We start from the raw sequence: 56,320 nt of genomic DNA on the forward strand, positions 1-56,320 counted from the left end.
GACGATTCCCGCCCGCCGGCTCGGCACGGCCGACGACGTCGCGGCGGCGGTCGCATTCTTCCTGTCCGACGAAGCCGGCTTCGTCACGGGGCAGGTGCTGTCGGTGGACGGCGGCGGCAGCCTCGGCGGGCGCAGCTGAAGCAGGGCGGCGCGATACGTGCCGGGCGGCGCGCGTCGCATATTCCTGCATCCCGTTAGCATGTGACGAATCCGACTTTGGCCGCCGCGCGCGCGCGGCTAAGATCGCCGATCCCGTAGATCGAGCGTCAACAATAATGAAAAAGTCCGCGTCGCCGTTGCATGCTTTCCGTTTCCGTGTCGTCTGTGCCGCGATTGCCGGCGCGGTGTCGCTCGCCTCGTGCGGCGGCGTCGACAGCAATTCGCCGCCGCCGCAGGCCAACACGACGCCGCCGCAGGCCGCGAAACGCCCGAACATCCTGTACATCATGGCCGACGACCTCGGCTATTCCGACATCCATGCATTCGGCGGCGAGATCAACACGCCGAACCTCGACGCGCTCGTCGCATCGGGCCGCATCCTGTCGAATCACCACACGGGCACCGTCTGCGCAATCACGCGCGCGATGCTGGTGTCCGGCACCGATCACCATCTCGTCGGCGAAGGCACGATGGGTGTGCCGACCGACGAGCGGCGCGGCTTGCCCGGCTACGAGGGCTACCTGAACGACCGCGCGCTGTCGTTCGCGCAACTGCTGAAGGACGCCGGCTATCACACGTATATCGCGGGCAAGTGGCACATCGGCTCGGGGATCGTCGGCAGCGCGACGGGCAGCGGGCAGACGCCCGACCAGTGGGGCTTCGAGCGCAGCTATGTGCTGCTCGGCGGCGCGGCGACGAACCACTTCGCGCACGAGCCGGCCGGCTCGTCGAACTACACGGAAGACGGCCGCTACGTGCAGCCGGGCCAGCCCGGGCAGCCGGGCGGTACGGGCGGCAGCCCGGCCGTGTTCTATTCGACCGACTTCTATACGCAGAAGCTGATCTCGTACATCGATTCGAACCAGCGCGACGGCAAGCCGTTCTTCGCGTATGCGGCCTACACCTCGCCGCACTGGCCGCTGCAGGTGCCCGAACCCTGGCTGCACAAGTATGCGGGCGTGTACGACGCCGGCTACGACGCGATCCGCAACGCGCGGATCGCGCGGCAGAAGGCGCTCGGCCTGATTCCCGCCGACTTCAAGCCGTTCGACGGCCTGCCCGAAACGACGGCCGCGTCGCCCGCGACCGCGAACAACGGCACCGCGAACGCGAAGTACATCAGTGCCGTGCATTCCGCCGCGGACGGCTACAGCGATTACGGCCCCGGCAAGGTCGACAAGCTGTGGTCGAGCCTGTCGCCGGCCGAGCGCAAGGCGCAGGCGCGCTACATGGAGATCTACGCGGGGATGGTCGAGAACCTCGACTACAACATCGGGCTGCTGATCCAGCACCTGAAGGACATCGGCGAATACGACAACACGTTCATCATGTTCCAGTCGGACAACGGCGCGGAAGGCTGGCCGATCGACAGCGGCGCGGACCCGACGGCGACCGACACCGCGAACGCGCAGGAACCGGTCTATTCGGCGCTCGGCACCGACAACGGCAAGCAGAACGCGCAGCGCCTGCAGTACGGGCTGCGCTGGGCCGAAGTGAGCGCGGCGCCGTACCGGCTCACGAAGGGCTATTCGGCCGAAGGCGGCGTGTCGACGCCGACGATCGTGCGCCTGCCGGGCCAGTCGCAGCAACTGCCGACGCTGCGCGCGTTCACGCACGTGACCGACAACACGGCGACGTTCCTCGCGATCGCGGGCGTCACGCCGCCGTCGCAGCCGGCGCCGCCGCTCGTCAACACGCTGACGGGCGTCGACCAGAACAAGGGCAAGGTGATCTACAACAACCGCTACGTGTACCCGGTCACGGGCCAGTCGCTGCTGCCGGTGCTCACGGGCTCGGCGACGGGCGAGGTGCACACCGCGCCGTTCGGCGACGAAGCATACGGCCGCGCGTACCTGCGCAGCGCCGACGGCCGCTGGAAGGCGCTGTGGACCGAGCCGCCGCTCGGGCCGCTCGACGGTCACTGGCAGCTGTACGACCTCGCGTCGGATCGCGGCGAGACGACCGACGTGTCCGCGCAGAACCCGTCGGTGATCAGCACGCTCGTCGACCAGTGGAAGACCTACATGAGCAACGTCGGCGGCGTCGAGCCGCTGCGTCCGCGCGGCTACTACTGATCGCGGGGACGACACGATGCGGTTCCGCTTCTGGACGACCGGCGCGGCGCTTGCCGCCACGTTGTTCGCCGCCGCGTTCGCGGTGGGCTATGCGAATTCGGCGGCGCCGGCAGGCGGCGCGTTCGACGACCTGAATCGCGGCCGCGCGCTTGCGCCGCTCGGTTCGGAACACCAATGCGAACGCTATTCGGGGCTGCCGGCGAAGTGGCGCGACGATCCGCAGGCCGGGATGGTGCACCTGCGCGGCGGCGCGTTCGTGTTCGGCAGCACGCGCGGCTATGCGGACGAGCGTCCGGTCGGCGACGGCCGCACGCGCGTCGGCGGCTTCTGGATCGACCAGACCGACGTGACGATCGCGCAGTTCGCCGCGTTCGTGCAGGCGACCGGTTACGTGACCGAAGCCGAGCAGCAGGGCGGCGCGGCGGTGTTTCATGTGCCGACGCGCGACGAGATGAATGCGCGCGACCTCGCGTGGTGGTCGTGGGTGAAGGGCGCGTCGTGGCGCCATCCACGCGGGCCCGGCAGCGACGTGGACGGGCGCGGCAACCTGCCCGTCACGCTCGTCACGCAGCGCGACGCGCTCGCGTATGCGCGCTGGCTCGGCCGCGACCTGCCGACCGAAGCGGAATGGGAATACGCGGGCAAGGCCGGCCGCGACGACGCATCGCTCGATGCGGCGCCGCGCGACGCGCGGGGCAAGCCGGCCGCGAATTACTGGCAGGGCGCGTTTCCGGTGCTCGACACGGCCGAGGACGGGCATGCGGGGCTCGCGCCCGTCGGCTGCTACGCGGCGAACGGGTTCCGGCTCTACGACATGATCGGCAACGCATGGGAATGGACGAAGGACGCGTACACGGGCCCGCACCAGTCGCATACGAACGGCGACACGGCGGCCGTCGCCCCGCCGACGCGCCGGCACGATACGCCGATGGTCATCAAGGGCGGCTCGTTCCTGTGCTCGCGCGATTACTGCGTGCGTTATCGCGCGTCGTCGCGCGAACAGCAGGAAGCCGATCTCGGGGCGTCGCATATCGGCTTTCGCACGATCCTGAGGGACGCGTCATGACGAAGGGTTTCGTGCGCTGCGTGGCCGTATGGCTGCTGGCCGCGTGTGGCGTCGCGCATCAGGGTTTGGCGGCGGCAGCCGACACCGTTGCGCCGGCGGTGCGCGTCGGCGTCACGCGCGGCGTGCATGCGCAGATCCTGGACGAAGTGAAGCGGGTTGCCGCCGCGCGCGGGCTGGGTGTCGACGTCGTCGAATTCGACGATGCGTCGCGCATCGACGCGGCGCTTGCCGACGGCCGGATCGATGCGGCCAGCTTCGAGGATGCGCAGCAGCTCGCGGCGACGCGCGCGCGCAAGCGCTACGCGCTGACCGAAGTCGCGCCGACCGTCACGCTGCCGATGGCGTTCTATTCGCGCAAGCTGAAAAGCCTGAACGAACTGCGACCGGGTGCGACGGTCGCGCTGCCCGCCGATCCGCGCGGGATGGCACGCGCGCTCGTGCTGCTGCAGAACGACACGCTGGTGACGTTGCGCGAACAGGCCGGCCTGCACGCGACGCTGCGCGACGTGACCGGCAACCGGCTCGGGCTGAAACTCGTCGCGCTGCGCCGCGACCGTCTGTATGCGGCGCTCGATACGGCCGCGTTCGTCGCGATCGACAGCGAGGACGCCGCCCGCGCCGGGCTGCAACCCGCGCGCGACAGCATCAGCCTCGAGGACGCCCGCTCGCCGTATGCGAACGTGCTGACGGTGCGCGACGCCGATCGCGCGAAACCGTGGGTCGCGCAGCTCGTCGCCGTGTATCACTCGGACGACGTCGCGCGCTTCATCCTCACGCGCTACCAGGATTCGGTGCGGCGGCCGTGGTAGAGACCTATTCGCTTGCCTGCCACGCATGCGGACGCTGCTGCAACAGCGCGCCGGCGCTGTCGTTGCGCGAACTGCTCCGGCATCGTCATCGCTTCGTCGGCGCGCTGACGATCCGTCGCGTGCCGAAGCGGCGGATCGGCGAGCGCTGGCGTGCGGGCGGGCGCGAGCACGTGCTCGATGCGGATGATGTCGCGGCGTCCGATGCGCTGGCCGACCGGCTGTTCCATCGTATCGGCGGCGTGAACGGCGAATGGATCGCGGTCACGCTGCAGGGCTACGACTATCCGTCGCTCGGCCGTTGCGCGGCGCTGGCCGACGACGGTCGTTGCAGCGTGCAGGCGAGCAAGCCGTCGATCTGCAGCGCGGTGCCGCTCGATCCGATGCTGCCGGACCGGTTGCAGTCGCGCGTGCTCGCCGCGCGGCGGGACGACGCGGCATGGCTGGGCGCGAACTGCATCGTCGAGGCGGGCGCCGCGCAGGCATCCGTCGACGCTGCATTCCCGATTCCGCTGGTGATGGCCGGGCAGGTCGCGGATCGCGCGGCGCTCGACGCACATCGCGATGCGCTCGCGTTCGAGCGCGCGGTATGGCGCGATGCCGTGTTCGCCGCGTTGAGCGATGGCGGGCAGGACGTGCGTCATGCGCTGTCGCGGCTCGCGCCGGGCGGCTACCTGACCGTGTCGATCGTGCCCGTGCTGCTGGCCGTCGCAGCGGTTTCCGCGCATTGCCGCGCGCTGTGCACCGACTTCATCGACGCGCAGCTTGCATTGATCGGTGCCAACATCGAAGCGGCGCTCGTCCGCCGGCGTGCCGACGACCGGCCCGCGACGCAGGAGTTGCGCGGTTTCGCGCAGGCGCTTGAACGCGCACGACACGCGCTGGCCGCGATGCCTTCGCCTGCTGTCGGAACGCGTGACGACGCGCCGCGCATCGATGCATGGCTCGACGACCGGCTCACCGCCGGCCCGCTCGCCGCGTAAGCGCCGCATGACGATCGCGGCACGCCGTGCGTGCCGTACACTTGGCGCTCTTTCAACCGTTCTCGATGGAGCGTGCATGTACGCGTCGACCTTCATTTTCCGTGCCGGGCGATACGACGACGAATTCCACCGGCTCGACCGGCAGATCGCCGACATGGCACGCGCGACGCCCGGCTATGTCGGCGAGGAAACGTGGGAGAACGCCGAAGCGGGGTTGATCCAGAACGTCTACTACTGGGAATCGGAGGCGGCGCTGCAGCAGTTGATGCAGCATCCCGCGCACCTCGAAGCCAAAGCGAAGCAGGCTCGCTGGCTCGACGGCTATCGCGTCGTGATTTCGAAGGTGCTCCGCGAGTACGGTGACGGCAAGCTGACGCAGCCGCACGCGGGGCAACCGGCGTAAGCGTCGCCGCTCAGGCGGTCGCTCCGGTTTCACCCGGCGTGGCCGGGTCGCCCGCCGTGCGTTCCCAGATCGGGAACGTCGCGTTCTGGATCGACGTCTGCGCGTCGACGACCTTGCGGTGATCGATGCCGGGCAGGTCGAGCAGCCGGTCGACCGCCGCCTTCGCGCCTTCGGCATCCTGCGGAAATCCGCACGCGAACTGCTTGCGCGTATCGAACAGGAGCCACCAGACGTCCGACACGAACGGGCCCTGGTCGTTGGTTTCGATCACGACCGCACCGAGGTCGGACAGCGCGATCCCGCGCGTTGCACCGGTCTGGTCGGTCGCTTCGATGCGCGTGCCGGCCGCCGTGACGGTCCAGCCCGTTTTCCGGCCGGGCGGGCGGGCCGGTGACGGCGCGGCGGCGACGGCCGCCACGGCCGCCGCACCGTCCTTCCGCTGGCGCCCGTCGATCCACGGCAACGCGGCGCCGCCCGCCATCGCCACGATCCACAGGTAGTATCCGGCGCCGAACGTGGTGATCTTTTCGTAGTTCGCGTCGGTCGGGATCGTGTGCCACCCGATCGCAAATACCACGACCACGGCGAGCAGCGCGGACACGGTGCGGTTCGGCCTGATCAGCGCGGCGATCAGCAGCGGATTGCCGAGCCACGCGAACTGCAGGTCGAGGATCGCGAGCCCGCCGAGCGCGAGCACCGTGTACCCGTGCCACCAGCTCACCGCGCCCGCGGCATTCGGCGGTTCGGCCGCGACGGGCAGCAGCAGCGACGCGACGTACAGCGCGACGATCACGGCGCGCGCGAGATTCAGGCGGGTGGAGGCGGAGCTGATCGGCATGTTGCCCTCTGGTCGTGCAGGAGCATGCGAAGCGATGAATGCCGGCCGGCCGTGCCGTCATTCTCGATGGAGGGCGCGATGGTGCGGACGCGCCGAAGGCGATTGTGGGCGATTCCCGCGGCGATGTCGAACGCGCGTCATCGGCCGCTGCAACGTCACAGCGCTTCGACCAGCAACCGCTTGCTCTTCTCGCAGTACTCGTGACACGCGGCCCGCGCGGCGATCGACGCGCCGTGCACGAATCGCGGTGCGTCCGCGCGCCGCGACATCGACACGACGATCGACGGCGGCGACGGCTGCAGCGGCAGCTCGACCACTTCGCCGCTCTCGATCAGCGCGTCGACGAACAGCACCGGAATCGCGGCAACGCCGAAACCGTCGCGCACCAGCTGCACGATCACCGAGATCGACGGCGAGCCGGTGATGCGCGTGTCCGACAGCGGCACGCCGTGCGCATGCGCGAGCGTGCGCACGATGTCCTCCAGCGCGCGATGGGGCGCGGTGCCGCGCCCGTACGTGAGGATCGGCTGGCGCAGCACCTGCCGCGCGAGGCCCGTGCGCGTGTTCGGCAGCAGCCCCGCGCGGGCGATCCAGCGCACCGGGTAGTTCGCGAGCGCGTCGCACACGACCGACGCCTCGTCGCTGCCCTCCACACGGATGATCAGGTCGAGCTCGCCGGCCATCAGCCGGCGCTGCAGCACGACGCTCACGTCGACGGTCAGGTCGATCTCCAGCTGCGGGTAGTCGGCCGCGAGCCGCCGCATGTAGTGCGGCAGCCAGCTGTGCACGACGGTCTCGATCACGCCGAGCCGCAGCTTGCCGCGCAGCGCGCTCTCGCCCGCAGCGGCCGCCTGCAGTTCCTGCGTGGCCTCGACCACGGCCTTCGCATAGCCGAGCAGGTACTCGCCGTTCGGCGTGAGCCGGAATTCGCGACTGTCGCGATCGACGAGTACCGTCTGCAGTTCGTCCTCGAGCGCCTTCAGGCGCTGCGAGATCGCGGCCGGCGTCGCATGCAGCGCGGCCGCCGTCGTGCGGAAGTTGCGCAGCTTCGCGAGCGTGACGAAGGTTTCGAGAAAACGCGTGTTCATGGCGGATCGGGCGAAGGGGCGATGCGCAGCTTGCCGCTGAGGAAAAGTGAACGGGACCGGGGGAAACCCGAGGGGGCGTTAAGAAATTCTATACAAGAAGTGCAAAAAAACTCGTTGGCGGTCAATTTTTTTCCTTTCTATTCTTCGCCGTAACCGATGACACATCACCGTCATCCCGACGACAACCCGATCCGCGACAGAACCTCATGACGCCTTCCGAATTCCGCCAGTCCGTGCGCAGCGGCGCATTCCGCGGCCCGACCGCCGGCCATTGCGGCCCGTTCGCGCAAGCGAACCTCGCGATCCTGCCCGACGCGTACGCGCACGATTTCCTGCGCTTTTGTCAGGCGAATCCGAAAGCCTGCCCGCTGCTCGGCGTCGGCGAACCGGGCGCGTTCCGGATCGACGCGCTCGGCGAGGATCTCGACATCCGCACCGACGTGCCGAGCTACAACGTCTACCGCGACGGCCGCCTGACCGAGCGCGTCGAGTCGCTGGAAGCGCTGTGGCGCGACGATTTCGTCGTGTTCGCGATCGGCTGCTCGTTCTCGTTCGAGGACATGCTCGCCCGCGAGGGCATCGGCCTGCGCCACGTCGAGGAGGGGCGCAACGTGCCGATGTACCGCACGTCGATCGCGAACCGCCGCGCGGGCATCTTCGGCGGCCAGCTGGTCGTGTCGATGCGGCCGATGCGCGGCGCCGACGCGATCCGCGCGGTGCAGATCACGAGCCGGTTCCCGGGCGTGCACGGCGCGCCGATCCATATCGGCCACCCGCGTGCGCTCGGCATCGCCGATCTGGACGCCCCCGAATTCGGCGACGCGGTGACGATCCGCGACGACGAACTGCCGGTGTTCTGGGCATGCGGCGTGACGCCGCAAACCGCGCTGATGGACGCGAAGCTGCCGATCGCGATCGCGCATACGCCCGGCCACATGTTGATGACCGACATCACGAACGCATCGCTGGCCGTTTTCTGAATTCAGGGGCCGATGGACGGCCCAAGCCCGATACCCCGCACGCCCGATCGCCATTCGAACGCGCATAACGACAGGAGCACCACCATGGAAAGCAAGACCCTCGCGGCACCCGCCGCGGAGCCCGCGAGCCGAGCGCGCAGCGGCCTGTTCTCGTGGTACGCGGACGCACAGTCGCGCGAGCGCCGCGCATTCTGGAGCTGCAAGGTCGGCTACATGCTCGACGGGATGGATACGCAGATGCTGTCGTTCGTGATTCCGACGCTCGTCGCGACGTGGGGCATCTCGCTCGCGGACGCCGGCTTCATCGGCACGGTCACGCTGCTCGCGTCGGCGGCGGGCGGCTGGATCGCCGGCATCCTGTCCGACCGGATCGGACGCGTGCGCACGCTGCAGCTCACGGTGCTGTGGTTCGCGGTGTTCACCGCGCTGTGCGGGCTCGCGCAGAACTACCACCAGCTGCTCGCGGCGCGTGCGCTGATGGGCTTCGGCTTCGGCGGTGAATGGACGGCCGGCGCGGTGCTGATCGGCGAAGTGATCCGCGCGCGCGACCGCGGCAAGGCCGTCGGGCTCGTGCAGTCGGGCTGGGCGATCGGCTGGGGGCTGTGCGCGCTGCTGTATGCGCTGCTGTTCTCGGTGCTGCCGGCCGAGCAGGCGTGGCGCGCGCTGTTCCTCGTCGGGCTCGCGCCCGCGCTGCTGGTCGTCGCGATCCGCCGCTACGTGAAGGAGCCGGACGTCTACGAGAAGGAGAAGGCCGCGCAGGCACAGGTGGCCGACGCGCCGCGCCTGACCGAGATCTTCGCGCCGAAGCTGATCACGACGACGCTGCGCGCGGCGCTGCTGACGACCGGCGCGCAGGGCGGCTACTACGCGATCACGACGTGGCTGCCGACCTTCCTGAAGACCGAGCGTCACCTCACGGTGATGGGCACCGGCGGCTATCTCGCGATGATCATCTTCGGTTCGTGGGTCGGCTACCTGACGAGCGCGTACCTGACCGACCGCCTCGGCCGCAAGCCGAACTTCATCCTGTTCGCGGTCGGCTCGATGGTGATCGCATTCGCGTACACGTCGCTGAACCTGACCAACGCGTCGATGCTGTGGCTCGGCTTCCCGCTCGGCTTCTTCGCATCGGGCATCTTCTCGGGGATGGGCGCGTTCCTCACCGAACTGTTCCCGACCCGCGTGCGCGGTTCCGGCCAGGGCTTCTGCTACAACGTGGGCCGCGCGATCGGTGCGCTGTTCCCGTTCCTGATCGGTGCGCTGTCGAAGCAGTACGGGCTCGGCACGAGCATCGGCATCTTCGCGGTCGCCGCGTACGGCGTGGTGATCGTCGCCGCGCTGACGCTGCCCGAGACCCGCGGCCGCGAACTCGACGCCGCGTAAGCGGCCGGGCGGCCCGCCCTTCGTCCTGCTTCCCCTTTCATCGAGACCGTGACACGGCGTGCGACGCGCGCCGTGCGGCGGCGCTCGTCCCTCGATTCAACGACGCCTCGACCCGACATCATGACTGACCGACACCTTTCCTCCGTTCCCTCCGACGCCGCGCGCTGGCAATTCTGGATCGACCGCGGCGGCACCTTCACCGACATCGTCGCGCGCCGGCCCGACGGCACGCTCGTCACGCACAAGCTGCTGTCGGAGAACCCCGAGCAGTACCGCGACGCGGCCGTGGCCGGCATCCGCCACCTGCTCGGCCTCGCGGCCGGCGAGCCGATCACGCCCGCGCGCGTCGACATGGTGAAGATGGGCACGACGGTCGCGACCAACGCGCTGCTCGAACGCAAGGGCGAACGCACCGCGCTCGCGACGACGCAGGGCTTTCGCGACGTGCTGCGCATCGCGTACCAGAACCGGCCGCGCCTGTTCGATCTCGACATCGTGCTGCCGGACGCGCTGTACGAGACCGTCGTCGAGATCGACGAGCGCGTCGGCGCGCGTGGCGACGTCGTCGTGCCGCTCGACGTTCAGGGTGCCGAAGCGTCGCTGCGCCGCGTGTTCGACAGCGGCGTGCGGGCGCTCGCGATCGTGCTGATCCACGGCTACCGCTACACCGCGCACGAGCGCGCGCTGGCCGAGCTGGCGCGCCGCATCGGCTTCACGCAGGTGTCGGTGTCGCACGAGGTGTCGCCGCTGATGAAGATGGTGTCGCGCGGCGACACGACCGTCGTCGACGCGTACCTGTCGCCGATCCTGCGCCGCTACGTCGAGCAGGTCGCGCACGAGATGCCGGGCGTGAACCTGCAGTTCATGCAGAGCAGCGGCGGCCTGACGCGCGCCGACGCGTTCCAGGGCAAGGACGCGATCCTGTCGGGGCCGGCCGGCGGCATCGTCGGGATGGTGCGCGCGGCGCGCGCGGCCGGCTTCGGCCAGGTGATCGGCTTCGACATGGGCGGCACGTCGACCGACGTGTCGCACTACAACGGCGAGTTCGAGCGCGAGTTCGAGACGCAGGTGGCCGGCGTGCGGATGCGCGCGCCGATGATGAGCATCCATACGGTCGCGGCCGGCGGCGGGTCGGTGCTCGGCTTCGACGGCGCACGGCTGCGCGTCGGGCCCGAATCGGCAGGCGCGAACCCGGGGCCGGCCGCGTACCGGCGCGGCGGCCCGCTGACGGTCACCGACTGCAACGTGATGCTCGGCAAGATCCAGCCCGATTACTTCCCGCGCGTGTTCGGCCCGCACGCGGACGAACCGCTCGACCGCGACGGCGTGGTCGCGAAATTCGCGGCGCTTGCCGACGAGATCCATGCGGCGACGGGGCGGCGCGAGACGCCCGAGGCGCTGGCCGAAGGCTTCCTGGAGATCGCGATCGGCAGCATGGCGAACGCGATCAAGAAGATCTCGGTGCAGCGCGGCCACGACGTGTCGCGCTACGTGCTGACGACGTTCGGCGGCGCGGGCGGCCAGCACGCGTGCGGCGTGGCCGACGCGCTCGGGATGACGCAGGTGTTCGCGCATCCGCTCGCGGGCGTGCTGTCCGCGTACGGGATGGGCCTGGCCGACCAGACCGCGATGCGCGAGCGCGCGGTCGAGGCCGTGCTGTCCGACGCATCGCTGCCCGCGTTGAACGCGGCGCTCGACCGGCTGGCCGACGAGGCCGTCGGCGCGCTGCTCGAACAGGGCGTCGCGCCGGAGCGGATCGCGACCGAGCGGCGCGTGCACCTGCGCTACCAGGGCACCGATTCGGCGCTCGACGTGCCGGCCGGCAGCGTCGACGCGATGCAGCAGGCGTTCGAGGCCGCGTACCGGCAGCGCTACGCGTTCCTGATGCCCGGCACGCCGCTCGTCGCCGAACTGGCGTCGGTCGAGGCGATCGGCCGCTCGGACGCGCCGGTCGACATCGCGCCGCTCGCGCCGCGCGGGGCGGGCGACGGCACCGCGCCGCGCGCCGATTCCGCGGTGCGCTTCCATTCCGGTGGCCAGTGGCACGACGCGGCGCTCTACGTGCGCGACACGCTGCTGGCCGGCGACGCGATCGACGGCCCGGCGATCGTCGCGGAGCAGAACGGCACGACCGTCGTCGAACCCGGCTGGCGCGCCGAGATGACCACGCAGGGCAACCTCGTGCTGACGCGCACGACGCCGCTGCCGACGCGCCGCTCGCTCGGCACCGACGCCGATCCGGTGCGGCTCGAGATCTTCAACAACCTGTTCATGTCGATCGCCGAGCAGATGGGGCTGCGGCTGCAGAACACCGCGTACTCGGTCAACATCAAGGAGCGGCTCGACTTCTCGTGCGCGATCTTCGACGGCGACGGCAACCTGATCGCGAACGCGCCGCACATGCCCGTGCACCTCGGCTCGATGGGCGAGAGCATCCGCACGGTGATCGAGCGCAACCGCGGCCGGATGCGCGACGGCGACGTCTACATGCTGAACGACCCGTATCACGGCGGCACGCACCTGCCGGACGTGACGGTCATCACGCCGGTATTCGCCGACGGCTCGGACGCGCCGCTGTTCTACGTCGGCTCGCGCGGCCACCACGCGGACATCGGCGGCACGACGCCCGGCTCGATGCCGCCCGATTCGACGCACATCGACGAGGAGGGCGTGCTGATCGACAACTGGCAGCTCGTGTCGGCCGGCGTGCTGCGCGATGCGGACACGCGCGCGCTGCTCGCATCGGGTCGTTACCCGGCGCGCAACGTCGAGCAGAACATGGCCGACCTGCGTGCGCAGATCGCCGCGAACCAGAAGGGCGTCGACGAATTGCGCCGGATGGTCGCGCAGTTCGGCCGCGACGTCGTGCTCGCGTTCATGGGGCACGTGCAGGACAACGCGGAAGAAGCGGTGCGGCGCGTGATCGGCGCGTTGCAGGACGGCGCGTACCGCTATCCGCTCGACAACGGCGCGGAGATTCGCGTCGCGATCCGCGTCGACCGCGCGGCGCGGCGCGCCGAGATCGATTTCACCGGCACGTCCGCGCAGCTCGACAACAACTTCAACGCGCCGAAGGCCGTCTGCATGGCCGCCGTGCTGTACGTGTTCCGCACGTTGGTCGGCGACGACATCCCGTTGAACGCCGGCTGCCTGAAGCCGCTGACGGTGATCGTGCCGGCCCGCTCGATGCTGAACCCCGAGTATCCGGCGGCCGTCGTGTCGGGTAACGTCGAGACGTCGTCGGCGATCACCAACGCGCTGTACGGCGCACTCGGCTGCGTCGCGTCGAGCCAGGGAACGATGAATAACTTCACATTCGGCAACGATCGCTACCAGTACTACGAGACGATCGCGGGCGGCAGCGGCGCAGGCAACGGTTTCGCGGGCGTCGGCGCGGTGCAGACGCACATGACGAACTCGCGGCTGACCGATCCGGAGGTGCTCGAATGGCGCTACCCGGTGCGGCTCGACTCGCACCGGATCCGCGCCGGGTCGGGCGGCGGCGGCCGCTGGCGCGGCGGCGACGGCGCGGTGCGGCGGATCCGCTTCCTCGAGCCGATGACCGCGTCGATCCTGTCGAACAACCGGATCCACGCGCCGTTCGGTGCGGCGGGCGGCGAAGCCGGCGCGCTCGGCCGCAACACGATCGAGCGGGCGGACGGCACGGTCGAGGCGCTCGACCATATCGGCCGCGCGCAGATGGCGCCGGGCGACGTATTCGTGGTCGAAACGCCGGGCGGCGGCGGGTACGGCGCGGCGGGCTGATTCGTGCGACCCGGCGCGGGCGGCCGCGCCGGGCTGAAATCATTGCAACGGACTGTGGAATAAAACAACGAATTCACGCACAAACGGAATCAAAAATGGCCGAAATCCGGTGCGCCGGCATGCGATCCGACCCTGTCTGAGCGGTGCCGCCAGTGCCATGCCGCGATCGCTCCGCGTCGACCGCAAACCCATGACCAGCAAGGCATTCAGCCGATTCCGCCACGCCGTTTCGCCGTGCCGCACCGGGTCTTTCGCCGGCCGCAAATCATGAAAAATCCGGCTTGCCAATCGAGTCCCGATTCCTTGACACTCTGCTCTAAATGTGAGTGCCAATCCTCATCGTCATTTGATAAGATGGCTCTCATCATTCGTTTGGCAAAACCTGCGCGCGTCACGCGCGAACGCCGGTCGCAGTAGCTGGAAACAAGTACGGGACGAGGCCCGCTGTCACGGCAATCACGGCTGACCTGCCGGAACGCGCTCGGCGCGGCCCGGGCAGGGCGGTCGGCCCGCTCGCCTCCGTCTACACTGTGCGTTTTTTTCTGGATCGGGGCGTGTCCATGGATGACGAAAACGATAGCGCGGTGCTCGAGGCGCATGTCGGTACGCGCAGCCCCTGCTGGCGTCTCGGCAGCGACAGCAACGCGCTCGAGCTGGCCGCCGTGCGCGGCCTGACCAACGTGGCGGTTGCGCTGACGGTCGAGCAGGCCGCGCGCGTGCGTGCGCTGACCGGCGTCACGTCGCATCTCGTGCTCGACATCGCGCTGTTCGGCAATCCGGTCAGCCTCCATCTGGTCGGCAGGAAGGTCAACACGACCGACTGGGCCGGCACGGCGTCCGCCTATTCCGATACCGCATCCGTCGCCGACGATCTGTCGCACGGGCTCGCCTTCGCCGAGCAGGTCGTGTCCGAAGTCAATTCGCTCGTCGTGATCCTCGATCGCAACGGGATGGTGCAGCGCTTCAACCGGCTGTGCGAGGAAGTGACGGGCAAGCGCGAGGTCGACGTGATCGGCCGCAGCGCGTTCGAGCTGTTCATGAGCCCCGAGCAGGGCGCGCAGTCGCGCACCAACATCACCGGCTTTTTCGCGAGCAACCAGTCGTACGCGGTCGAGCGCTACATCAACACGGTCAACGGGCCGCGCCTGTTCCAGTTCCGCAACAAGTTCGTGCAGAGCGGCAGCGGCATCGACGAGCAGTTCCTGATCTGCTCGGGCATCGACATCACCGAGGAGCGCAACGCGCAGCAGCGGCTCACCGAGCTGGCGAACACCGACGTGCTCACCGGGCTGCCGAACCGCCATGCGATCAGCGAGCGGATCCGTGCGGCGATCGACGCGGAGAGCCCCGACACGCGCGGCCAGGTCGGGATCCTGTTCCTTGACCTCGACAACTTCAAGCGCGTCAACGATCACTACGGTCACATCACCGGCGACCGCCTGCTGCAGGACGTGTCGTCGATCATCAGCGGCTGCCTGCCGTCCGGCGCGACGCTCGCCCGGCTCGGCGGCGACGAGTTCCTCGTGCTGTTCGAGCACGGCACGCGGCCGCTGCTCGAGGCGACCGCGCAGATCATCCTCGAACGGCTGCGCACGCCGATCCACCTCGGGCTGATGGAGGTCTACACGAGCTGCTCGATCGGCATCGCGATGCATCCGCAGCATGGCGATTCGCTCGAGACGCTGATCCGCAGCGCCGACACCGCGATGTACGTCGCGAAGGAGGAAGGCAAGCACACGTACCGCGTGTTCTCGCTGGAGATGAACCAGAAGGTCGCGAAGTACATGTGGCTCGACACGAACCTGCGCAAGGCGCTCGAGGAAGAGCAGTTCGTGCTGCATTACCAGCCGGTCGTCGATATCGCGACGGGCGACGTGCACGGCGTCGAGGCGCTGATCCGCTGGCAGTCGCCCGATCGCGGGCTCGTCGCGCCGATCGAGTTCATTCGTTTCGCGGAGGAGTCGGGGCTGATCGCGCCGCTCGGGCGCTGGGTGATGCGCACCGCGGCCGCACAGGCCGCCGCATGGAAGGCGAAGGGGCTCGGCATCCGGATCGCGGTGAACGTGTCCGCGCGGCAGTTGCAGGACATGAACATCGTGCACCAGTTCGCGTCGATTCTTGACGGCGCGGGGCTGAAGCCCGGCCTGCTCGACATCGAGCTGACCGAAAGCTGCTTCATCGAGGACGAGGATTCCGCGATCGGGCTGATGCGGCAGTTCCGCCAGCTCGGCGCGGAGATCCATCTCGACGATTTCGGCACCGGCTATTCGTCGCTGTCGCAGCTGTCGCGCCTGCCGCTCGATGCGATCAAGCTCGACCGCACCTTCATCACGGGCATCGACCGCAACCCGCGCTCGCAGGCACTGGTGCGCTCGGTCGTGTCGCTCGCGAAGGCGCTGAATTTCGCGGTGATCGCCGAAGGCGTCGAAACGCATGCGGAAGCCGATTTCCTCAAGCAGCTCGACGTCGATCACGCGCAGGGCTACTACTATGCGCGGCCGATGCCGGCGCAGGCGTTCGAGGCGTGGCTCGCGGAGACGCGGAAGCTCAGGCTGATCGCCTGAGCCTCGTGCCCGCCCAGGCGCCGCCGCGTACCGGCGGCGCCGGTTCCATTACACCGTGCGCAGCTTCGACACGCGGCGGTTCTGCAGCATCACCAGGCGTTCCATGTACGCGAGGTCCTTCGGCTCGATCGTGAACGCCGCATGCACCCACGCTTCCGTGATGTCCATCAGCTCCGAGCGCGACAGCTGGAACACGCGCTCGCGGGCGCGCAGCATCGCGCGCACGCCGTTCAGCTTCGGTTTCGTCACGTCGATGAAGGTGCGCGTCGCGAGATACGCGTCGCCGGCGTCGAACGTCTGGTCGATCAGCCCGCGATCCTCGTACCACTCGGCCGCATGCGCCTCGCCGGTCGCGATCAGCGATTCCGCGAGGCCGCGGTTCGCCTTGCGCGCGACGAGCGAATAGCCGCCCATGCCCGGGAACAGGTTGAACGCGATCTCGGGAAACCCGAGCTTCACACCCTTCTGCGCGAGCACGTAGTGGTGCGCGAGCGCGGCCTCGAAGCCGCCGCCGAGCGCGCTGCCCTCGACCATCGCGATCGAGATCGCGCCGGTGCCGAAGCCCGTGTAGATCTCGTACACGCCGTCGATGCACGAGCGCGCGTAGGCCATCAGCTGGTCACGCCGGCCGCTGCGGATCGCGTCGACGAAGAAGCTCAGGTCGCCGCCGACGTTGAACAGCTCGGGGACGAGCGAGCCCGTCACCCAGAAGTCGAACGTGAGGCCCGAGTCGCGTGCGACGCGCGCGAGATGGATGATGTCGGTAACGAGTTGTTGGTTGAAGCACGGCCGCGGCTCCGATCGCAGCATCATCCACATGACGTTACGGCCTTCTTCGTAGAAGGCGGTCAGTTGCGACAGTTCGCCGGCTTCGTAAAACGGGCGGCACGCCGGATGGGATTGGAGTTGCATGGTATGTCCTCGTGAGATGTGGTTCTTGAAGACCATCGCGCCCGGCGCCACGCGGGGAATCGGGTTGCCCGCCGGGCGCCGGGCGCGAGGCATCGCCATTGTTGCGCGCGCACAAAAGACGAACTGCGGGGAACAACGCACGACCGGGACGCGGGCATCGATGGCGTTCGGACGGATAGGGCGGGCGAACGGATCGGGATCGGGAGGCGACGGCCGGCGTGCCGGACGGCGCCGATACGCGCGGAAAGTCGGGAGACGGCGATGGGCCGCACGGCTTGACGCTCGCCGGCACGTCACCCACACTGGATCGCACGACGGCCATCGGGCGGGTGGTCCGTCATGCGCGTGTCATGCGGGTACGACCTGTCGCGTGGGCGCGCAGTCCTGACGCCCGGTAACGAACGCGCGGAGAGTCGCGACGTGGCACGTTTTGCTTCCCGATGGGCCGGCTGTCTGCTCGCCTGCGCCGTTGCGCTCGGCGCGGGAATCGCCGCGGCCGGCACGCACGACTCGCACGACTCGCACGACTCGCGCGAGTCGTCCGGCGCGGAAGACGAAGCCCCCGTCACGCTCGTCAGCGACGTCCACGAATTCGTGATCCAGCACGACGGCTCGCTCGACGAGCACGACGATTCGATACTGCGCGCGAACAATGCGAACGGCATCGACGCGGTCGCGCAGCGCTACGTGTGGTTCGACAAGCATCTCGAGCAGGTCGATCTGCTCGCGGCCGAGACGATCGATCGCGACGGCGTCGCGCATCCGGTCGGCGCGGACGGCATCCGCGACGTGCAGGAGCCGCGCTCGGCCGGCGCGCCGACGTTCCAGGACGGGCTGTTGCGCACCGTCGTGTTCCCCGGCGTCGAAGCCGGATCGAGCACGCGCGTGGCGTTCCGCAAGACGCGCACGAAACCCGTCAATCCCGGCTACTTCGGCTACTACGTCGAGCCGTCGCGCGAGCCCGTCGACAGCCAGCGGCTGATCTTCGACGTGCCGGCCGACATGCCGCTGCATGCGGACGCGCGCGGCTACGTCGCGCTGCCGCCGGTCACGGCGAACGGCCGCACGCGTTATGAATTCGATTACCGGCACGGCCCGTACGACCGCATCGAGAGCGGCGCGGTCGGCTATCCGACCTACGGCGACCGGCTCGTCGTGTCGACGCTGCCCGACTACGCGGCCTTCGCCGCCCGCTACCGCAACGCGGCCGTCGACCCGAGCGCGGGCGATCCGGCCGTCGTGCAACTGGCGCGCGCGCTCACCGCGGAGGCCGCCGATCCGCGCGACAAGGCGCGCATCCTGTACGACTGGGTGCAGGCGAACGTGCGCTACGTCGGGCTGTTTCTCGGCGAAACGGCCGCCGCGCCGCATCGCGTGACGGACATCCTGCGCAACCGCTACGGCGACTGCAAGGATCATGTCGCGCTGTTCGGCGCGCTGCTCGCGGCGGTCGGCATTCGCAGCGAGCCGGTGCTGATCAATCTCGGCGCCGTCTACACGCTGCCGTCGGTACCCGGTTACGGCAGCGGCGCGATCAATCATGCGATCACGTGGCTGCCCGACTTCGCGCTCTATGCGGACACGACGACGGCCGGCATCGCGTTCGGCTACCTGCCGCCGATCGTGATGGATCGTCCCGCGCTGCTCGTCGACACCGGTGGGCTGTCGCGCACGCCGGCCACGCAGCCGCGCGGCCGCATCGCGCGGGTCGGGATCGACGCCGCGCAACCGGGCGTCGCGCGTTTCAATGCATACGTCGAGGACAGCGGCTGGACGGCCGAACTCGAGCGGAACCTGTTTCGCCGGGCGCCGCACGATCGCATCGACGCGCTGGCGACCGAGCGTCTGAGGCAAAGCGGCCTGCGCGGCCGCGCGCAACTGTCGACCGGCGACCGGCGCGTGACCGAGGGGCCGTTCGACGTGACGGTCACCGGCACGCTCGATCATTTCGTGTGGCCCGACGGCACGACCGCGTTGCCCGCGCTGTCGAGCCTCACGGGCGGCATCGCGACGCAGGTCGAGAACTGGCTGGCCGAACCCGTGCGTACGCAGCCGTGGGGCTGCGTCGGCGGCACGTTCGACGAGACCGGGCAGATTGCACTGCCGGCGGATGTCGTCGTCACCGACCTGCCGACGGATGCGGACGTGCACGACCGCTTCGTCGCGTTCACGTCGCATTACGTGTTCGATGCGGCCGCGCGCATCGTCCAGGTCACGCGGCGGATGAAGGCGGATTTCGGTCGTCAGGTGTGCACGCCGGACGAATTCGCGGCGCTGCGTGGGGCGCTCGAACGCATCGAACGCGACACGCAGGCGCAGATCGTCGTGCGGGCGAAGCCGCGTTGAGCGGCGCGGGCACGACGTTCGCTACGCACGGGCGAATGGCCGCAACCGGCCAGCGTGCGGGAGGACATCATGACGGAACGGGATCACGAGATCGCCGAGCTCTCGAAGGACTTGCTGGGGCGGATCGTGCAGGGCACGATCGCGACCGGTGCAACGGTGAATGCGCAGCAGTGCGCGGCGCTTGCCGTGCAATGCGCGACGGCGCTGGTCGACAGGCTCGACGCGCGCAGCGGCGGCTGAACGCCGACGTGACGCCAACATGACGCCAGGCGACAATGCATGGCGCCGCGCGTCAGGCGTTACGCTTCGACACCGAGGTCGCCCTCCGCGCGCACCGCGCCCGGCGGCTTGCCCACCACGCGCTTGAACGCGCGGCTGAACGCGGCCAGCGAACCGTAGCCGAGCCGGTACGCGACGGCTTCGATCGTCTCGCGGTCGCGCGCGATCCACTGCGCGGCGAGCCGCATCCGCAACTCGGTCAGGTAGCGCACGGGCGTCATCCCGGTCGCCGCGAGAAACCGCTCGGCGAACACCGAGCGCGACACGCCCGCTTCGGTCGCGAGCTCCGCGACGCTCCAGTTGCGGCCCGGCTCGCGATGCAGCGCGACGATCGCGCGACCGAGCTTCGGTTCGCGCAGCGCCTGCACCCAGCCCGTTGCGTCGCCGCAGCCGCACTCGACCCAGCCGCGCACGATGAACGCCGCGACCACATCCGCGAGCCGCGCGAGGATGCCCGCGAAGCCCGCGCGCGCCGTGCATGCTTCGCGCTCCATCGCATCGAGCATCGGGCGGATTTCCGGGTAGCGCGCGAGCAGCGTGCCGACGTGCATGAACTCGGGCATCGTGCCGACCAGCGGCTGCATGCCGCCGAGATCGAGCTCCATGCACGCGCTGAAGATCAGCGCATCGCCGGCGCCCGGTTCCGTCGTCGCGCAGGTCGCGGGCGACACGCCGGCCGACGCCACCGACGCCACCGTATCGCAGAGCGTCGCGACCTCGAAGCCGTTGATCTCGCGGCACGGCACATCGGGATCGGATACCAGCGCGTGCATGCCGCCATGCGGCAGCAGGATCGCGTCGCCGCCCTCGAGCCGCATCGTGGCGCCCGACGCGTCGCGCAGCAGCACGGGCCCGCGCACGACGAAATGGAACTGCGCGCGGCCCGGCGCATGGCCGAAGTTCAGCCCGAACGGCCGCGCGACCTGGATGCGGCGGTACTGCACGCCGCTGAGGCGCATCCCCAGCAGCAGCTCGCTGACGAGGTCGTGCGTGTCGGGAATCGGGGGCAGAAGGGGCTCGGACATAGCGAGATTCGGACGTTCGATCAATAAGCACGGATTGTATGTCATAGACCGTCCTGACGTGGTTCCTTACGATACGCCCTCATCAGTACTTTCCCTAACCGACACGGAACCACGCATGAATCCCGGAATCTCCTCGGCCGCCTCGACGGCGGCCCCCCGCGAACCGGCCTGGGGCGCGGTATTCGCGATGGCGCTCGGCGTGTTCGGGCTCGTCACGGCCGAATTCCTGCCCGCGAGCCTGCTGACGCCGATGGCCGACAGCCTCGGCGTGACCGAAGGCGTGGCCGGGCAGGCCGTCACGGCCACCGCGACGGTCGCGCTCGTCACGAGCCTGCTGATCTCGGCACTGACGCGCACGATCGACCGGCGGCGCGTGCTGCTCGTGTTCTCGGTGCTGCTCGTCGCGTCGAACCTGGCGGTCGCGTTCGCGCCCAACCTGACGATGCTGCTGATCGGCCGCGTCGTGCTCGGCATCGCGCTCGGCGGTTTCTGGACGATGGCGACGGCCACCGCGATGCGGCTCGTGCCGACGTCGATGGTGCCGCGCGCGCTGTCGATCATCTTCAGCGGCGTGGCGGTCGCGACGATCGCGTCCGCGCCGATGGGCAGCTACTTCGGTCACCTGATCGGCTGGCGCAACGTGTTCCTGATCGCGGCCGTGCTCGGCGGCGTCGCGTTCGTGTCGCAGCTCCTCACGCTGCCGTCGATGCCGCCGAGCGGCACGACGCGGCTGCGCACGCTGATCGACGTGCTGCGCCGGCCGACCGTCGGCCTCGGGATGTTCGCGACGATCCTCGTGTTCACCGGGCATTTCGCGTTCTTCACGTACCTGCGGCCGTTCCTCGAACAGGTGGCCGGTGTCGGCGTGAACGGGCTGTCGGCGATCCTGCTCGGCTACGGCATCGCGAACTTCGTCGGCACGTCGCTGGCCGGCCGCGTGCTCGAACACCGGCTGCGGCCGATGCTGATCGGCATGCCCGCGTTGATGGTCGTGCTGGGCATCGCGCTCGTCGTGCTCGGCCGCGCGCCGGTGATCGACGCGGTGCTCGTCGCGTTGTGGGGGATGGCGTTCGGCGGCGTGCCGGTCGCGTGGTCGACGTGGGTCACGCGCACCGTGCCCGATGAAGCGGAGAGCGCGGGCGGGCTGATCGTCGCGGCGATCCAGCTGGCGATCGCGACGGGCGCGGCGGTCGGCGGCGTCGTGTTCGATGCGAACGGCGCGGCCGGCGTGTTCGTCGGCGCGGCCGTCGTGCTGGCGGTCGCGGTCGCGACGATCGTGACCGGCGTGCCGAAGCGCGTCGGCGTGGTCGCGTCCTGAGCGGCCGGGCGGCGCGCGTGGCACGGGCCGCCCGGCGATCGTCCGCGCGTCAGGCGGCGCCGGCACCCGCGATGCGGTCGAGCGCCGCGAGCGCGTCCGCCGGCAGATCGAGGTCGGCTGCCGCGAGGTTCTCGCGCAGATGCGCGACCGACGACGTGCCGGGAATCAGGAGGAGATTCGGCGCGCGGCGCAGCAGCCACGCCAGCGCGACCTGCATCGGCGTCGCGCCGGTACGGGCCGCCACGCCGGACAGCGTCGACGACTGCAGCGGCGAGAAGCCGCCGAGCGGAAAGTACGGCACGTACGCGATGCCGTCGCGGGCAAGCGAGTCGATCAGCGCATCGTCGCCGCGATGCGCGATGTTGTAGTGGTTCTGCACGCAGACGATGTCGCAGAGGCGCCGGCCCTGTGCGACCTGCGCGGGCGTGACGTTGCTCAGGCCGATGTGCCGCACGAGCCCGCGCCGCTGCAGTTCGGCGAGCGTGGCGAGCGGCGCTTCGATCGATCCCTCGGCCGGCCCGTGCGGGTCGAACATGATGCGCAGGTTGACGACGTCGAGCACGTCGAGTCCCAGGTTGCGCAGGTTGTCGTGCACGGCCCGTTCCAGTTTGTCGGGTGCGAACGCGGGCAGCCACGACGCGTCGTCGCCGCGTCGCGCGCCGATCTTGGTGACGATCACGAGATCGTCGCGATACGGATGCAGTGCTTCGCGGATCAACTGGTTGGTCACGTGCGGGCCGTAGAAATCGCTGGTGTCGAGATGATCGACGCCGGATTCGACGGCTTCGCGCAAGACCTTCAATGCCGCGTCGCGATCCTTCGGCGGGCCGAATACCCCGGGCCCCGCGAGCTGCATTGCGCCGTAGCCGATGCGTTTGACGTGGCGATCGCCGAGCCTGAAGGTGGCGGTGGGGTGAATGTCGGGCATGACCGTACTCCTGTCGATGAGATGAATGCGCCCAGCATAGGGACGAGCCGTCTGCGCGATAAGCCGTCATAATCCGTACGGGCTGTACGAAAAGGCGAACAATGCAAACCGATCTGGGCGATCTGAACGCGTTCATGGCCGTGGCACGCGCCGGCGGATTCCGCGACGCCGCACGCATGACGGGCCTCAGCGCATCGGGGCTGAGCGAGGCCGTGCGCCGGCTGGAAGCGCGGCTCGGCGTGCGGCTGCTGCATCGCACGACGCGCAGCGTCGTGCCCACCGAAGCCGGCGAGCGCCTGCTCGCGCGCCTCGGGCCCGCGCTGACCGAAGTGGCGGCGGCGCTGGACGATATCGACGAATTCCGCGACCGACCGGCCGGCACGCTGAAGCTCAACGTGCCGGTCAGCGCATCGCGGCTCGTGTTGCCCGCGATCGTGCCGCGCTTTCTCGACGCGTACCCGGATATCCGGCTGGAAGTGATCGCCGACGAGAGTTTCGTCGACGTGCTGGCGGCCGGCTGCGACGCGGGCATCCGCTACGACGAACGGCTCGAGCAGGACATGATCGCGGTGCCGATCGGGCCGCGCGTCCAGCGGTTCGCGACCGCGGCGGCGCCCGGTTATCTCGACCGGCACGGCCGGCCGCGGCATCCGCGCGACCTGCTCGACCACAAGTGCCTGCGCGGGCGCTTCGCGAGCGGCGCGATGCTGCCGTGGGAGTTCGAGCGCGACGGCGAAGTCGTGCGGGTCGAGCCGGCCGCCGGGCCGCTGCTGGTCCAGATCGGCGGCGCGTCGGAGCTGCTGGTCGATGCGGCGCTCGCCGGTACGGGCATCCTGCATCTGTTCGAAGAGTGGGTGCGCCCGCATTTCGACAGCGGCGCGCTCGAACGGGTGCTCGAACCGTGGTGGCGGCCGTTCCCGGGGCCTTTCCTGTACTACCCGGGGCGGCGGCTCGTGCCGCCGGCACTGCGAGCGTTCATCGATTTCATCAAGGCGTCCTGAGCATCGCCCGGCGCATCCGCGCGTGCGTCGAGCAACTGCCTGGCTGCGTCGTCGATCGCGGGGCCGACCGATTCACGATGCACGCGCCGCAGCAGGCTGCGCGACACGACGCCCCGGTCGGCGACGAACGGCTGCATGCCGAGCCGAGCGAACCTCGGATGCGGCAGGTTGCGTGGCCCTTCGCGCGGAGCCATGTCGATGCCACAGCCGAAACAGCCCGGTGCCGCATCGTTGGTCATCGGCACGTCCCGGTGGCGGCCCATCACGATCGCCCGAATGGCTGCGCGGCACCCGAAGCGTAGGCGGTGCGCACGCCGTGCGCGACCGTCCCGCGCATCCGCTAGCGGCTTTCCTTGATCATCGACGCGAGCGTCTTCATGGCCTGCAGGTACGGATACGGCCCGTGGCTGATGCGCGCCACGCCGTAGTCGGCGAGTTCCGCGAGCGTCGGCGTTTCCGACACGCGCATCACGTTCACGGGCAGCGGCGATGCGGCCGTCAGCGCGCGGATGAGCGCCGGCGAGCGGAGACCCGGCACGAACAGGCCGTCGGCACCGGCCGCCGCGTAGGCACGAGCGCGCGCCAGCGTTGCGTCGAGCAGGCGTTCGTCATGCGCCTCGGCCGCGGCCGTGAAGAACACGTCGGTGCGCGCGTTGATGAAGTAATCCGCGCCCGCGCGATCGGCCGCCTGCCGTGCCGCCGCGAGACGGGCTGCCGCTTCGTCGACGTCGCGCAGTGCACCCGTCGCGGGAATACTGTCTTCGAGATTGCAGCCGATCGCGCCGGCCTGGATGCTCAGCGTGATCGTGTCGCCGACATCCTCCGGCCGCTCGCCGTATCCGCTTTCGAGATCGACGGTGACGGGCAGGCTCGTCGCGCGCGTGATCCGTTCGAGCACCTCCATCATCAGCGCGCGCGGCATCTGCTCGCCGTCGGTGAAGCCGTTCGCCGCCGCGACCGACCAGCTGCCGGTCGCCAGCGCGACGGCGCCCGCGTCGGCCGCCGTGCGCGCGCTGCCGGCATCCCAGACGTTGAACAGCGCCAGCGGCTGGCCCGCGCGGTGTAGCGACCGGAACGTCGCGCCTTTCTCATTGCTGCCCATGCTTGCTCCTCCTGGTGAAAACCGGATCGGTCGTCGTGCCGAACGATACTGCCACGGTATCGAGCGCCGCGAGGAAATCGCGCGCGTCGAACAGTTCGCCGAGGCTGCGCACGCCGCCTGACACCCGCGTCTTGCCGGTGACCAGGCGCACGGCCGCCTCGACGATGATCGGCGCGCTGACCGCGTAGATGTCGCGGCCCGACGCGATCGCGCGATGCGTCGTGCCGCCCTGCGCGACGATCGCGTCCATCGCGAATTGCTGGGCTGAGCGGCCCAGTGCGTCGGCCGGCGCGGGCGGCGGCGTGGCGGCATCGCGCACGTCGCGCAGCGCGCGCGTCGCGAGCCAGGAATCGATCGTATCGATACGCAGATGACGCGCCAGTGTCATGACTTCCGAAAACGGCAGCAGCGTCACGTCGACAGTACCGATCGGCGGCGGAAACGGCCACACGCGCTCGCGTGCGGCCGACGGCACCGGCGTCGGCTTTCCGCCTTGCTGCACGAGCCTCACCGCGCGATTGCGTTCGCCCGTCACGCGCGTGCCGCGCGTCGGGTGCCAGCGGTCGAGCCCGGTCGCGATGTCGACGCGGTCGATCGGCCGATCGCGGTCGGCGACCGCCGTGACGAGCAGGTCGGCCAGGCCGCCGTAGAACGCGGCGGCCGGCACGACGGTCAGGTTCGCGGCCCGCGCGCGGGCGTCGACGTGTTCGGTCAGCGCCAGCACCGACGGCTGTTCGGCCGTCAGGTCGAGATAGGGAATGCCGGCGCGCAGCGCCGCATCGGCCAGCGGCAGCGCGGTATCGAGGTAGGGGCCCGCGCAGTTGATCAGGGCATCCGCGCCGCGCAACGCGGCGTCGAGCGCGGCCGCATCGTCGATCGCGGCGACGCGCGCCGGCGCCGCATCGGCGCCGTCTTCGGCAAGCCGCGCGGCGTCGCGGCCGAGGCGAAGCGCGCGAAGGCCGCGCCGGGCCAGCTCGGCCACCACGAACCGCCCGGTGTGACCGGCGGCGCCATAGACTGCAACCGTCATTCGATCGTCCATGACCCAATCCGATACAGAACGGTCTGTTTTATAGTACAGATCTGTAGCGTCGTCAAGATCACGGTGCTATGATCGGAGCCCCTGTTGCGGTAACGGCGGCCAGGACGGCCGGGCTTCGATGAAAAAGGACATGGATGCACACGGGAGCGTGCCCGATACGCGCGAACGCATTCTGCAGACGGCCAGCGCGCTGTTCTACCGGGAAGGCACGCGCGCGGTCGGCGTGGACCTGATCGTCGCGCAGGCGGGCGTCGCGAAGACGAGCCTGTATCGTCATTTCGCGACGAAGGACGACCTGATCGAGGCGTTCCTGTTGCGCGAGGACGCCGATTTCTGGGCGCATTGGGATGCGGTGGCGCAGCGCTACAAGCGCACGCCGCGCGAAGAGCTGGACGCGCAGCTTCAATGGCTGGGCGAGCGCATCGAGCGGCCCGGCTATCGCGGCTGCCCGCAGATCAACATCGCCGCGGAATACGCGGACGACAGTCATCCGGCCCGCAAGGTCGCGGTCGCGCACAAGCAGGAACTGCGGCGCCGGTTGACGGAGCTGGCGGGCACGCTGCGGGTCGACGACCCGGAAACCTTCGCGCTGCGGCTCGCGACGGTCATCGACGGCGCGCTGAGCAGCGGTCGGGCGCTGCACGCGTACGGGGCCGCGCGGTTCCTGCAGGAATTCGCGCAACTGCTGTTGCCGAAGAAGGGCAGGAAGTAAGCGCGCCCGCCACCGGGTTCGCGCGCCGGTTCAGCCGGGTGTCGACGGATCGACCGACAGCATGCGCAACTGGCCGCGCAACCGATCGACGTCGCCCGGCGCGAAAGGCTGCTCGATCTCGGCATGCGTTTGCTGCCACAACGGGAACGCTTCGGCCAGCAGGTCGCGGCCGGCCGGCGTCAGTTCGAGCAGGCGGCTGCGGCGGTCGTCCGGATCCTGCGCGATCGTGACGAGGCCGCGCCGCTCGAGCGGCTTGAGCGCGGCCGTGAGCGTGGTGCGGTCCATCGCGAGCAGCGACGCGACCGATTTCATCGGGGCCGGTTGCGGCCGGTTCAGCGACATCAGCAGCGAAAACTGGCCGTTGGTGAGATCGAGCGGGCGCAGCACATCGTCGAAGATGCGCGCGAGATTGCGCGCCGCGCGCTGCATGTGCAGGCACAGGCAGCAATCGCGCACCATCAGCGTCGTTTCGAAAGGAAGCGTTTCTTTTCGTGCCATGTTGCAATTATGTTGATATCAACCTATTGTGTCAAGGTCAAGGGGCGGCAGCCCGCCGCGTCCGTCATCGGAGGAGCAGGCATGAGTGCGCAACAGCAGTTGTATCTCGCCGTATTTCTCGGAACGAAGGATAGCCCGGCCATGAAGGCGTGGGTGGCGCTGTCGGAGGCGGAGCGGCGCACGCGCGAGCGGGACGGCATTGCCGCATGGCATGCGTGGGTCGACCGGCATCGCGATGCGATCGTCGAGATGGGCGGGCCGCTCGGCAAGACCAAGACCATCGACGCGACCGGCATCAAGGACGCCGCCAACGCGCTGAGCGGGTTTACCGTCGTGCGCGCGGCGTCGCACGACGCGGCGGCCGCGATGTTCGAGGGCCATCCGCATTTCACGCTGTTCCCGGGCGTGTCGGTCGACGTGATGCCCGTGCTGGCGATTCCCGGTGCGTGAGCGACCCGCCATGCCGGGTGCCGCGCGTCGCGTCGATGCGCGCTGGGCGCCCTGCGGACTGATTCCCGACATTCTGGATGGAGACTGGCGATGAAGCTTTACGGATTTGCCGGCACGCGCTCGCAGCGTGCGCTATGGGGGCTGAAGGAACTCGATGCGGATTTCGAATTCGTGTCGGTCAACCTGCTCCAGGGCGAGCACAAGCGGCCCGACTTCCTGCGCCTCAACCCGGCCGGCAAGGTGCCCGTGCTGGTGGACGGCGACCTCGTGATTCCCGAGTCGGCCGCGATCGTGCTGTATCTCGCGGACAAGTATCCGGAAAAAGGGCTGCTGCCGGCGGATCCGGCGCTGCGCGCGGAGGCCTACCGGTGGGTCATGTTCGCGGTGACGGAGCTCGAGCAGCCGCTGTGGCGGATCACGCGGCATTCGTTCCTCTATCCGCCGGAGAAGCGCTCGCCGGCCGATATCGCGCTGGCGCGCGAGGATTTCACGACGATGGCCGCGCTCCTCGACAAGCATCTCGAGGGGCGCGAATTCATCGTCGGCGATGCGCTGACGGTGGCCGATTGCGTGACGGTCTACCTGATCGACTGGGCGAGCGAATGCCGACTGATCGAACCGTTCCCGCAGTTGCGCGCGTATCTCGACCGGCTGTACGCACGGCCGAAGGCGCCGCAGCGGATCGCGGACGCACGCAAGGCCGCATGACGCCGCGAGGCGGGCATGCGCCGCGCCCGGTGGCGGTCACGACCCGTCGTCGGGGCCGCCGAGCGCGCGGCACAGCATCGACAGGTCGCGCAGCGTGAGGTGCGGCGTCGCGGCCTGCCGCGGCGTGTGGCCTCCTTCCGGACGAGGATCGCGCACGACCCAGGCGGCCTGAAGCCCCGCGTTCAGTGCGCCGACGACGTCGAGATGGAAATCGTCGCCGACATGCAGCAGTTCGGCCGGACGCACGTCGAGTGCGTCCGCCGCCGCGTGGAAGATCTCGGGTTCCGGCTTCGCGAAGCCGAATGCCCGCGCGCTGAGCGTCGTGCGGAAGAATTCGCCGCCGCCGGTCAGCCGGAGATCCGCGTTGCCGTTGGTCACGGCAATCAACGGAAAGCGCGCGCTCAGCCACGTCAGCGCGGGCCACGCGTCGTCGTAGAATTCGACGCGGTTCCGGGCGGCATAGAACACGTCGTACGCGTCGTCGGTCAGCGCGACGTCTTCGTTCGCGCGCGCCAGCGCCAGCCGGATCGAGCCGATTCGCATCGCGCGAAAGTCGCCGGCGAGGTCCGGGCGCAGCCGTTCGTATTCCTCACGGAGTTCGCTCAATGCCTGTTGCGTGGGCAGCACGCTCGCCGTATTGGGCGCGTGTTCGATCAGCCACGCGCGCAGCATCGCCTCGGCTCGGACGACCGACGGCCCGAACGGCCACAGGGTGTCGTCGAGATCGAACGAGAGGGCGGACACTTTGGCGAGACGCATGGCGGTCGAGCGATAAGGGTGGCTTACCACGGCCACGGAACGGAGGTTCCGGCGCCGTTGTCGATGGCGTGCCGATACAGGAAGCGCGCGACGGTCAGATCCTGAAGCGCGAGCCCCGTCATGTCGAACACGGTGATGTCGTGCGCGGCACGGTCGACCGACGCCGCACCGGCGAGGATGTCACCGATTTCGGTGCGCGGCAAATCGGGCGCCCACTGGCACTCGCCGATGCCGCGCGCCTGATCGTGATCGTCGACGAAAATGCGCGCGCGTTCCAGCACGCCGGCCGGGAGTTCGCGCTTGCCCGCGGTATCGGTGCCCACGCAGGTCAGATGGGTGCCCGGTTGCACCGCATCCGCGTCGAACAATGCGCCGCCGCCGGGCGTGGCCGTGATCACCACGTCGCTGTCGGCTACCGCGTCGTTCCGCTCGCGCGCGACGCCGATCGTGCAGCGCGTCAGGAAGGCCGATTCGAACGCCGGGTCCGGCTCGCCGCCGACGTTCACGTACCGCACCGTGCACCGTTGCGGCAGCAGCCTGAGTGCATAGTCGAGCTGCACGCGCGCCTGCACGCCCGTGCCGAACACGCAGATCCGCGTGCTGTCGCGGCGGGCCAGCTGTTGCAGCCCGAGGCCGCCGGCGGCGCCGGTTCGCGCGGTGGTGATCGCGTTGCCGTCCAGGATGCACAGCGGGCGGCCCGTGGCCGGATCGAACAGCGCGACGGTGGCCTGATGCGGCTCGCCGCCGGCGCGCCGGTTGCCGGGCCAGAACCCGGCCGCCTTGAAACCGAGCAGGTCCTGGCCCGCGACGTCGCCCGACTTGATACCGAACACGCCGCCGGTATGCAGCTTCTCGCGCACCACCGGAAACACGCGCCCGGCCCGCTGGCTGTGCAGCACGAAGGCTTCGCGGACCGCCGCCATCACCTGTTCGGCCCGAAGGGCGGGTTCGACGGCGTCGCGGTCGAGAAGAAGGAGTCGGGCGTCTGTCGGCATGTCGGGTACGCCTTTGCGGCGTAGCGTGAGGCGGAAAGGTTTAAAGTTTGTCCAGATTTGGATAAATAGTCAATGCGTGTGCCAAGCGGCGCGGATGACGGGGCTCGCCTACCACCCGTAGAAGCGCGGCCAGGTCTGCGCGAGGCCGTCGGCGTCGACGGCCTGGTATTCCGGGTGTTGCGCGCCGGTGGCGCACGCGTGATTCGGCAGGATGCGCAGGCGCGTGCCGATCGGAAACCGCTGCGCGATGCCCGTGTCCGGCGCACCCGTGCACGACACGATCCCGTGCTCCTGGTTGGCCGCGCTCATCACGTAGTCGCCGAGCACGTCGCCGCCTTCGGTGCAGACCAGCCCGTAGCCGAAGTCGCGCGCCTGGCGCTGCGTGCCGCGGTCGCGGCTCATCGCCATCCAGCCCGCATCGACGATCGCCCAGCCTTTCTCTTCCTGATGGCCGATCACGGTGGTCAGCACCGACAGCGCGATGTCCGACAGGTCGCACACGCCGATGTTGTGCATCACGAGATCGAACATCGCGTACACGCCCGCGCGCACCTCGGTCACGCCGTCGAGGCGTTGCGCGGACAGCGCGGTGGGCGTCGAGCCGATGCTCACGACCGGGCAGGGCAGCCCGGCCGCTGTCAGGCGTTCCGCGGCCCGCACGGTGCGGCTGCGCTCCTGTTCGGCGATCGCGACCAGCGCGTCGTGCGTGTCGCATTCGTAGCTGGAGCCCGCATGGGCCAGCACGCCGCCGAGCAGCATGCCGCCGTCGACCAGCGCGCGGCCGACGTCGATCAGCAGGTCGGCGTCGGGCAGGATGCCCGAGCGGTGGCCGTCGACGTCGACCTCGATCCATACCTCGAAGCGCTCGTCGTGTGCGCGCCCGAATTCGGCGATGGCGAGGGCCGCCGGCAGGCTGTCGGCGACGATCTTCAGGTCGCAGCCTTGCCGGCGCAGCGCAAGCGCGTGGCCGAGCTTGGCGGGCACCATGCCGACCGCGTAGACGATGTCGCGGATGCCGCCCGCGAAGAACTGTTCGGCTTCCTTGAGCGTCGACACCGTGATGCCCTGCGCGCCGGCCGCGATCTGCGCGTCGACGACGGGCCGGCACTTGGTGGTCTTGACGTGCGGCCGGAACGTGACGCCGAGTGCGTCCAGATGCGCCTGCATGCGCGCGATGTTGCGATGCATGCGGCCGACATCGATCAATGCGGCCGGGGTGTTGAGGGTGTGAAGGTCCACGAGGCGTTCGATGGCGAGGTTGTCGACGCGGACACAGTAGGGCAGTTGGCGCGCATCGTGTTTAACGCCGCGCTAATCTGCCATTAAGCGCGATTTAATCTGTCGAATCGCTCAGGCCTTGCCACGCCACGGCGGCGGATCGAGAAACCGCCGCGCGGCTTCGAGAAAGACCCGTTGTCGCGCGGAGCGGCCGGTACGGGACGGCAGCAGTGCCGTTACCGGCGCGGGCGGTAGGCGCCAGTCCGGCAACAACCGGACGAGCTTGCCGCTCGCCAGCAACGGCGCGACATCCCACTCGGAGCGTTCGACGATGCCGAGCCCGGCTAATGCCCATTCGGTGATGACGGTGCCGTCGTTCGACGACAGCGCGCCGGTCACGCGAATGACGACAGACCGCCGCGACTCGCCGTTGACGTCGCCGCCGGGCGAGAAGCGCCAGCGCGGGATGTCCTCGTCGTTCTCGCGCAGACACAGGCAGTCGTGGCGCGCGAGGTCGGACGGATGATTCAGGTCCTTGATGCGGCGTGCGTAGCCCGGGCTCGCGCACAGGAAGCGCTCGTTGGGCGCGAGCGGATAACCGACCCACGAAGAAGACTTGAGGCTGCCGACGTGGACGACCACGTCCGCCCCGGATGCGCTGGTCAACGGGCTGTCCGACAGGTGCAGCGAGATTTCGAGCTTCGGATGCGCACGCTGCACGTCGCGCACGATCCGCGCGACGTACTTGCGCCCGAAGCCGAGCGGGGCGACGACGCGCAGCGTGCCCTGCACGTCGCCGTGATCGCCCGCGATGCTGGCCGGCAACGCCTCCATGCGTTCGAGTATGCCGACGGCTTCCTGATACAGCCGCTGCCCTTCGTCGGTCAGCGCGATCCCTTTCGGCTGCCGCACGGCGAGCCGCGCGTTCAGGCGCGCTTCCATCCGCTGCAGGCGAATCGTCACGGCGGGCGGCGTGAGATCGAGCAGGCGCGCGGCGGCGGCCAATGAACGCGACGCGCCGATCGCGCGGACGAGTCGCAGGTCGTCGAGGTCGAGCATTTATTTCATGGCTCTCGATGCGGTAAGTGCCGGACATTAAACCGCACATCGTGCGACGAAGCCATCGGCGGCGATGCGACCTGCCGCGCGAGGTTCCGTCACGCGCCGAGCCCGAAGATCAGCGACCGGTGTACGCCCACGCCGGCCGCCACGCCCGATGCCGATGCGAACGTCGCGTTGGTGATCAGGCTCGATGCGTCGCCGGCCGCATACACGCCGGCGACGCTCGTCCGCTTCCACGCGTCGACGCGAATCGCGTGGCCCCGCGGCCCTTCGTCGAACGCGCGGCCGAGCTGCTGCGCAAGGTCGCTCGCCATCCCGGTGCGCGCGCCGGCGAACAGTGCGTCGATCGGCACGACCGTCGCGCGGCCGGCTTGCCGCCGCTGTTTTCCGACCGGGTACCCGAGGACGCGCCCGAATGCCCGGGTCGAGCAGGCCGTCGACGCGCGTCTGGCGGCCGCGCTGAAGGACGCCGAAGCATCGCTGCCGGCGCGCTTCGGCGAGGTCACGCTCGGCATGCTGTCGCGCGATTTCGATGCGAAGGCGGCCCGGCTGCGCCAGCCGCGCTGACGCGCCGCAGCATCGCAATCGCTCGCGCGTGGCGGGCGATCGAGCGCGATTCCACGCGGCCGAAACCGCCGTGCCGCGATGTTCTGTCCCCCAACTTCTGCCCGGTTCGCCCGCCACAGGGCAAAATACGGGTTTTCCGCACCTGCGAGGGCGCGACCGAATCACGCGCCGGGCGGCGGCAGTGCGTCATCCGCACGCCGTCGCCGGGCGCCCAGGCAAGATCGCTCGCCATGGCGCGAGCCCACAGGAGTCCAGACCCCATGCCCGAATCCAACCTGTCCTTCTTCGGCCGGCTGTCGCTGGCCGTCGGCACGTTCTTCTCCGTGCTCGGCAACCGCGAGTTCGCGGCCGGCGTGCTGCGCGTGCGCGATGGCGCCCCGGCACCGGTCGCCCCGGCCCCGGCTGCCGCGCCCGTTGCACCTGCGCCCGCACCCGTGAAGGCGCCGGCGCCCGAGCTGCGCGAAGCGAGCCCGCAGGCCGCGCTGCAACTGCTCGGCCTGCTGCAGCGCGATGCACGCTTCATCGACTTCGTCGAGGAAGACATCGCCGGCTACGCGGACGCCGACATCGGCGCGGCCGCGCGCCTCGTGCACGACGGCTGCCGCGCCGCGCTGCGCGAACACTTCACGATCGTGCCGGTGCGCGACGAAGCCGAAGGGAGCCGCGTGACGCTGCCGGCCGGCTTCGACGCGACGGCCGTGCGCGTGACGGGCAACGTGGTCGGCGCCGCGCCGTTCACGGGCACCGTCAGCCATCGCGGCTGGCGGGTGGCCGACGTGCGCCTGCCGAAGCTGACGGGCAGCCACGACGCCTCGGTGGTCGCACCGGCGGAGGTGGAACTGTGAGCGATCCGCGCTATTCGATCGGTATCGACCTCGGGACGACCCACTGCGCGCTGTCGTATGTCGACAGCAGCGCCAGCGACGGCGAAAACATCACGCAGCAGGTGCTGCCGATCGCGCAGCTGACCGCGCCCGGCGCGCTGGAATCGCGCGACCTGCTGCCGTCGTTCCTCTACCTGCCGCATGAAAGCGAGCTGACGCAGGGCGACCTGACGCTGCCGTGGACGGCCTCGCGCGGCTTCGCGGTCGGCGAGATGGCGCGCACGCGCGGCGCCGGCACGCCGATCCGCCTCGTGTCGAGCGCGAAGAGCTGGCTGTGCCATCCGGGCGTCGACCGCCGCGCGGCGATCCTGCCGAGCGATGCGCCGCCGGAAGTGGCGCGCGTGTCGCCGCTGGAAAGCTCGATCCGCTACCTGACGCACCTGCGCGAGGCGTGGGACCACGCGCATCCCGACGCGCCGTTCGCCGACCAGGACGTGACGGTCACGATTCCCGCGTCGTTCGACCCGGCCGCGCGCGAACTGACGGCCGAGGCCGCCCGTGCCGCCGGCTATTCGCGGATGACGCTGCTCGAGGAGCCGCAGGCCGCGCTGTACAGCTGGATCCAGAAGAGCCAGGGCGGCTGGCGCAAGCAGGTGCAGGTCGGCGACCTGATCCTGTGCGTCGACGTCGGCGGCGGCACGACCGACCTGTCGCTGATCGCGGTGGTCGAGCGCGACGGCAATCTCGAACTGCACCGCGTGGCGGTCGGCGAGCACATCCTGCTCGGCGGCGACAACATGGACCTCGCGCTCGCGCACGTGGTCGCGCGCAAGCTCGCGCAGCAGGGCACGCAGGCCGATCCGTGGCAACTGCGGGCGCTGACGTACGCGTGCCGTTCGGCGAAGGAAACGCTGCTGTCCGACCCGACGACCGACGCGGTGCCGCTTGTCGTGCTGAGCCGCGGCTCGAAGCTGATCGGCGGCTCGATCCGCACCGAGCTCACGCGCGCCGAACTGACGCAGACGATCCTCGACGGTTTCTTCCCGCAGGTCGATGCGGGCGCGCGCCCGGTGAGCCGCGCGCGGGTCGGCCTGACGCAGCTCGGCCTGCCGTATGCGCAGGACGCGGGCATCACGCGCCATCTCGCGGCGTTCCTCGGCCGCCAGGTCGCGGCGCTCGATTCGCTCGAAGGCGTGCAGCGCACGCTGCCGCAAGGCGCGACGTTCCTGCATCCGACCGCCGTGCTGTTCAACGGCGGCGTGTTCAAGTCGACGCTGCTCACGCAGCGCGTGCTCGATACGCTCAATAGCTGGCTCGCGGCCGAAGGCGCGCCGCCCGCCCGCCTGCTCGAAGGCGCGGATCTCGATCTCGCGGTCGCGCGCGGCGCGGCGTACTACGGCTACGTGAAGCGCGGCCGCGGCGTGCGCATTCGCGGCGGTACGGCGCGCGCGTACTACGTCGCGATCGAATCGGCGATGCCTGCCGTGCCGGGGCTCGAACCGCCGGTACAGGCGCTGTGCGTCGCGCCGTTCGGGATGGAAGAGGGCTCGGACGCGGCGCTGCCGCCGCAGGAGTTCGGCCTCGTCGTCGGCGAACCGGTGCAGTTCCGTTTCTTCGGTTCGTCGGTGCGCCGCCAGGACCAGGTCGGCACGCTGCTCGACTACTGGTCGCCGGAGGAGCTGCAGGAGCTGGAGGAAATCCAGGCGACGCTGCCCGCCGAAGGCCGCACGGTCGGCGAAGTCGTGCCGGTGAAGCTGCACGCGCGCGTGACCGAGGCCGGCACGCTCGAACTCGAGGCGATCCCGAGCGGCACGAACGAGCGCTGGAAGGTCGAGTTCGACGTGCGCGGCGCCGCCTGAGCGCGATGAAGCGTTATACGGTCGGCATCGACCTCGGCACGAGCAATACGGTCGTCGCGTACGTCGAGGCCGGTTCCGACGCGATCCGCGTGTTCGACGTCGAGCAACTGGTCGGCCCCGGCGCGGTGGCCGCGCAGCCGCTGTTGCCGTCGGTACGTTATCACCCGGCCGCGGGCGAGCTGCCGCCGGATGCGCTGCGGCTGCCGTGGGCGGCCGATGCGCGAGCGAACGCCGCCGGTGCGCCGCCGGCCGTGATCGGCCGCTACGCGCGCACGCTCGGCGCGCAGGTGCCGGGCCGGCTCGTGTCGAGCGCGAAGAGCTGGCTGTCGCATGCGGCGGTCGACCGGCTCGCGCCGATCCTGCCGTGGGGCGCGGCCGACGGCGTCGACAAGGTGTCGCCGGTCGACGCGAGCGCGAGCTACCTCGCGCACGTGCGCGACGCATGGGACACGCGTTTTCCCGATGCGCCGCTCGCTAAGCAGGACGTGATCCTGACGGTGCCCGCGTCGTTCGACGACGGCGCGCGCGCATTGACGGTCGAGGCCGCGCGGCGCGCGAAGCTGCCCGCGCTGCGGCTGCTGGAAGAGCCGCAAGCCGCGTTCTACGACTGGCTGTACGGCCAGCGCGACACGCTGCGCGATACGTTCGCCGCGGCGCGGCGCGTGCTGATCTGCGACGTCGGCGGCGGCACGACCGATCTCACGCTCGTCGATGTCGCGCCGGGCGGCGACGGCGAGCCGGCCTTCACGCGCGTCGGCGTCGGCAATCACCTGATGCTCGGCGGCGACAACATGGACCTCGCGCTCGCGCGCCTGGTCGAGACGCGGCTGACCGAGCCCGGCACGCGACTGTCGGCCGCGAGCCTGTCGCAGCTCGTCGAGCGCTGCCGCGCGGCGAAGGAGCGGCTGCTCGGCGACGACGCGCCGGCGTCCGTCACCGTCACGCTGCTCGGCGCGGGCAGCCGGCTCGTCGGCGGCGCGCGCTCGGCCGAGCTGACGCGCGACGAAGTCGAACGGATCGTCGTCGACGGGTTCTTTCCGCAGGTCGAAGCGGGCGAGCTGCCCCGCCGGGCACGCGCCGCGATCGTCGAATTCGGCCTGCCCTATGCGAGCGACGCGGCCGTCACGCGCCACGTCGCGGCGTTCCTGACGCGTCATGCGGAAGGCCCGCTGCCCGACACGCTGCTCCTCAACGGCGGCGTGTTCCGCGCGGGCGCACTCGCCGACCGTCTCGCGCGGACGCTCGGCGCGTGGCGCGGCGCGCCGCTCGACGTGCTGCACAACGCGCATCCGGACGTGGCCGTCGCCCGCGGCGCGGTCGCGTACGGGCTCGCCCGCGCCGGACATGCGCCGCGCATCGGCGGCGGGTCCGCGCGCAGCTATTTCCTCGTGCTCGACGACGGCGCGGCCGATGCCGCCGCGCGCGGCGTCTGCCTGCTGCCGCGCGGCACGGAAGATGGCCGCGAGATCCGGCTCGACGAGCGCACGTTCGCGCTGCAGCTCGGGCAACCGGTGCGTTTCCACCTCGTGTCGACGGTGGCCGAAACCCGGTACCGGCCCGGCGATCTCGTCGATCTCGACGGCGGCGATTTCGTGCGGCTGCCGCCGATCGCGACGGTCGTCGATGCGAAGGCGGGCAGCGACGCCCGCGAAACGCCGGTGAAGCTCACGGCGTCGCTGACCGAGGTCGGCACGCTCGAAATGCATTGCATCGCGACCGACGACGCAACACGCCGCTGGAAGCTCGAATTCCAGCTGCGCGGCGATGCGCCGGTGCATGGCGACGATGCGGGGCCCGCGCGGCATCCGCGTGCCGACCAGGCGATCGAGCTGATCGAGCGCTCGTTCGGCAGCAAGGCCGCCGGCGTTGCGCCGAAGGACACGCGCCGGTTGCGCGCACAACTCGAACAGGTGCTCGGCGCGCGCGAGGCGTGGGACGTGGCGCTCGCGCGCGAGCTGTTCGACGCGTTGCTCGCGCGCGCCCGCCGCCGCCGCCGCTCGGCCGATCACGAGCGCGCGTGGCTGAACCTGGCCGGTTACTGCCTGCGCCCGGGCTTCGGGCATCCGCTCGATGCGTGGCGCATCGAGCAGCTGTGGCCGCTGTTCGACGACGGGATTCAGTACGTGACCGACGCTCAGGTGTGGTCCGAGTGGTGGACGCTGTGGCGGCGCGTGGCCGGCGGCCTCGACGACGATGCGCAGACGCAGGTGCGCGACGCGATCGCGTTCCTCGAACCGTCCGACGACAAGCGCCGCAAGCTGCCGTTCGATCCGGCCAAGGTCGGCCCGGCCGACATGACGCGACTGTCCGCCTCGCTCGAACGGCTGCCCGTCGAGCGCAAGGTCGAGCTGGCCGAACGCCTGATCGCGCAGTTGCAGAAGCCGGCCGAGCGCGCGTTATGCGCGTGGGCGCTCGGGCGTATCGGCGCGCGTCGGCCGTTCTATGGCAGCGCGCACGGTGTCGTGCCGGCGGAAGTGGCCACGGGCTGGCTCGATGCGCTGTTCGCGCTCGACTGGAAACAGGTCGAACCGGCCGCGTTCGCGGCGGCGCAGATTGCGCGGATGACGGGCGATCGTTCGCGCGATTTGCCGGACGAGACGCGCGAGGCCGTCATCAAGCGCCTGTCGGCCGCGAACGCGTCGGCGGCCTGGATCGACATGGTGCGCGAAGCGATCGCGTTCGACGAAGCCGACACGGTGCGGGTGTTCGGCGAGACGCTGCCGGCCGGGTTGAAGCTGTTGGCGGGGTGATCGAAGTCGCGGATGCTTCGGCCTCGTTCGCAGACCGAAGCATCCGATGGCGCCAGCTGCGGCGCGACGTCGAAGTCCGTGCCGTTCAGGCGTGCGATACCGCGTCGCGCGGCAGTTGCGCCGCTTCGAATGCCGACGCATCGTATGCCGCCGAACGCCGCGCGAGATGAATCCCCGCGAGCATGCAGCGCACCGACCCGCCGGCCAGTTCGATCGTCGGCACGTCGAGCGGCAGCAGCCGCGCGGAGCGTTCGATGACCGTGCGCTGCGCGTGCGTGAGGCAATCGAACGCGCGCCGCGACAGCGCGAGCACGCGTCCCGCCTTTCCTGACAACTCCAGCGTATTGCCCGCGAAATTCGCGATCTGCGACGGATCGAGCGCGATCACCGCGCGCCCCGTTTCGGTCAGGCGCTGCGCGATTTCGCCGCGGCGCCGGCTGTCGGCGATCAGGTCGAGGCCGACCATCGCGAACTCGGTCGCGACGCTCATCATCACGTTCGTGTGATAGATCGGCCGCCCGTCGGCGTCAGCCGTATCGAAGCAGATCGGCTCGAAATTGAAGTGCGTGCAGAAGCGTTCGAGCGCGACCGGATCGGCGCGGCGCGAGCGCGCGGTGTAGGCGATCCGCGCGACGTGGTCGAGCACCATCGCGCCGGTGCCTTCGAGGAACACGTCGTCGTATTCGAGGCCCGAGTAGTCGATCACGTCCTGCACGCGATACTCGGCCTTCAGCATCTCGATCACGTCCGCGCGCCGCTCGCGGCGGCGGTTCGCGCTATACATCGGATACAGCGCGACATGGCCGCCCGGATGCGTCGAGAACCAGTTGTTCGGGAATACGGAGTCCGGCGTGCCGCGCTCGCCATGGTCGTCGAACACGTGCACGCGCACGCCCGCATCGGCGAGCGCCTGCGCGGCGGCCGTGACTTCGTCGCGCGCGGCGGCGGATACCGACGCCGTGTCGCGCGCGCCGGTGCCGGCCGTGCGCTGGAACGCGTTGTCGGCCGCGGTCTGCGGGTTCGGCAGGAAACGGTGCGGCCGGATCATCACGACGGCGGCCGGCGCCTGGATCGATACAAGATTCATGGGCGGGGACGGTGCGAAAGGCAGGAGACCGGGCGGCGCACGGGCCGCCCGCAAACGACGGTCAGCGCGCGAACGCGGCCACGGCTTCGGTCGCGAACGCCGCGTGACCCTGCGCGATCGCGGCCGGATCGTCGATCAGCGCGAACAGGTTCTTCGGGTCGACGGCCGGCGGAATCAGCGCGATCTCGACGCCCGCGTTGTGCTGCTGTGCGAGTGCGTACAGGTAGCACAGCGCCGAATAATCCTCGAGCGCGAAGCCGACCGAGTCGAACACCGTGATTTCGTCCGCGCGTTCGCGCCCCGTCGTCTCGCGCTGCAGCACGCGCCACAGCTCGGTGACGGGGAAGTCGGCCGGCATCTGCTGGATCTCGCCCTCGATGCGCGACTGCGGCTCGAACTCGACGAATACGCGGCCGGCGTGCAGCACGCCCGCGTCGAGTTCGGTCTTGCCGGGGCAATCGCCGCCCACGGCGTTCAGGTGCATGCCGGGCTCGATCATGTCGGCCGTGACGATCGTCGCGTACGCCTTGTCGGCGGTGACGGTCGTCACGATGTCGGCGCCGCGCACGGCGTCGGCGGTCGACGCGGCGCGCACGACGCGCAGATCCGGATACGCGGCGAGGTTCCGGACGAGCTTGTCGGTCGCGCGCGGATCGACGTCGAACACGCGGATCTCGTCGATGCCGAGCAGCGTGTGGAACGCGATTGCCTGGAACTCGCTCTGCGCGCCGTTGCCGATCAGCGCCATCCTGCGCGAGTCGGGCCGCGCGAGCACTTGCGCGGCGAGCACCGACGTGGCGGCCGTGCGCAGCGCGGTGGTGAGCGTGAGTTCGGCCAGCAGCAGCGGGTAACCGGTATCGACTTCGGCGAGCGCGCCGAACGCCATCACGGTGTGCATGCCGCGCGCCGCGTTGACGGGGTGGCCGTTCACGTATTTGAACGCGAACAGCGACGCGTTCGCGACGGGCATCAGCTCGATCACGCCGTCGCGCGAATGGCAGGCGACACGCGGCGACTTGTCGAAATCGGCCCAGTGCAGGTAGTCGGCGCGCAGCGTGTCGACGAGTTCGCGCAGGAACGTCGTCACGCCGGTCGTGGCGATCAGGCGGGCAGTGGCGGGAACGTCGAGGAAGCGGGTCATCGGTCTGTCTCCAAATTCAGTGCCGGTACGGGTGTCCTGGCGTTCTGGTCGACCGGGCGCGGCTTCGGCGGGCCTCGTGCTGCCTGAAAAGCGGCGGCGCGGCGGGGGCGCGCCGGTCGATGGAGTCATTATTTCCGCGAGTCGAGCCAACAAAAAGACGGCAAAAGTGGCAGATTTCTCGATAGACTTGGCAAATTGCCAGCCCGTTCCGGCAGTTTGTCCAGTTCGCATGGGCCGGAATGCGCGCCCCCGGCACGCTGGCGGCTGTCTCACATGCCCAACAGGAAGCCCCGTTCATGATCACGCTCGACGACGTCGACCGGCAGCTCATCGCATTGCTGCGCGACAACGCGCGATTGCCGGTCGTCGCGCTCGCGAGGGCACTGCGCGTCGCGCGCGCGACCGTGCAGAACCGGCTGACGCGGCTGGAGAAAAACGGCGTGATCGTCGGCTATACGGTGCGGCTCAAGCCGGCGGCGGAGCGCCACCGGATTCGCGCGCTGATGTCGATCGCGGTGCAGGGCAACCGCGGCGCGGAGGTGGTGAAGGTGCTGCGCGGGCATCCGAACGTCGCGTCGATCCACAGCACGAACGGGCGCTGGGATCTCGTCGCCGAACTGCATGCCGATTCGCTCGAGCACTTCGATCGCGTGCTCGGCGCGATCCGGCTGATCGACGGGATCGCGAATACCGAGACGAGCATCCTGCTGTCGACGCACAAGGCGTGACGCGGGCGGGGCCGCGTCACGGTCCTGCCATGCAGTCAGGCGCCGGCCGCCGGTTCCGGAAACACCGGCTCGCCCAGCGTCAGCATCAACCGGTTCGCCCACGCGAAGATCGCGACGGCGTGCGACAGGTCGAGAATTTCCTCATGCGTCAGCCCTTCGGCTTCGAGCGCGGCGACGGCGCTTTCGTCGATCGCGTCGGGCCGTTCGGTCAACGCGATCGCATAGCGGATGATCGCGCGTTCGCGCGCCGTCGTGCCGGCCGTCGCCGGATCGTCGAAGACCTGCTCGATCGCATCGGTGCGTTTCGCGAGCTGCGCGAAGCGCTGCGCATGCACCGACGCGCAATAGACGCAGCCGTTCACGCGCGACACGGCCGTGCTGGCCAGCTCGCGCTCGGCGCGCGACAGCCCGCCGGGGCCGTACATGATCGCGTTGAACACGCCCGAGCGTTGCCGCAGGATCTCGGGCAGATGCACGAGCAGCAGGTAATAGTCGGACGTCTTCGCCTGCGGGTGGCTCGCTTCGAGCACCGCAAGCTGATCGGGCGTTGCGGCATCGAGCGATACCGTGTCGAGCCATGCGCGCCAGCCGAGCGTGTCGGAGGTGAAGCCGTGGGGCGTCGTCATGCCGCCTCCCTGGTCGTACGTGCCTGAATGGCCTGCGCGGCAACGGCGACGCGCAGCTGATACGCGACGAACGCGACAAGTTGCGACAGCGCGACGATCGCGGGTGTCGTGAGGCCAGCCGACTTCAGCGCGTCGAGATCGGCGGCGCGTGCGTCGACGGGGGCGAGCGTCACGCGCTTCGCATGCGCGAGGATCGCGCCGAGGCGTCGGGGCAGCGCGTCGAACGCGTCGGCATCCGCGTGTTCGATCTCTCCGGCCGCGCCGCCTGCGTCGAGCAGCCGGGCGCGATAGGTGTCGGCCAGCGCGTGTGCGTTCGACTGGCGCGCGACATACCGTGCGGCATGCAGCCGCTCGACCAGCGAGAGATCGGGCAACGCGGGATCGAACAGCGCGGCTTCGCTCCGCTGCGTGTGCAGCAGCACCTTGTCGCGTGCGCGGCGCAGCGCGGCGACGGCATCGCCGTCGCGCAGGCCGGCCACCGCGTCGATCGTATCCGGCACGGCGGCCGGCGTGATGGAATCAGTCATCGTTTCGGTTTTCTCTTGTTCGTGGGTGTGATCGATCGCGCGCGGTCACGCATCGGCGTCGCGCCATTCGTCGCCTAGCAGTTCGGCATTCGCATACGCGACGAGCGCGTCGTAGTGGCGGTCGCGATCGGCGTCGAACAACCGGCTCGCGATCCCGCGCGCCAGCCGCTTCGCGCCCGCGCTGATGGCCGGAATGTCGCCGGACAGCTTGCCGTGGCTCAGGCTCGCCGCGTGGTTGAAGCAATGAATCCGCGTGATGGCCGGGCACGCCCCGCGCTCGCGCTCCTGAAACGCGAACGCGGGGCCGAGATCGGGCGACTCGGCAAGCTCGTCGAGCCACAGATCCGGTTCCGGTCGATAACGATCCTTCCAGCGGCGCACGTGCGCGCCGAACGACGCGAATTCGTCGCGCGTCGTCCAGTCCGAATGAAAGCCCGTCGCGAAGATCAGGAAGTCGACCGGGTAGCGCCCGCGCGGCGTCGTGACGTCGAGGCCGTCCGGGCGGTCGGCCAGTGTCTCGATCGGGCTGCCCGCATGGAAATGCGCGCGTGCGTGGCGCGAGACGCGCAGCACGCTGTCGCGCGGCGGCGGCGTCTGCGACGTCAGCGCGTAGTGCATGAAGCGCCACTTCGTCGCGTCGTCGAGATCGGCGTAGCCGTGCACGAGCCCCGGGCTGCCGATGCCGGTCAGCTTGTTGATGCGCGGGATGTCCGCGCGGCGGAAGAACAGGTCGACGCGTGCGGCGCCGGCTTCGAGCGCGGTGCCCGCGTTGTCGAACGCGGACGCGCCCGCGCCGACCACGCCGACACGCTTGCCCGCGAGCGCGGCGAAGTCGATCGGTTCGGACGAGTGAGCCCAGCGCGAGCGCGGTGCGCGTTGCGCGACCGGCGGCACGTACGGACCGCCGAGCCCGTCGCGGCCGGTGGCGAGCACGACGTGCCGTGCGAGCAGCGTCCGCGCTTCGCCGTTGCCGCGCACGTCGAGCGCGAGCAGTCCGTCTTCGCGCGGGCGCAGCGCGACGAGCGTCGTGTCGTTGCGCACCTGCAGGTCGAGCACGCGCCGGTACCAGCGCAGGTAGTCCATCCATTGCGTGCGCGGAATCTTGTAGAGCGCGTCCCATGCGTCGCGGCCGTGCTGCGCTTCGAACCAGGCGCGGAACGTCAGCGCGGGCAGGCCGAGCGCGGGGCCCGCGAGCTGCTTCGGCGAGCGCAGCGTCTCCATCCGCGCGAACGTGATCCACGGCCCTTCGTAGCCGGCTGGCGCGCGGTCGATCACGCACTGGTTGTCGATGCCGAGCAGGCGCAGTTCGGCGGATGCCGCGAGCCCCGCCATGCCGCCGCCGACGATCGCGACGTCGAGCACGCGCGCGCCGTCGGCTTCTTGTGGCGGCACCCACGACGGCGCGGGCAGGTCGAGCCAGCGCAGGTCCTGCGCGAGCCGGGCCTCGAGGGCGTCGAGCGGGGACGTCATGCGGCCTCCGGGCGCGTGCGGCGCGGACGTGCGGTGCGGGGCGCACGCGATGCCCGCTCGCTGCGCAGCCGGTCGCCGCGCAGCAGCGCGTCATGCGCGGTGGCGTCGTGAAAGATCACGTCGCCGAGCAGCGTGCGCGTCGTGCGGTGCAGCGCGTCGAGCAGTGCATCGACGGCTGCCGTGCGCGGCTTGCCGGCCGGCGTCGCGACGCCGAAGGCGAACGGAATGTCGACGTCGAGCGGACGCGCGACGACGCCGTCCACCGGCAGCGCGACACCGGTGGCCGGATCGACGATGCCGATTCCGATGCCCGCGCGCGCGGCCATCACCGCATTCAGCGACGCATTGGTTTCGACGAACACACGCGCGTCGACGCGTGCGGCGGCGAACGCCGCGTCGATTCGCTGGCGCAGCCGGTGCCGGTTCGCGACCGTCACGATGCGGCGGCGCGCGAGGTCGCGCAGCGCGATGCGTGGCTTCGCCGCGAGCGGATCGCCGGCGGGCAGCACGGCGACGCAAGGCGTCTGCGCGATCCAGTGCACGTCGAGCCCGGCATGCGCCATCGGCAGCGTGACGACGCCGACGTCGGCCGTGCCGGCCAGCACTTCGTGCACGACATGCTCGGCTGACTCGCTGCGCAACTGGTAATGCGGCGCGTGCACGTCGTCGGGCAGCGCGGCCAGCGCGGCCGGCACGAGCGTGGCCGCGAGCGACGGCGTCGCCGCGATGCGTACCGGTTCGGCCGTTGCGTCGCCGAGCGCGCGAGCACGCGCCTCGATCGCGCGCAGGCCGACCAGCGAGCGCTCGACTTCCTCGTACAGCAGGAAGGCGCGCCGCGTCGGCGTGACGCGCGGGCCGTGCCGATCGAACAGCGCGTAGCCGAGATCGGCTTCGAGCTCCTGGATCTGCCGCGTGACGGCCGGCTGCGAGCGGCCGAGCAGTTCGCCCGCGCCGGTCACGCTGCCGGCCGACATGACCGCGGAAAAGGCTTCGAGTTGATGCAACTCCATGACGCGTTCCGATGATGCGATTTGCGCATTGTAGGAGTGCGAGCATGCGTGATTCATATAATGATTTTTGCTATCGACAGCGCGAAAACTGCGAAGCGTGCGATCGTGTCGGCGGCGGGGGGCGCACGCAAACACCTCGATTGCGATCGTCGCCATGAAGAAAACGCCCATCGAATCAACGCGCTGCGGTGCGTGCCGATGCATCGTGCGAAGCGGGGCGAACGGACGACCGTTCGCGGGCGTGATCCGCTTCGCGCCGCGCGCGATATCGATATGCGCAAAACTTCGTTGGATCGTCCCGACCCGGATGGTTACATGCCCTCACTCTTTTCGACTGACTGAAGCTGGGGGACGCATGAAGGTTTCGGGGAACGACGCACGCGGCGCATGGCGGCGCGTGCTGGGCACGTTGGCGGCGCTCGCTGCCGCATGGGGCTTGTCGACGGGCGGGGCGCTCGCGGCCGGCGTGTCGGGCGAGCCGGTGGTGATCGGCGTGAGCGGGCCGCTCACGGGCCAGGACGCGCAATACGGCGAACAGTGGAAGCGCGGCTTCGATCTCGCGCTCGACGAGATCAACGGCAGCGGCGGCATTCACGGCCGGCCGCTCGCGATCGACTTCCAGGACAGCCGCAGCGATCCGCGCCAGGCCGTCGCGATCGCGCAGAAGTTCGTCGCCGATCCGCGCATCGCGATCGAGCTGGGCGACTTCTCTAGCGCGACGTCGATGGCCGCGTCGCCGATCTATCAGCGCGGGCAACTGGTGCAGTTCGGCTTCACGAACTCGCATCCGGATTTCACGAAGGGCGGCGACTACCTGTGGAGCACCGCGCTGAGCCAGGCCGAGGAGCAGCCGCTGCTCGCGCGTTATGCGGTGAAGGAACTCGGCTTCAAGCGGATCGCGGTGCTGTACCTGAACACCGACTGGGGCCGCACCAGCAAGGACATCTTCGCGAAGGCGGTCGCCGGGTTCGGCGCGCAGGTCGTCGCGGCCGAAGGCTACCAGCCGGCGGAAAAGGACTTCCGCTCGACGCTCGTGCGGATCGGCGCGTCGAACCCCGATTCGATCGTGCTGATTTCCTACTACGCGGACGGCGCGCAGATCGTGCGGCAGGCGCGCACGTCGGGCGTCGCGCTGCCGATCGCGGCGGTCGGCTCCGTGTATTCGCCGAAGTTCCTCGAACTGGGCGGCACGGCCGTCGAAGGCGTCTATACGGAATCGAACTTCTTCCCGGCCGAGCCGCGCCCCGAGGTGCAGGCGTTCGTACAGCGCTATCGCGCCAAATTCCACGCCGATCCCGATTCGTTCGTCGCGCGTGCCTACGACGCGTTGATCCTGTCGGCCGAGGTGCTGCGCCGCTACGGCACGACGCGCCAGGCCGCGCACGACGGCTTCGCGAAGGTCAGCGACGTGCCGAGCGTGATCTTCGGCAAGGTGCGCTTCGATCCGCAGACGCGCCGCGTGGCCGGCGCGCGCACCGTGTACCTGGTCGTGAAGCAGGGGCAGTGGGCGCTGTGGGACGGCGCGAAACCGCAGCTCGCCGCGCGCTGATTCCGCATGAACCGCATGCAAGTGACGGACGCATCGTGATGGCTTCCTGGCTCGACTACACGCTCAACGGTCTCATCGTCGGCAACATCTACGCGCTGCTCGCGGTCGGGCTCGCGCTGATCTTCGGCGTGTCGCACCTGATCAACTTCGCGCACGGCTCGGTCTACATGGTCGGCGCGTTCATCGGCTGGCTGTGCCTGACGCGCTTCGGCCTGCCGCTGCCGGTCGCGCTGGCGGCGGTCGTCGTCGGCTGCGGCGCGCTCGGCATCGCGATCGAGCGGATCGGGTTGCGGCCGCTGCGCCACGCGGCGCGCATCGCGCCGCTGCTCGCGACGATCGGCATCAGCTTCATCCTCGATCAGCTCGCGCAGCTTGCGTTCGGCGCGGATCCGCGTGCGGTGCCGACGCCGCTGCCCGACTGGCATGTGCGGATCGCTGGCGCGACGCTCGGCTCGCTCGACCTGCTGATCGCGGGTATCGGCATCGCGGCGGCCGCGCTGCTGTACGGCTTCCTGCGTTTCACGCGGCTCGGCTGGGCCGTCCGCGCGACCGCGCAGGATCGCGACGCGGCGCTGCAGATGGGCGTCGACGTCGACCGCGTGAACCAGACCGTGTTCGCGATCGCGTGCGCGCTCGGCGGCGTGAGCGGGCTCCTGGTCGGCATGTACTACAACAGCATCGATCCGGCGATGGGTTTCCAGGCGACGCTGAAGGGTGTCGTCGCGCTGCTGATCGGCGGGCTCGGCAACGTGCCGGGCGCGATCGCCGGCAGCCTGCTGCTCGGTCTCGTCGAAAGCTACGGCGTCGCGCTGTTCGGCACGAGCTATCGCGACCTGTTCGCGTTCGGGCTGCTGATCGTGTTCCTCGTGTGGCGGCCGAACGGCCTGTTCAGCGCCAACCGCGCGCTGCCGCCCGAGCCGATGACGGGCACCTTCCTCGCGGCCGCGAAGGCCGTGCGCGTGCCGCGCCCGGTGCTCGTCGCGCTGATCGCGCTGGCGGCCGTGCTGCCGTGGCTCGGCGCGTCGCCGTACGTGCTGCAGACGCTGACCAATGCATGGCTGTACGGATTGCTCGCGCTGAGCCTCACGCTCGTCGCGGGCACGGTCGGGCAGATCTCGCTCGGCCACGCGGCGCTGCTCGTGATCGGCGCGTATGCGTCGGCGTTGTTGTCGTCGGATCTCGGCTGGTCGCCGGCCGTGACGATTCCGTGCGCGGGCGTCATCACGGCCGTGCTCGGCACGCTGCTCGTCTATCCGGCATTCCGGCTGCGCGGGCACTACGTGTCGATCGCGACGCTCGGCATCGGCGAAGTGGTGAGCCTCGTGATCCTGAACTGGGACGGCCTGACGCGCGGCCCGCTCGGCATCACCGGCATCGCGCCGCTGCCGTGGGCGGGCACCGCGCGCGCCGCGTACTGGTTCACGTTCGCGGTGCTCGTCGCGTTCGCGCTCGTGCAGGTGCGGCTGCTGCGCTCGCATCTGGGCCGCACGCTGCGCGCGGTGCGCGAGGACGACGTCGCCGCGCGCGCGCACGGCATCGCGCCGAACCGCTACAAGGCGATCGCGTTCGCGGTCGGCGGCGTCGCGGCGGGCGTGAGCGGCGGCATTGCCGCGCACCTGTACAGCTACATCAATCACCAGACCTTCGATTCGCAGGTGTCGATCCTCGCGCTGACGATGGTGATCCTCGGCGGGCTCGGCAACGTGCTCGGCGGCATCGCGGGCGCGATCGCGCTGATCGGGCTGCCCGAGCTGTTCCGCTGGGCGGCCGACTACCGGATGCTGATCTACGGCCTCGTGCTGCTGCTGCTCGTCCGGTTCCGGCCGCAGGGCCTGCTCGGTACGGTGTGAGGAGAGGAATGCGATGACGACCACTCGACCCTTGCTCGACGTGCAGGGATTGACGCGCCGCTTCGACGGCGTGACCGCGCTCGACGGCGCGAGCCTGACGCTGGCCGACGGCGAACTGCTGAGCGTGATCGGGCCGAACGGCGCGGGCAAGTCGACGCTGTTCAACCTGATCGCGGGGGCCGACCGGCCCGACGCGGGCCGCGTGACGTTCGACGGCCGCGACATCACGGGCACGGCGCCCGAACGGCTCGCGGCGCTTGGCATCGCGCGCACGTTCCAGCACGGCCGCGTGTTCGGCAACCTGAGCGTGCTCGACAACGTGCTGATCGGCGCGCATGCGCGGCTGCGCGCGGCGCGGCCGGGCTGGCCCGCGCTCGGTGCGGCCGCCGAGGTGCTGCGCGCGCTCGTGCGGCCGGCGTCGGTGCGGCGCGAGGAAGCCGCGCTGCGCGACGAGGCGCGCGCGATCGTCGCCGGGTTCGGCGAACGGCTCACGCCGCGCATCGATCATCCGGCGCACAGCCTGTCGTACGCGAACCGGCGGCGCGTCGAGATCGGCCGCGCGCTCGCGCTGCATCCGCGCCTGCTGCTGCTCGACGAACCGACGGCCGGCATGAACGAGACGGAGACGGCCGAGATGCTGCAGCTGATCCAGTCGCTGAAGGCGCGCGGGCTGACGATCCTGCTGATCGAGCACAAGCTCGAACTCGTGATGCGCGTGTCCGACCGCGTGATGGTGCTCGACAACGGCGTGAAGATCGCCGAGGGCGTGCCGCGCGACGTGCGGCACGATCCGCGCGTGATCGAAGCCTATCTCGGCCGCCGCCATGCGGGCGGCGCACCGGCCGATCGCACCGCCCGGGCGGCCGCATGACCCTGCCTTCTTTCGGACCCGATACGACGATGACCGACGCGCTGCTGAAACTCGAACACCTCGACACGTTCTACGGGCCGGTGCAGGTGCATTTCGACGTGAACTTCGAAGTCGGCCGCGGGCAGATCGTCAGCCTGCTCGGCGGCAACGCGAGCGGCAAGTCGACGACGATGAAGCTGATCCTCGGCCTGATGCGGCCGAAGCGCGGCGTCGTGCGTTTCGACGGCGCCGACGTGACGGCGCTCGCGACGCCGCAGCGCGTGCGGCGCGGGATCGCGGCCGTGCCCGAGGCGCGGCGGCTGTTCGGCGACATGAGCGTGCGCGAGAACCTGCTGATGGGCGCGTACACGCGCGGCGATCGCGCGGCCGTGGCCGACGACTACGAACGCGTGCTCGACCTGTTTCCGCGCGTGCGCGAACGCTTGACGCAGCGCGCCGGCACGCTGTCGGGCGGCGAGCAGCAGATGCTCGCGATGGCGCGTGCGCTGATGGCGCGGCCGAAGCTGATCTGCATGGACGAGCCGACGATGGGGCTGTCGCCGCTTTACGTCGACAAGGTGCTCGAACTGATCGACGCGATCAACCGGCAGGGCGTGACGGTGTTCATGGTCGAGCAGAACGCGAGCCTGGCGCTGGAGATCGCGCATTACGGGTACGTGCTGCAGACGGGGCGCGTGGTGCTCGAAGGGCCGGCGAAGGCGCTGCTCGACGACGAGCGCGTGCGCGATGCGTATCTCGGCGGGGAGGCCGTGGCGGCGTAGCGGGCCTGGCGTCAGCCTATCGCACTGCGGGTGCCGGATTCGCCGCTTCGGTTTTTCCCTGCAGCCTGCGCGCGGGTTCCGTCCGGTGCAGGTGAACGGCGTAGGTGTCCCACGGCAGTTCGATGGCTCGCCCCGAGCGTGCCGCCGCCTGGCTCATCAGGCGTCCGGCTTCGCCGCGATGATAGCCGCCGTGCGTGACGACATGGGTCAGCATCTCTTCGCGAGTCATGTATCCGCTGTCGCCGTCGGTGAACGTGAACGGAATCGATTCGGACAGCATTCCGGGCGTGGCGGCGTCGGCATAGTCGAGATACCAGCGATCGAGCGACGCGAAGGCCGCACGCAGTGCGTCGGGCTCCGGCGTGTCGGGTGTGTTGTCGGACACGAAGCCATGGCGCTCGCCGGTCAGATGCGCGGCGAAGATCCGGTTGACGACGAGGCAATGGTTCATCAGCCGCAGCGCGAGATGGCGCGCTTCGGCGTGTTGCCCCGCATCGAGCCCGGCGATGGCCGCCAGCATGTCGTCATTCGCCCATGCCTGGTAGCGCAGCATGCGGGACAGGAGTGCGTTCGCGCTCATGGTCGTTTCCTCGGGGGTTTCACCTAATATGTGAGCTTCGGCACCATTATTTTCGGTCGGAGTCCGCATGTCCACTCGCGTTTCCAATGCCGCCGCCGCGATGCGGAAAGCCCCGCGCCAGGCGCGTTCGCGTGCGACCGTGGACGTGATCGTCACGGCCGGGGCTCGCGTTCTCGATACGCACGGGTGGGCCGGATTCACGACCAACGAAGTCGCGGAGGTTGCCGGCGTCAGTATCGGTTCCGTGTACCAGTACTTCCCGAACAAGCTCGCCTTGGTCGATGCGATCCGGCGCCGGCATTTCGACGACGTGCTGGCCGTGCTGCAACGCGCGCATGACCGTCGGGCAAGCGCCGGGCGTCTCGTCGAAGGCTTGATCGGCGACCTGATCGCCGCGCACCGCGATCACCCGTCGCTGCACCGGGCGCTGCTCGATCTGCCCGATCCGGGGGGGCGCGAAGGACGCGTACGACGCGTTCCAGAAGGCATACTTGCGCCGCTATGCGCTGATCGTTGCCGCCTGTCGCGGGCGTGCGCCCGTCAAGGCCGATGCCATGACGGCGCAGGTGCTGTCTTCCGCGCTCGAAGGCGTCGTGCACAATGCGGCCCGGCGCGGGCTGCTGGACGATCCGAAACTGAAGCGCGAACTCGTCAGGCTGGCGCGCGGCTACCTGGAGGATCCGCGCGATCGCGCGGCAAAGGCGCATACGTGAGCCGCGGCGAAAATCATGACGGACACCGAAACTCAGGTAGATTGATGCTTTCCTGATCTCGAACGCCACGGGGGCTACCGCGCCATGTTGACTTATTCGATTCAGAAGGTCGGCTACGATTACAAGCAACTGGATCCGCAGGGCGCGACGGATTACGCGTCGTTCACGCATGCCTTCGACGCGTTCCCGTGGGCGGCGCAGCATGCCGAGTGGGACGAGACGCAGGAAGGCCCGTTGCCGGCGCTCGTGCTGCAGCATGCCGGCGATCAGAGGGCGTTGTGGGTGACCGCGTTGAGCGACGCGCGTTCAGGCGGCTTCCAGCTGAATGTCGTCTCCATGCGGATGAAGAAAGGGCTCTTCGGGATCGGGAAGGGGACGCTGGAGCAGCACGTCGACACGATCGACGTCGATACGCGTGCGGATGTCGATACGCTGTGCCGGTTGTTCTGCGATCGCCAGTACGACGAGCTGGATCGACGGGTAGCGCGGCATGCGGAGCGCAACCGGTTCGACGACGACAACGACGACTGAGCGTCTGCCGCGCGCGGGATGGCACTGATCCGACGGCTTATGCTTCTTCCGCGCCGGTTCCGGCTGCCCGCGGAAACGTCAGCACCACCGCGAACCCGCCCGCATCGGGAAACGCGAACCCCACGCGCCCGCCGTGCGCCTTCATCACTTCCTGCACGATCGCGAGCCCGAGCCCTGACCCCGTGCGCCGCTCGCTGCCGTCCGGCGCGATCCGCACGAACGGTTGCAGCGCCGCGTCCCAGTGCTCGCGCGGTATCCCGCGGCCGTTGTCGGTCACAGTCAGCGTGACCGCGCCGTCAACGTTGCCCATCGTCGCGACCGATACGACGATGTCGTCCGCGTGACCGTGCAGCAGCGCATTGTGCAGCACGTTCGACAGCGCTTCCTGCAGGCTGATGGCGTCGCCGTCGATCCGCGCCAGCGGCGCGTCGCTCGCGAACGCAACGGCGACATCGCGTTCGCCCGCGAGCGGAATCGTGCGGCCGAGCACTTCCTTCGCGAGCGCGACGAGGTCGACGGGCTGCAGCGGCACGGCTTCGGTGCGATGAATCACCATCGCATGATTGAGCAACTGGCCGGTGAGCCGGCCGACGTCCGACGAGGTCGCGCGCAGCGCATCGAGCCGCGCCGCGCGGCGCGCGGGATCGGATTCGCCGTCGAGCAGCTCGATCTGCGCGTCGAGCCGCGCCAGCGGCGTGCGCATTTGATGCGCGGCGTCGGCGATGAAGCGCTGCATCGCGTTGATCCGTTCGGCGAGACGGTGCATCAACCCGTTGATCGAGCCGATGATCGCGTCGATCTCGCTCGGCGTGTCGACGGCCACCGGCCGCAGGTCGGCCGGGTCGCGCGCGGCGATGATCGTGCCGATCTGCGCGAGCGGGCGCAGGCCGCGCCGGATCGCGAGGCCGCTCGCGCCGATCGCGAGCACGCTCATCAGCAGGATCAGCGTCCATACCTTGATGCTCATGTCGTTCGTCAGCTGCTGGCGCGCGTTGGTTGTCTGCGCAACGGTCACGAGCGCCCAGCCCGGCGTGTTTTCCTCGGGCATGTAGCGCGCGATCGTCGCGGTGCGGATGCGGTGCCCCTGGTAGACGGCATTCGCGAACGCGGGGCCCTGTTTCGCGGCCGCGAGCGTCGCGGGGCTCGCGAGATCGTTGTAGCCGGCCACGACGACGCCGCGCGAATCGACGACCTTGTAGTAGACGAGGTCGTAGCGCGACAGCGTCGACAGCGCGCCCACCGGCGGATTCAGCGCGAGCACGCCGCCCTGCACGTAGAGGTTTTCCGCGACCTGGATCGATGCGCCCGCCAGCAACTGGTCGTATGCCCGCTCGGCCGCGACGCCCGCGTAATAGCGCGCGATCGCCGCGAGCGCGAGCGCGCCGGTCGCGACGACGAGCGCGATGAACAGCAGCGTGCGCCCGAACAGCGTCTTCGGGAACCAGTCAGTGCGCCGCAATCTGATACCCCATCCCGCGCGCGGTGCGGATCTCGACCGAGCTGCCCTGCAGCTTCTTGCGCACACGCGTCACGTACTGCTCGACCGCGTTCGTGGTCGGCTCGTTGCCGAAGCTGAACAGCTGGTTCAGCAGTTCGTCCTTCGAGAAGATGCGCTGCGGGCGGCTCGCGAGGATTTCGAGCAGCGCGAACTCCTGCCGCGACAGCGACAGCGGCTGGCCGTCGAGTTCGGCGAGGCGGCTGCTGCGGTCGATCACGAGGCCGCCGAGCGTCAGCACGTCGTTCGCGTGGCCGCTGTTGCGGCGCAGGAGCGCCTGCACGCGTGCGTCGAGCTCGCGGTAGTCGAACGGCTTCACGAGGTAGTCGTCGGCGCCGAGGCCGAGGCCGCTCACGCGGTCGTCGATCGCCGAGCGCGCGGTGACGAGCAGCACGGGCGTCGTGCTGCCCGACGCGCGCAGGTGGCGCAATACCGTGAAGCCGTCCATGCCGGGCAGGTTCGCGTCGAGCACGACGAGGTCGAAACGCTCGACGCGCAACAGCCCGTGCGCGGTCGCGCCGTCGGTTTCGAGATCGACCGCGTGGCCGAGCCGCGCCAGGCGGTTGCGGATCGCCGCGCCGATTTCGGCATCGTCCTCCACGACGAGAATGCGCATGGTGCCGTTTTGCAGGTAAGTGGATAGGGTTTTCCCGGGGCCGGGATGTCAGCATTTTCTCAGACTCGGTCGATAACCTGTGTCGAGCCGGAAGCAGCAGGCAAGGACGGCATTAATACCAGAAATATTCAAGGAGACGGCAACATGCAGCATGTCACGGGCGCGACGAACGCGCGACGCGGCGCGACGGCGGCCTTCGCGCGGCCGTGTGCCGCCCGTCGCGGGGCGGCGTGCGCATGACGATGTCGCCACGCCGCCGCGCATTGATCGCCGCCGGGCTCGGCGTGCTCGCCGCACCGTCGCTCGTGCGGGCGAAACCGCGCACGGTGCGGATCTCCAAGGGCTATGGCGTGCTGTACCTGCCGCTGCTCGTGATGGAGAAGCAGCGGCTGTTCGAGCGGCACGCGGCACGCCACGGCGTGCGCGACGTCGCGGTCGACTGGGTGCTGCTCGACGGCGGCAATTCCGTCAACGACGCGATGATGGCCGGCACGCTCGATTTCGCGGGCGCCGGCGCGCCGGGTTTCATCGAACTGTGGGCGCGGGCGCGCGGCATTCCGAACGTCGAGGTGATCGGCATCAGCGGGCTGTCGACCACGTCGCTGTCGCTGAACGCGAACCGCCCGGGCCTGGCGTCGCTGCGCGACTTCGCGCCGTCCGACCGGATCGCGGTGCCGGGCATTCGCACGTCGCTGTCGGCCGTCGTGCTGCAGATGGTCGCGAGCCGGCAACTCGGCCCGCGGCATTTCGCGCAGCTCGATTCGATTACCGTGAACCTGCCGCATCCGCAGGCGATGCAGGCGCTGATCCGCCGCGAGAACGGCGTCACCGCGCACTTCACGTCGCCGCCGTTCTCGACGCTCGAGTTGCGGCAGCCGGGTATTCATCGCGTCGTGAGTTCGGTCGACGTGCTCGGCCCGCTGACGCTCGACGTCGTGTTCGCGCCGAAGCGGCTCGTCGATGCGGAACCCGCGCTCGCCGTCGCGTTTCTCGGCGCGCTCGACGAAGCGAACCGCCTGATCGCGCATGACCCGCGCGCGGCGGCCGCGCTGTATGCGGCGTCGTCGGGCGTCGGCGTGTCGCACGACGACGTGATGCGCATGCTGGCCGCGCCCGACACGCGCTTCTCGGTGCTGCCGAACCAGCTGATGGACTACGTCGAATTCCTGTACCTGGCCGGCACGATCAAGGCGAAGCCGCGCGCGTGGCACGAGATGTTCGCGCCGATGCTCGACGATTACCGGTCGGGCTGATCGCCCCCCGTTCAACGAGACATCCGGTGCCCGCGCGACGGCTGCGCGCGGGCATCGGTTCAACCGATACGCAACCGATTCACGCAAGGAGCATGAAGTGACCGCTACCGACACCCTGGACCCCGCGTCCGCCGAAGAACAGCGCATCATGTCGAAGGTGGCGCGGCGCCTGCTGCCCATCCTCGTCGTGATGTTCCTGATCGCGTTCATCGACCGGCAGAACGTCGGTTTCGCGAAACTGCAGATGGTGCACAGCCTCGGGATGACGGAGGCCGCGTTCGGGCTCGCGTCGTCGCTGTTCTTCATCGGCTACCTGCTGTTCGAGGTGCCGAGCACGCTCGCGCTGCATCGCTACGGCGCGCGCGTGTGGCTCGCGCGGATCATGCTGACGTGGGGCCTCATCACGGTGCTGATGGGCTTCACGACGTCGATGCCCGCGTTCTGCTCGCTGCGCTTCCTGCTCGGCATCGCCGAGGCCGGCTTCTACCCGGGCGTGATCTATTACCTGACGCTGTGGTTCCCGCAGAGCTACCGCGCGAAGGTGCTCGGCATCTTCACGCTCGGCAGCGCGCTCGCGAACATGCTCGGCTCGCTGGTCGGCGGCGTGCTGCTGAGCCTGAACGGCGTGTGGGGCCTCGCGGGCTGGCAATGGGTGTTCGTGGCGACGGGCATTCCGGCCGTGGTCGTCGCGATCGTCGTGTTCCGCGTGCTGCCGGCGTCGTTCCGCGAAGCGCCGTTCCTCGACGAGCGCGAGAAGCAGATCGTCGCGGCCGCGCTGGAGCGCGAGAAGCCGGCGCAGGCCGAGCACGGCCAGCCGTGGAAGGCGCTGCTCGATCCGCGCGTGATGCTGTTCGCGGCGACCTACATGCTGATGTCGACGTCGCTGTACGGCGTCACGTACTGGCTGCCGACGCTCGTGAAATCGTTCGGCGTGTCGAGCAGCACGAACGGCTTCCTGAGCATGCTGCCGTGGGCGCTCGCGGTGCTGCTGCTGCTGTGGCTGCCGGCGAAGCTGCGTCGCGCGAAGAGCATCCTGCGCACGATCGC

Annotated in this window: 50 protein-coding genes and 4 pseudogenes (2 of these 54 cut by a window edge); 31 read left to right on the forward strand and 23 right to left on the reverse strand. The window is 69.7% G+C overall.

Annotated elements, in window-relative coordinates; translation table 11 throughout:
• From HWX00_RS08520 to HWX00_RS08545, 6 genes and pseudogenes are all read left to right on the forward strand, one after another.
• Positions 1–139, forward strand: a pseudogene (locus HWX00_RS08520) (SDR family oxidoreductase) (its annotated part extends 284 nt beyond the left edge of the window); the annotation flags it as partial.
• Positions 140–275: 136 nt separating this feature from the next.
• Entirely contained in the window at positions 276–2,234 is a 1,959-nt protein-coding gene (locus HWX00_RS08525; protein WP_049031087.1) for an arylsulfatase, read from the forward strand.
• 16 nt (positions 2,235–2,250) lie between these two features.
• Positions 2,251–3,300, forward strand: coding sequence for a formylglycine-generating enzyme family protein (locus HWX00_RS08530; RefSeq protein ID WP_034188374.1), 1,050 nt, complete (start codon positions 2,251–2,253; stop codon positions 3,298–3,300).
• Positions 3,297–4,109 carry a MetQ/NlpA family lipoprotein gene (locus HWX00_RS08535; protein ID WP_175028509.1) on the forward strand — a complete coding sequence of 271 codons (813 nt, stop codon included), beginning with the start codon at positions 3,297–3,299 and terminating at the stop codon, positions 4,107–4,109. The genes HWX00_RS08530 and HWX00_RS08535 overlap by 4 nt, the downstream gene beginning before the upstream one ends.
• Entirely contained in the window at positions 4,103–5,089 is a 987-nt protein-coding gene (locus HWX00_RS08540; RefSeq protein ID WP_175028510.1) for a flagellin N-methylase, read from the forward strand. The genes HWX00_RS08535 and HWX00_RS08540 overlap by 7 nt, the downstream gene beginning before the upstream one ends.
• A gap of 76 nt (positions 5,090–5,165) precedes the next feature.
• Positions 5,166–5,492 carry an antibiotic biosynthesis monooxygenase family protein gene (locus tag HWX00_RS08545; RefSeq protein WP_034188371.1) on the forward strand — a complete coding sequence of 109 codons (327 nt, stop codon included), beginning with the start codon at positions 5,166–5,168 and terminating at the stop codon, positions 5,490–5,492.
• Between the two features lie 10 nt (positions 5,493–5,502).
• On the opposite strand, the gene HWX00_RS08550 is transcribed toward HWX00_RS08545, so the two are convergent.
• The gene (locus tag HWX00_RS08550; RefSeq protein WP_175028511.1) at positions 5,503–6,330 is read right to left on the reverse strand and encodes a hypothetical protein; all 828 of its coding nucleotides are present in this window, start codon (positions 6,328–6,330) and stop codon (positions 5,503–5,505) included.
• A gap of 155 nt (positions 6,331–6,485) precedes the next feature.
• Entirely contained in the window at positions 6,486–7,418 is a 933-nt protein-coding gene (locus HWX00_RS08555) for a LysR family transcriptional regulator (protein WP_175028512.1), read from the reverse strand.
• Positions 7,419–7,624: 206 nt separating this feature from the next.
• On the opposite strand from HWX00_RS08555, the gene HWX00_RS08560 reads away from it, so the two are divergent.
• From HWX00_RS08560 to pdeR, 4 genes are all read left to right on the forward strand, one after another.
• Positions 7,625–8,398 carry a putative hydro-lyase gene (locus tag HWX00_RS08560; RefSeq protein ID WP_034188369.1) on the forward strand — a complete coding sequence of 258 codons (774 nt, stop codon included), beginning with the start codon at positions 7,625–7,627 and terminating at the stop codon, positions 8,396–8,398.
• 84 nt (positions 8,399–8,482) lie between these two features.
• On the forward strand, positions 8,483–9,781 hold the full coding sequence (locus HWX00_RS08565) for an MFS transporter (protein ID WP_034188368.1): 1,299 nt from the start codon (positions 8,483–8,485) through the stop codon (positions 9,779–9,781).
• A 120-nt stretch (positions 9,782–9,901) separates the two neighbouring features.
• Entirely contained in the window at positions 9,902–13,546 is a 3,645-nt protein-coding gene (locus HWX00_RS08570) for a hydantoinase B/oxoprolinase family protein (protein WP_175028513.1), read from the forward strand.
• A gap of 560 nt (positions 13,547–14,106) precedes the next feature.
• Positions 14,107–16,110 carry a cyclic di-GMP phosphodiesterase gene (gene pdeR / locus HWX00_RS08575; protein ID WP_034188366.1) on the forward strand — a complete coding sequence of 668 codons (2,004 nt, stop codon included), beginning with the start codon at positions 14,107–14,109 and terminating at the stop codon, positions 16,108–16,110.
• Between the two features lie 48 nt (positions 16,111–16,158).
• Here the strand turns inward: pdeR and HWX00_RS08580 are convergent, their stop codons facing one another.
• Complete coding sequence (locus HWX00_RS08580) at positions 16,159–17,022, reverse strand: crotonase/enoyl-CoA hydratase family protein (RefSeq protein WP_034188365.1); 864 nt, start codon at positions 17,020–17,022, stop codon at positions 16,159–16,161.
• Positions 17,023–17,442: 420 nt separating this feature from the next.
• On the opposite strand from HWX00_RS08580, the gene HWX00_RS08585 reads away from it, so the two are divergent.
• Both HWX00_RS08585 and HWX00_RS08590 read left to right on the forward strand, forming a co-directional pair.
• On the forward strand, positions 17,443–19,368 hold the full coding sequence (locus tag HWX00_RS08585; RefSeq protein WP_175028514.1) for a DUF3857 domain-containing transglutaminase family protein: 1,926 nt from the start codon (positions 17,443–17,445) through the stop codon (positions 19,366–19,368).
• Between the two features lie 69 nt (positions 19,369–19,437).
• Complete coding sequence (locus tag HWX00_RS08590) at positions 19,438–19,608, forward strand: hypothetical protein (protein WP_167361897.1); 171 nt, start codon at positions 19,438–19,440, stop codon at positions 19,606–19,608.
• A gap of 59 nt (positions 19,609–19,667) precedes the next feature.
• Here HWX00_RS08590 and HWX00_RS08595 read toward each other — a convergent pair whose 3' ends face one another.
• A complete protein-coding gene (locus HWX00_RS08595; RefSeq protein ID WP_049032674.1) occupies positions 19,668–20,717 on the reverse strand; it encodes an AraC family transcriptional regulator in 1,050 nt (349 codons plus the stop codon).
• A gap of 70 nt (positions 20,718–20,787) precedes the next feature.
• On the opposite strand from HWX00_RS08595, the gene HWX00_RS08600 reads away from it, so the two are divergent.
• Positions 20,788–21,990, forward strand: a complete 1,203-nt coding sequence (locus HWX00_RS08600; protein WP_034188362.1) for an MFS transporter — start codon at positions 20,788–20,790, stop codon at positions 21,988–21,990.
• A gap of 49 nt (positions 21,991–22,039) precedes the next feature.
• On the opposite strand, the gene HWX00_RS08605 is transcribed toward HWX00_RS08600, so the two are convergent.
• A complete protein-coding gene (locus tag HWX00_RS08605; protein ID WP_175028515.1) occupies positions 22,040–22,918 on the reverse strand; it encodes an aldo/keto reductase family oxidoreductase in 879 nt (292 codons plus the stop codon).
• Between the two features lie 101 nt (positions 22,919–23,019).
• On the opposite strand from HWX00_RS08605, the gene HWX00_RS08610 reads away from it, so the two are divergent.
• A complete protein-coding gene (locus HWX00_RS08610) occupies positions 23,020–23,919 on the forward strand; it encodes a LysR family transcriptional regulator (RefSeq protein ID WP_069245831.1) in 900 nt (299 codons plus the stop codon).
• Here HWX00_RS08610 and HWX00_RS08615 read toward each other — a convergent pair.
• The 3 genes from HWX00_RS08615 to HWX00_RS08625 form a co-directional block, all read right to left on the reverse strand.
• A complete protein-coding gene (locus HWX00_RS08615) occupies positions 23,853–24,158 on the reverse strand; it encodes a hypothetical protein (RefSeq protein WP_341773169.1) in 306 nt (101 codons plus the stop codon). The genes HWX00_RS08610 and HWX00_RS08615 overlap by 67 nt on opposite strands.
• A gap of 101 nt (positions 24,159–24,259) precedes the next feature.
• Positions 24,260–25,021 (reverse strand): isocitrate lyase/PEP mutase family protein, encoded by a 762-nt coding sequence (locus tag HWX00_RS08620; RefSeq protein WP_034188359.1) that lies wholly within the window; start codon positions 25,019–25,021, stop codon positions 24,260–24,262.
• Entirely contained in the window at positions 25,008–26,063 is a 1,056-nt protein-coding gene (locus tag HWX00_RS08625) for a saccharopine dehydrogenase NADP-binding domain-containing protein (RefSeq protein WP_175028517.1), read from the reverse strand. The genes HWX00_RS08620 and HWX00_RS08625 overlap by 14 nt, the downstream gene beginning before the upstream one ends.
• Before the next feature lie 130 nt (positions 26,064–26,193).
• Between HWX00_RS08625 and HWX00_RS08630 the strand changes: the two genes are divergently transcribed.
• Positions 26,194–26,775 carry a TetR/AcrR family transcriptional regulator gene (locus HWX00_RS08630; RefSeq protein ID WP_226193662.1) on the forward strand — a complete coding sequence of 194 codons (582 nt, stop codon included), beginning with the start codon at positions 26,194–26,196 and terminating at the stop codon, positions 26,773–26,775.
• Positions 26,776–26,805: 30 nt separating this feature from the next.
• Here HWX00_RS08630 and HWX00_RS08635 read toward each other — a convergent pair whose 3' ends face one another.
• Positions 26,806–27,273: a MarR family winged helix-turn-helix transcriptional regulator gene (locus HWX00_RS08635; RefSeq protein WP_034188356.1), complete on the reverse strand. Its 468-nt coding sequence runs from the start codon at positions 27,271–27,273 to the stop codon at positions 26,806–26,808.
• An 81-nt stretch (positions 27,274–27,354) separates the two neighbouring features.
• On the opposite strand from HWX00_RS08635, the gene HWX00_RS08640 reads away from it, so the two are divergent.
• Together HWX00_RS08640 and HWX00_RS08645 are read left to right on the forward strand one after the other, a co-directional pair.
• Positions 27,355–27,723: a hypothetical protein gene (locus tag HWX00_RS08640; protein WP_034188355.1), complete on the forward strand. Its 369-nt coding sequence runs from the start codon at positions 27,355–27,357 to the stop codon at positions 27,721–27,723.
• Positions 27,724–27,813: 90 nt separating this feature from the next.
• Positions 27,814–28,431: a glutathione S-transferase family protein gene (locus HWX00_RS08645; RefSeq protein ID WP_034188354.1), complete on the forward strand. Its 618-nt coding sequence runs from the start codon at positions 27,814–27,816 to the stop codon at positions 28,429–28,431.
• A 36-nt stretch (positions 28,432–28,467) separates the two neighbouring features.
• On the opposite strand, the gene HWX00_RS08650 is transcribed toward HWX00_RS08645, so the two are convergent.
• The 5 genes and pseudogenes from HWX00_RS08650 to HWX00_RS08670 form a co-directional block, all read right to left on the reverse strand.
• Entirely contained in the window at positions 28,468–29,190 is a 723-nt protein-coding gene (locus tag HWX00_RS08650) for an HAD family hydrolase (RefSeq protein ID WP_175028519.1), read from the reverse strand.
• A gap of 23 nt (positions 29,191–29,213) precedes the next feature.
• The gene (locus tag HWX00_RS08655; RefSeq protein ID WP_034188352.1) at positions 29,214–30,185 is read right to left on the reverse strand and encodes an ornithine cyclodeaminase family protein; all 972 of its coding nucleotides are present in this window, start codon (positions 30,183–30,185) and stop codon (positions 29,214–29,216) included.
• Positions 30,186–30,293: 108 nt separating this feature from the next.
• Complete coding sequence (locus HWX00_RS08660; RefSeq protein WP_034188351.1) at positions 30,294–31,424, reverse strand: DSD1 family PLP-dependent enzyme; 1,131 nt, start codon at positions 31,422–31,424, stop codon at positions 30,294–30,296.
• A gap of 111 nt (positions 31,425–31,535) precedes the next feature.
• Positions 31,536–32,462 (reverse strand): LysR substrate-binding domain-containing protein, encoded by a 927-nt coding sequence (locus HWX00_RS08665; protein ID WP_034188350.1) that lies wholly within the window; start codon positions 32,460–32,462, stop codon positions 31,536–31,538.
• A gap of 98 nt (positions 32,463–32,560) precedes the next feature.
• Positions 32,561–32,821: pseudogene (locus HWX00_RS08670) on the reverse strand (NAD(P)/FAD-dependent oxidoreductase); the annotation flags it as partial.
• Between the two features lie 3 nt (positions 32,822–32,824).
• Between HWX00_RS08670 and HWX00_RS08675 the strand changes: the two are divergent.
• The 4 genes and pseudogenes from HWX00_RS08675 to HWX00_RS08690 all read left to right on the forward strand — a co-directional run.
• Positions 32,825–33,032 (forward strand): annotated as a pseudogene (locus HWX00_RS08675) (transcriptional regulator); the annotation flags it as partial.
• Between the two features lie 260 nt (positions 33,033–33,292).
• The gene (locus HWX00_RS08680) at positions 33,293–33,877 is read left to right on the forward strand and encodes a DUF2760 domain-containing protein (RefSeq protein ID WP_034188349.1); all 585 of its coding nucleotides are present in this window, start codon (positions 33,293–33,295) and stop codon (positions 33,875–33,877) included.
• The gene (locus HWX00_RS08685) at positions 33,874–35,715 is read left to right on the forward strand and encodes an Hsp70 family protein (RefSeq protein WP_175028520.1); all 1,842 of its coding nucleotides are present in this window, start codon (positions 33,874–33,876) and stop codon (positions 35,713–35,715) included. Before HWX00_RS08680 ends, HWX00_RS08685 begins: the two co-directional genes overlap by 4 nt.
• A gap of 5 nt (positions 35,716–35,720) precedes the next feature.
• Positions 35,721–38,465 (forward strand): Hsp70 family protein, encoded by a 2,745-nt coding sequence (locus tag HWX00_RS08690; RefSeq protein WP_175028521.1) that lies wholly within the window; start codon positions 35,721–35,723, stop codon positions 38,463–38,465.
• A gap of 85 nt (positions 38,466–38,550) precedes the next feature.
• On the opposite strand, the gene ctlX is transcribed toward HWX00_RS08690, so the two are convergent.
• Together ctlX and HWX00_RS08700 are read right to left on the reverse strand one after the other, a co-directional pair.
• Complete coding sequence (ctlX, locus tag HWX00_RS08695; RefSeq protein ID WP_175028522.1) at positions 38,551–39,552, reverse strand: citrulline utilization hydrolase CtlX; 1,002 nt, start codon at positions 39,550–39,552, stop codon at positions 38,551–38,553.
• 61 nt (positions 39,553–39,613) lie between these two features.
• Complete coding sequence (locus tag HWX00_RS08700) at positions 39,614–40,693, reverse strand: ornithine cyclodeaminase (protein ID WP_175028523.1); 1,080 nt, start codon at positions 40,691–40,693, stop codon at positions 39,614–39,616.
• A gap of 296 nt (positions 40,694–40,989) precedes the next feature.
• Here HWX00_RS08700 and HWX00_RS08705 point away from each other — a divergent pair, with 296 nt between their 5' ends.
• Positions 40,990–41,421 carry an Lrp/AsnC family transcriptional regulator gene (locus tag HWX00_RS08705; protein ID WP_049034261.1) on the forward strand — a complete coding sequence of 144 codons (432 nt, stop codon included), beginning with the start codon at positions 40,990–40,992 and terminating at the stop codon, positions 41,419–41,421.
• 35 nt (positions 41,422–41,456) lie between these two features.
• Here HWX00_RS08705 and HWX00_RS08710 read toward each other — a convergent pair whose 3' ends face one another.
• The 4 genes from HWX00_RS08710 to HWX00_RS08725 are packed head-to-tail and all read right to left on the reverse strand — an operon-like array spanning position 41,457 to position 45,054.
• The gene (locus tag HWX00_RS08710) at positions 41,457–42,047 is read right to left on the reverse strand and encodes a peroxidase-related enzyme (RefSeq protein ID WP_034188343.1); all 591 of its coding nucleotides are present in this window, start codon (positions 42,045–42,047) and stop codon (positions 41,457–41,459) included.
• The gene (locus tag HWX00_RS08715) at positions 42,044–42,574 is read right to left on the reverse strand and encodes a CMD domain-containing protein (protein WP_175028524.1); all 531 of its coding nucleotides are present in this window, start codon (positions 42,572–42,574) and stop codon (positions 42,044–42,046) included. Before HWX00_RS08715 ends, HWX00_RS08710 begins: the two co-directional genes overlap by 4 nt.
• 45 nt (positions 42,575–42,619) lie before the next feature.
• Positions 42,620–44,044 (reverse strand): NAD(P)-binding domain-containing protein, encoded by a 1,425-nt coding sequence (locus HWX00_RS08720; protein WP_124670839.1) that lies wholly within the window; start codon positions 44,042–44,044, stop codon positions 42,620–42,622.
• Positions 44,041–45,054: a LysR family transcriptional regulator gene (locus HWX00_RS08725; protein ID WP_049034269.1), complete on the reverse strand. Its 1,014-nt coding sequence runs from the start codon at positions 45,052–45,054 to the stop codon at positions 44,041–44,043. The genes HWX00_RS08720 and HWX00_RS08725 overlap by 4 nt, the downstream gene beginning before the upstream one ends.
• A gap of 60 nt (positions 45,055–45,114) precedes the next feature.
• Between HWX00_RS08725 and HWX00_RS08730 the strand changes: the two genes are divergently transcribed.
• From HWX00_RS08730 to HWX00_RS08750, 5 genes are read left to right on the forward strand one after another with little or no spacing between them, the layout of a single operon-like run.
• Positions 45,115–45,396 carry a hypothetical protein gene (locus HWX00_RS08730; protein ID WP_175028525.1) on the forward strand — a complete coding sequence of 94 codons (282 nt, stop codon included), beginning with the start codon at positions 45,115–45,117 and terminating at the stop codon, positions 45,394–45,396.
• A 13-nt stretch (positions 45,397–45,409) separates the two neighbouring features.
• Positions 45,410–46,603 carry an ABC transporter substrate-binding protein gene (locus tag HWX00_RS08735; RefSeq protein WP_175028526.1) on the forward strand — a complete coding sequence of 398 codons (1,194 nt, stop codon included), beginning with the start codon at positions 45,410–45,412 and terminating at the stop codon, positions 46,601–46,603.
• Positions 46,604–46,641: 38 nt separating this feature from the next.
• Positions 46,642–48,453 carry an ABC transporter permease gene (locus HWX00_RS08740; protein ID WP_034188338.1) on the forward strand — a complete coding sequence of 604 codons (1,812 nt, stop codon included), beginning with the start codon at positions 46,642–46,644 and terminating at the stop codon, positions 48,451–48,453.
• A gap of 13 nt (positions 48,454–48,466) precedes the next feature.
• The gene (locus tag HWX00_RS08745) at positions 48,467–49,324 is read left to right on the forward strand and encodes an ABC transporter ATP-binding protein (RefSeq protein WP_059559659.1); all 858 of its coding nucleotides are present in this window, start codon (positions 48,467–48,469) and stop codon (positions 49,322–49,324) included.
• Positions 49,321–50,085: an ABC transporter ATP-binding protein gene (locus HWX00_RS08750; protein WP_124608078.1), complete on the forward strand. Its 765-nt coding sequence runs from the start codon at positions 49,321–49,323 to the stop codon at positions 50,083–50,085. The genes HWX00_RS08745 and HWX00_RS08750 overlap by 4 nt, the downstream gene beginning before the upstream one ends.
• 16 nt (positions 50,086–50,101) lie before the next feature.
• Here the strand turns inward: HWX00_RS08750 and HWX00_RS08755 are convergent, their stop codons facing one another.
• The gene (locus HWX00_RS08755; RefSeq protein ID WP_226193660.1) at positions 50,102–50,821 is read right to left on the reverse strand and encodes a DinB family protein; all 720 of its coding nucleotides are present in this window, start codon (positions 50,819–50,821) and stop codon (positions 50,102–50,104) included.
• Here HWX00_RS08755 and HWX00_RS08760 point away from each other — a divergent pair.
• Together HWX00_RS08760 and HWX00_RS08765 are read left to right on the forward strand one after the other, a co-directional pair.
• A pseudogene (locus tag HWX00_RS08760) lies at positions 50,733–51,378 on the forward strand (TetR/AcrR family transcriptional regulator). The gene HWX00_RS08755 and the pseudogene HWX00_RS08760 sit on opposite strands and share 89 nt — an antisense overlap.
• 84 nt (positions 51,379–51,462) lie before the next feature.
• The gene (locus HWX00_RS08765; protein ID WP_034188333.1) at positions 51,463–51,909 is read left to right on the forward strand and encodes a hypothetical protein; all 447 of its coding nucleotides are present in this window, start codon (positions 51,463–51,465) and stop codon (positions 51,907–51,909) included.
• 37 nt (positions 51,910–51,946) lie between these two features.
• Here HWX00_RS08765 and HWX00_RS08770 read toward each other — a convergent pair whose 3' ends face one another.
• Together HWX00_RS08770 and HWX00_RS08775 are read right to left on the reverse strand one after the other, a co-directional pair.
• Positions 51,947–53,368: a sensor histidine kinase gene (locus tag HWX00_RS08770; protein ID WP_124608076.1), complete on the reverse strand. Its 1,422-nt coding sequence runs from the start codon at positions 53,366–53,368 to the stop codon at positions 51,947–51,949.
• A complete protein-coding gene (locus tag HWX00_RS08775; protein ID WP_034188331.1) occupies positions 53,355–54,020 on the reverse strand; it encodes a response regulator transcription factor in 666 nt (221 codons plus the stop codon). The genes HWX00_RS08770 and HWX00_RS08775 overlap by 14 nt, the downstream gene beginning before the upstream one ends.
• 236 nt (positions 54,021–54,256) lie before the next feature.
• On the opposite strand from HWX00_RS08775, the gene HWX00_RS08780 reads away from it, so the two are divergent.
• Both HWX00_RS08780 and HWX00_RS08785 read left to right on the forward strand, forming a co-directional pair.
• Positions 54,257–55,273 carry an ABC transporter substrate-binding protein gene (locus HWX00_RS08780; RefSeq protein ID WP_175029041.1) on the forward strand — a complete coding sequence of 339 codons (1,017 nt, stop codon included), beginning with the start codon at positions 54,257–54,259 and terminating at the stop codon, positions 55,271–55,273.
• A 97-nt stretch (positions 55,274–55,370) separates the two neighbouring features.
• Positions 55,371–56,320 carry the 5' portion of an MFS transporter gene (locus HWX00_RS08785; RefSeq protein WP_049035680.1) on the forward strand. The gene runs 361 nt beyond the window's last position, so the window shows 950 of its 1,311 coding nt (coding positions 1–950); the start codon lies at positions 55,371–55,373; the stop codon falls past the right edge of the window.

This window comes from Burkholderia seminalis DSM 23518 (genome assembly GCF_902832885.1).
Lineage (GTDB): Bacteria > Pseudomonadota > Gammaproteobacteria > Burkholderiales > Burkholderiaceae > Burkholderia > Burkholderia seminalis.

Coding starts and splice junctions, on each gene's coding strand:
- HWX00_RS08615 (WP_341773169.1), bottom strand. CDS start 24,158: ATGACCAACGATGCGGCACCGGGCTGTTTCGGCTGTGGCATCGACATG.
- HWX00_RS08600 (WP_034188362.1), top strand. CDS start 20,788: ATGAATCCCGGAATCTCCTCGGCCGCCTCGACGGCGGCCCCCCGCGAA.
- HWX00_RS08780 (WP_175029041.1), top strand. CDS start 54,257: ATGACGATGTCGCCACGCCGCCGCGCATTGATCGCCGCCGGGCTCGGC.
- HWX00_RS08610 (WP_069245831.1), top strand. CDS start 23,020: ATGCAAACCGATCTGGGCGATCTGAACGCGTTCATGGCCGTGGCACGC.
- HWX00_RS08680 (WP_034188349.1), top strand. CDS start 33,293: ATGCCCGAATCCAACCTGTCCTTCTTCGGCCGGCTGTCGCTGGCCGTC.
- HWX00_RS08545 (WP_034188371.1), top strand. CDS start 5,166: ATGTACGCGTCGACCTTCATTTTCCGTGCCGGGCGATACGACGACGAA.
- HWX00_RS08765 (WP_034188333.1), top strand. CDS start 51,463: ATGTTGACTTATTCGATTCAGAAGGTCGGCTACGATTACAAGCAACTG.
- HWX00_RS08635 (WP_034188356.1), bottom strand. CDS start 27,273: ATGGCACGAAAAGAAACGCTTCCTTTCGAAACGACGCTGATGGTGCGC.
- HWX00_RS08525 (WP_049031087.1), top strand. CDS start 276: ATGAAAAAGTCCGCGTCGCCGTTGCATGCTTTCCGTTTCCGTGTCGTC.
- HWX00_RS08640 (WP_034188355.1), top strand. CDS start 27,355: ATGAGTGCGCAACAGCAGTTGTATCTCGCCGTATTTCTCGGAACGAAG.
- HWX00_RS08710 (WP_034188343.1), bottom strand. CDS start 42,047: ATGACGACGCCCCACGGCTTCACCTCCGACACGCTCGGCTGGCGCGCA.
- HWX00_RS08775 (WP_034188331.1), bottom strand. CDS start 54,020: ATGCGCATTCTCGTCGTGGAGGACGATGCCGAAATCGGCGCGGCGATC.
- HWX00_RS08565 (WP_034188368.1), top strand. CDS start 8,483: ATGGAAAGCAAGACCCTCGCGGCACCCGCCGCGGAGCCCGCGAGCCGA.
- HWX00_RS08625 (WP_175028517.1), bottom strand. CDS start 26,063: ATGGACGATCGAATGACGGTTGCAGTCTATGGCGCCGCCGGTCACACC.
- HWX00_RS08715 (WP_175028524.1), bottom strand. CDS start 42,574: ATGACTGATTCCATCACGCCGGCCGCCGTGCCGGATACGATCGACGCG.
- HWX00_RS08705 (WP_049034261.1), top strand. CDS start 40,990: ATGATCACGCTCGACGACGTCGACCGGCAGCTCATCGCATTGCTGCGC.
- HWX00_RS08555 (WP_175028512.1), bottom strand. CDS start 7,418: ATGAACACGCGTTTTCTCGAAACCTTCGTCACGCTCGCGAAGCTGCGC.
- HWX00_RS08620 (WP_034188359.1), bottom strand. CDS start 25,021: ATGGGCAGCAATGAGAAAGGCGCGACGTTCCGGTCGCTACACCGCGCG.
- pdeR (WP_034188366.1), top strand. CDS start 14,107: ATGGATGACGAAAACGATAGCGCGGTGCTCGAGGCGCATGTCGGTACG.
- HWX00_RS08725 (WP_049034269.1), bottom strand. CDS start 45,054: ATGGAGTTGCATCAACTCGAAGCCTTTTCCGCGGTCATGTCGGCCGGC.
- HWX00_RS08745 (WP_059559659.1), top strand. CDS start 48,467: ATGACGACCACTCGACCCTTGCTCGACGTGCAGGGATTGACGCGCCGC.
- HWX00_RS08580 (WP_034188365.1), bottom strand. CDS start 17,022: ATGCAACTCCAATCCCATCCGGCGTGCCGCCCGTTTTACGAAGCCGGC.
- HWX00_RS08530 (WP_034188374.1), top strand. CDS start 2,251: ATGCGGTTCCGCTTCTGGACGACCGGCGCGGCGCTTGCCGCCACGTTG.
- HWX00_RS08740 (WP_034188338.1), top strand. CDS start 46,642: ATGGCTTCCTGGCTCGACTACACGCTCAACGGTCTCATCGTCGGCAAC.
- HWX00_RS08595 (WP_049032674.1), bottom strand. CDS start 20,717: ATGACATACAATCCGTGCTTATTGATCGAACGTCCGAATCTCGCTATG.
- ctlX (WP_175028522.1), bottom strand. CDS start 39,552: ATGAATCTTGTATCGATCCAGGCGCCGGCCGCCGTCGTGATGATCCGG.
- HWX00_RS08665 (WP_034188350.1), bottom strand. CDS start 32,462: ATGCTCGACCTCGACGACCTGCGACTCGTCCGCGCGATCGGCGCGTCG.
- HWX00_RS08750 (WP_124608078.1), top strand. CDS start 49,321: ATGACCCTGCCTTCTTTCGGACCCGATACGACGATGACCGACGCGCTG.
- HWX00_RS08700 (WP_175028523.1), bottom strand. CDS start 40,693: ATGACCCGCTTCCTCGACGTTCCCGCCACTGCCCGCCTGATCGCCACG.
- HWX00_RS08590 (WP_167361897.1), top strand. CDS start 19,438: ATGACGGAACGGGATCACGAGATCGCCGAGCTCTCGAAGGACTTGCTG.
- HWX00_RS08560 (WP_034188369.1), top strand. CDS start 7,625: ATGACGCCTTCCGAATTCCGCCAGTCCGTGCGCAGCGGCGCATTCCGC.
- HWX00_RS08650 (WP_175028519.1), bottom strand. CDS start 29,190: ATGCGTCTCGCCAAAGTGTCCGCCCTCTCGTTCGATCTCGACGACACC.
- HWX00_RS08605 (WP_175028515.1), bottom strand. CDS start 22,918: ATGCCCGACATTCACCCCACCGCCACCTTCAGGCTCGGCGATCGCCAC.
- HWX00_RS08570 (WP_175028513.1), top strand. CDS start 9,902: ATGACTGACCGACACCTTTCCTCCGTTCCCTCCGACGCCGCGCGCTGG.
- HWX00_RS08550 (WP_175028511.1), bottom strand. CDS start 6,330: ATGCCGATCAGCTCCGCCTCCACCCGCCTGAATCTCGCGCGCGCCGTG.
- HWX00_RS08730 (WP_175028525.1), top strand. CDS start 45,115: ATGATTTTTGCTATCGACAGCGCGAAAACTGCGAAGCGTGCGATCGTG.
- HWX00_RS08630 (WP_226193662.1), top strand. CDS start 26,194: ATGGATGCACACGGGAGCGTGCCCGATACGCGCGAACGCATTCTGCAG.
- HWX00_RS08655 (WP_034188352.1), bottom strand. CDS start 30,185: ATGCCGACAGACGCCCGACTCCTTCTTCTCGACCGCGACGCCGTCGAA.
- HWX00_RS08735 (WP_175028526.1), top strand. CDS start 45,410: ATGAAGGTTTCGGGGAACGACGCACGCGGCGCATGGCGGCGCGTGCTG.
- HWX00_RS08535 (WP_175028509.1), top strand. CDS start 3,297: ATGACGAAGGGTTTCGTGCGCTGCGTGGCCGTATGGCTGCTGGCCGCG.
- HWX00_RS08720 (WP_124670839.1), bottom strand. CDS start 44,044: ATGACGTCCCCGCTCGACGCCCTCGAGGCCCGGCTCGCGCAGGACCTG.
- HWX00_RS08645 (WP_034188354.1), top strand. CDS start 27,814: ATGAAGCTTTACGGATTTGCCGGCACGCGCTCGCAGCGTGCGCTATGG.
- HWX00_RS08690 (WP_175028521.1), top strand. CDS start 35,721: ATGAAGCGTTATACGGTCGGCATCGACCTCGGCACGAGCAATACGGTC.